At 66.9% G+C, this 56907-nt stretch carries 62 protein-coding genes (2 of these 62 cut by a window edge); 29 read left to right on the top strand and 33 right to left on the bottom strand.

What is annotated here, in order from left to right; all coding sequences use genetic code 11:
- The 11 genes from IDF66_RS03825 to IDF66_RS03875 form a co-directional block, all read right to left on the bottom strand.
- Positions 1–1218, bottom strand: partial view of an amino acid permease gene (locus IDF66_RS03825; protein ID WP_164308757.1) — the 5' portion only. Its footprint begins 294 nt before the window's first position; only the first 1218 of its 1512 coding nucleotides appear in the window; it begins with the start codon at positions 1216–1218; the stop codon falls past the left edge of the window.
- Between the two features lie 157 nt (positions 1219–1375).
- A complete protein-coding gene (locus tag IDF66_RS03830; protein ID WP_190265781.1) occupies positions 1376–2299 on the bottom strand; it encodes a cation diffusion facilitator family transporter in 924 nt (307 codons plus the stop codon).
- Between the two features lie 191 nt (positions 2300–2490).
- The gene (locus IDF66_RS03835; protein WP_164308755.1) at positions 2491–2793 is read right to left on the bottom strand and encodes a WXG100 family type VII secretion target; all 303 of its coding nucleotides are present in this window, start codon (positions 2791–2793) and stop codon (positions 2491–2493) included.
- A gap of 54 nt (positions 2794–2847) precedes the next feature.
- Positions 2848–3180, bottom strand: coding sequence for a WXG100 family type VII secretion target (locus IDF66_RS03840; protein ID WP_164308754.1), 333 nt, complete (start codon positions 3178–3180; stop codon positions 2848–2850).
- A gap of 124 nt (positions 3181–3304) precedes the next feature.
- On the bottom strand, positions 3305–4126 hold the full coding sequence (locus tag IDF66_RS03845; protein WP_203588668.1) for an ESX secretion-associated protein EspG: 822 nt from the start codon (positions 4124–4126) through the stop codon (positions 3305–3307).
- A 1-nt stretch (position 4127) separates the two neighbouring features.
- Complete coding sequence (locus IDF66_RS03850) at positions 4128–5168, bottom strand: PPE domain-containing protein (RefSeq protein ID WP_164308752.1); 1041 nt, start codon at positions 5166–5168, stop codon at positions 4128–4130.
- A gap of 58 nt (positions 5169–5226) precedes the next feature.
- Positions 5227–5541: a PE family protein gene (locus IDF66_RS03855; protein ID WP_164309336.1), complete on the bottom strand. Its 315-nt coding sequence runs from the start codon at positions 5539–5541 to the stop codon at positions 5227–5229.
- Positions 5542–5607: 66 nt separating this feature from the next.
- Entirely contained in the window at positions 5608–6996 is a 1389-nt protein-coding gene (locus IDF66_RS03860; protein ID WP_388000835.1) for a hypothetical protein, read from the bottom strand.
- On the bottom strand, positions 6993–7301 hold the full coding sequence (locus tag IDF66_RS03865; protein ID WP_164308751.1) for a type VII secretion target: 309 nt from the start codon (positions 7299–7301) through the stop codon (positions 6993–6995). The genes IDF66_RS03860 and IDF66_RS03865 overlap by 4 nt, the downstream gene beginning before the upstream one ends.
- A 108-nt stretch (positions 7302–7409) precedes the next feature.
- Positions 7410–7736: a YbaB/EbfC family nucleoid-associated protein gene (locus IDF66_RS03870; protein WP_190265782.1), complete on the bottom strand. Its 327-nt coding sequence runs from the start codon at positions 7734–7736 to the stop codon at positions 7410–7412.
- Positions 7737–7746: 10 nt separating this feature from the next.
- Entirely contained in the window at positions 7747–8154 is a 408-nt protein-coding gene (locus IDF66_RS03875; RefSeq protein ID WP_203589522.1) for a hypothetical protein, read from the bottom strand.
- 334 nt (positions 8155–8488) lie between these two features.
- Between IDF66_RS03875 and IDF66_RS03880 the strand changes: the two genes are divergently transcribed.
- Both IDF66_RS03880 and IDF66_RS03885 read left to right on the top strand, forming a co-directional pair.
- On the top strand, positions 8489–9709 hold the full coding sequence (locus IDF66_RS03880; protein ID WP_190265783.1) for a CaiB/BaiF CoA transferase family protein: 1221 nt from the start codon (positions 8489–8491) through the stop codon (positions 9707–9709).
- 162 nt (positions 9710–9871) lie between these two features.
- Entirely contained in the window at positions 9872–11332 is a 1461-nt protein-coding gene (locus IDF66_RS03885; protein ID WP_190265784.1) for a MinD/ParA family ATP-binding protein, read from the top strand.
- A gap of 11 nt (positions 11333–11343) precedes the next feature.
- Here IDF66_RS03885 and IDF66_RS03890 read toward each other — a convergent pair whose 3' ends face one another.
- Positions 11344–11973, bottom strand: a complete 630-nt coding sequence (locus IDF66_RS03890) for a DedA family protein (RefSeq protein WP_164308747.1) — start codon at positions 11971–11973, stop codon at positions 11344–11346.
- A gap of 299 nt (positions 11974–12272) precedes the next feature.
- On the opposite strand from IDF66_RS03890, the gene IDF66_RS03895 reads away from it, so the two are divergent.
- Complete coding sequence (locus IDF66_RS03895; RefSeq protein WP_317628616.1) at positions 12273–13286, top strand: alpha/beta fold hydrolase; 1014 nt, start codon at positions 12273–12275, stop codon at positions 13284–13286.
- A gap of 55 nt (positions 13287–13341) precedes the next feature.
- Entirely contained in the window at positions 13342–13830 is a 489-nt protein-coding gene (locus tag IDF66_RS03900) for a TM2 domain-containing protein (protein ID WP_190265786.1), read from the top strand.
- Here IDF66_RS03900 and IDF66_RS03905 read toward each other — a convergent pair.
- Complete coding sequence (locus IDF66_RS03905; RefSeq protein WP_223309105.1) at positions 13819–15834, bottom strand: sugar phosphate isomerase/epimerase and 4-hydroxyphenylpyruvate domain-containing protein; 2016 nt, start codon at positions 15832–15834, stop codon at positions 13819–13821. The genes IDF66_RS03900 and IDF66_RS03905 overlap by 12 nt on opposite strands.
- Positions 15835–16061: 227 nt before the next feature.
- On the opposite strand from IDF66_RS03905, the gene IDF66_RS03910 reads away from it, so the two are divergent.
- From IDF66_RS03910 to IDF66_RS03920, 3 genes are all read left to right on the top strand, one after another.
- Complete coding sequence (locus IDF66_RS03910; protein WP_190265787.1) at positions 16062–17423, top strand: MFS transporter; 1362 nt, start codon at positions 16062–16064, stop codon at positions 17421–17423.
- Positions 17424–17576: 153 nt separating this feature from the next.
- Positions 17577–18515 carry a shikimate dehydrogenase gene (locus IDF66_RS03915; protein ID WP_190265788.1) on the top strand — a complete coding sequence of 313 codons (939 nt, stop codon included), beginning with the start codon at positions 17577–17579 and terminating at the stop codon, positions 18513–18515.
- Positions 18516–18558: 43 nt separating this feature from the next.
- Positions 18559–19248, top strand: coding sequence for a TetR/AcrR family transcriptional regulator (locus IDF66_RS03920; RefSeq protein WP_164308741.1), 690 nt, complete (start codon positions 18559–18561; stop codon positions 19246–19248).
- A gap of 29 nt (positions 19249–19277) precedes the next feature.
- Here the strand turns inward: IDF66_RS03920 and truA are convergent, their stop codons facing one another.
- The 9 genes from truA to IDF66_RS03965 form a co-directional block, all read right to left on the bottom strand.
- Positions 19278–20183, bottom strand: a complete 906-nt coding sequence (gene truA, locus IDF66_RS03925; protein ID WP_190265789.1) for a tRNA pseudouridine(38-40) synthase TruA — start codon at positions 20181–20183, stop codon at positions 19278–19280.
- 11 nt (positions 20184–20194) lie between these two features.
- Entirely contained in the window at positions 20195–20800 is a 606-nt protein-coding gene (gene rplQ / locus IDF66_RS03930; RefSeq protein ID WP_164308739.1) for a 50S ribosomal protein L17, read from the bottom strand.
- Positions 20801–20860: 60 nt separating this feature from the next.
- Entirely contained in the window at positions 20861–21913 is a 1053-nt protein-coding gene (locus IDF66_RS03935) for a DNA-directed RNA polymerase subunit alpha (RefSeq protein WP_164308738.1), read from the bottom strand.
- A 104-nt stretch (positions 21914–22017) separates the two neighbouring features.
- Complete coding sequence (rpsD, locus tag IDF66_RS03940; protein ID WP_164308737.1) at positions 22018–22623, bottom strand: 30S ribosomal protein S4; 606 nt, start codon at positions 22621–22623, stop codon at positions 22018–22020.
- A gap of 24 nt (positions 22624–22647) precedes the next feature.
- Positions 22648–23055 (bottom strand): 30S ribosomal protein S11, encoded by a 408-nt coding sequence (gene rpsK, locus IDF66_RS03945; protein ID WP_164308736.1) that lies wholly within the window; start codon positions 23053–23055, stop codon positions 22648–22650.
- The gene (gene rpsM / locus IDF66_RS03950; RefSeq protein ID WP_164308735.1) at positions 23055–23423 is read right to left on the bottom strand and encodes a 30S ribosomal protein S13; all 369 of its coding nucleotides are present in this window, start codon (positions 23421–23423) and stop codon (positions 23055–23057) included. The genes rpsK and rpsM overlap by 1 nt, the downstream gene beginning before the upstream one ends.
- Positions 23424–23616: 193 nt before the next feature.
- Entirely contained in the window at positions 23617–23730 is a 114-nt protein-coding gene (gene rpmJ / locus IDF66_RS03955; protein ID WP_005207978.1) for a 50S ribosomal protein L36, read from the bottom strand.
- 109 nt (positions 23731–23839) lie between these two features.
- Complete coding sequence (gene infA / locus IDF66_RS03960; RefSeq protein ID WP_005170487.1) at positions 23840–24061, bottom strand: translation initiation factor IF-1; 222 nt, start codon at positions 24059–24061, stop codon at positions 23840–23842.
- 271 nt (positions 24062–24332) lie between these two features.
- A complete protein-coding gene (locus IDF66_RS03965) occupies positions 24333–25532 on the bottom strand; it encodes an FAD-dependent monooxygenase (RefSeq protein WP_190265790.1) in 1200 nt (399 codons plus the stop codon).
- Positions 25533–25603: 71 nt separating this feature from the next.
- On the opposite strand from IDF66_RS03965, the gene IDF66_RS03970 reads away from it, so the two are divergent.
- The 4 genes from IDF66_RS03970 to IDF66_RS03985 all read left to right on the top strand — a co-directional run bounded on the left by IDF66_RS03970 (position 25604) and on the right by IDF66_RS03985 (position 27611).
- Positions 25604–26065 carry a MarR family winged helix-turn-helix transcriptional regulator gene (locus tag IDF66_RS03970; RefSeq protein ID WP_164308733.1) on the top strand — a complete coding sequence of 154 codons (462 nt, stop codon included), beginning with the start codon at positions 25604–25606 and terminating at the stop codon, positions 26063–26065.
- A gap of 5 nt (positions 26066–26070) precedes the next feature.
- Positions 26071–26418 (top strand): iron chaperone, encoded by a 348-nt coding sequence (locus IDF66_RS03975; RefSeq protein WP_190265791.1) that lies wholly within the window; start codon positions 26071–26073, stop codon positions 26416–26418.
- Positions 26419–26496: 78 nt separating this feature from the next.
- Positions 26497–26883, top strand: coding sequence for a phage holin family protein (locus tag IDF66_RS03980; RefSeq protein WP_164308731.1), 387 nt, complete (start codon positions 26497–26499; stop codon positions 26881–26883).
- Positions 26880–27611, top strand: a complete 732-nt coding sequence (locus IDF66_RS03985; protein ID WP_164308730.1) for an SIMPL domain-containing protein — start codon at positions 26880–26882, stop codon at positions 27609–27611. Before IDF66_RS03980 ends, IDF66_RS03985 begins: the two co-directional genes overlap by 4 nt.
- Before the next feature lie 112 nt (positions 27612–27723).
- Here the strand turns inward: IDF66_RS03985 and IDF66_RS03990 are convergent, their stop codons facing one another.
- Complete coding sequence (locus IDF66_RS03990; protein ID WP_190265792.1) at positions 27724–28566, bottom strand: LLM class F420-dependent oxidoreductase; 843 nt, start codon at positions 28564–28566, stop codon at positions 27724–27726.
- A gap of 195 nt (positions 28567–28761) precedes the next feature.
- Between IDF66_RS03990 and IDF66_RS03995 the strand changes: the two genes are divergently transcribed.
- From IDF66_RS03995 to fdhD, 8 genes are read left to right on the top strand one after another with little or no spacing between them, the layout of a single operon-like run.
- Positions 28762–29808, top strand: coding sequence for an ABC transporter substrate-binding protein (locus IDF66_RS03995; RefSeq protein WP_317628581.1), 1047 nt, complete (start codon positions 28762–28764; stop codon positions 29806–29808).
- Positions 29805–30677: an ABC transporter permease gene (locus IDF66_RS04000; protein ID WP_190265793.1), complete on the top strand. Its 873-nt coding sequence runs from the start codon at positions 29805–29807 to the stop codon at positions 30675–30677. The genes IDF66_RS03995 and IDF66_RS04000 overlap by 4 nt, the downstream gene beginning before the upstream one ends.
- Positions 30653–31450 (top strand): ABC transporter ATP-binding protein, encoded by a 798-nt coding sequence (locus IDF66_RS04005; protein WP_190265794.1) that lies wholly within the window; start codon positions 30653–30655, stop codon positions 31448–31450. Before IDF66_RS04000 ends, IDF66_RS04005 begins: the two co-directional genes overlap by 25 nt.
- A gap of 6 nt (positions 31451–31456) precedes the next feature.
- Entirely contained in the window at positions 31457–32818 is a 1362-nt protein-coding gene (locus IDF66_RS04010) for an LLM class flavin-dependent oxidoreductase (RefSeq protein WP_190265795.1), read from the top strand.
- Positions 32815–34083, top strand: coding sequence for an MFS transporter (locus IDF66_RS04015; protein ID WP_190265796.1), 1269 nt, complete (start codon positions 32815–32817; stop codon positions 34081–34083). The genes IDF66_RS04010 and IDF66_RS04015 overlap by 4 nt, the downstream gene beginning before the upstream one ends.
- Complete coding sequence (locus IDF66_RS04020) at positions 34080–34922, top strand: nitroreductase family protein (RefSeq protein WP_317628582.1); 843 nt, start codon at positions 34080–34082, stop codon at positions 34920–34922. The genes IDF66_RS04015 and IDF66_RS04020 overlap by 4 nt, the downstream gene beginning before the upstream one ends.
- Before the next feature lie 28 nt (positions 34923–34950).
- The gene (gene dtd / locus IDF66_RS04025) at positions 34951–35403 is read left to right on the top strand and encodes a D-aminoacyl-tRNA deacylase (protein WP_190265797.1); all 453 of its coding nucleotides are present in this window, start codon (positions 34951–34953) and stop codon (positions 35401–35403) included.
- A gap of 51 nt (positions 35404–35454) precedes the next feature.
- The gene (gene fdhD, locus IDF66_RS04030) at positions 35455–36333 is read left to right on the top strand and encodes a formate dehydrogenase accessory sulfurtransferase FdhD (protein WP_190265798.1); all 879 of its coding nucleotides are present in this window, start codon (positions 35455–35457) and stop codon (positions 36331–36333) included.
- On the opposite strand, the gene map is transcribed toward fdhD, so the two are convergent.
- From map to IDF66_RS04080, 10 genes are all read right to left on the bottom strand, one after another.
- A complete protein-coding gene (gene map / locus IDF66_RS04035; protein ID WP_190265799.1) occupies positions 36314–37108 on the bottom strand; it encodes a type I methionyl aminopeptidase in 795 nt (264 codons plus the stop codon). The two genes, fdhD and map, sit on opposite strands and share 20 nt — an antisense overlap.
- A 35-nt stretch (positions 37109–37143) precedes the next feature.
- A complete protein-coding gene (locus tag IDF66_RS04040; RefSeq protein WP_164308721.1) occupies positions 37144–37698 on the bottom strand; it encodes an adenylate kinase in 555 nt (184 codons plus the stop codon).
- Positions 37695–39020, bottom strand: a complete 1326-nt coding sequence (gene secY / locus IDF66_RS04045) for a preprotein translocase subunit SecY (protein ID WP_164308720.1) — start codon at positions 39018–39020, stop codon at positions 37695–37697. Before secY ends, IDF66_RS04040 begins: the two co-directional genes overlap by 4 nt.
- A gap of 229 nt (positions 39021–39249) precedes the next feature.
- Positions 39250–39690, bottom strand: a complete 441-nt coding sequence (rplO, locus tag IDF66_RS04050) for a 50S ribosomal protein L15 (protein WP_164308719.1) — start codon at positions 39688–39690, stop codon at positions 39250–39252.
- Entirely contained in the window at positions 39690–39872 is a 183-nt protein-coding gene (gene rpmD / locus IDF66_RS04055; RefSeq protein WP_164308718.1) for a 50S ribosomal protein L30, read from the bottom strand. Before rpmD ends, rplO begins: the two co-directional genes overlap by 1 nt.
- Positions 39872–40531 carry a 30S ribosomal protein S5 gene (gene rpsE, locus IDF66_RS04060; protein WP_164308717.1) on the bottom strand — a complete coding sequence of 220 codons (660 nt, stop codon included), beginning with the start codon at positions 40529–40531 and terminating at the stop codon, positions 39872–39874. Before rpsE ends, rpmD begins: the two co-directional genes overlap by 1 nt.
- A gap of 46 nt (positions 40532–40577) precedes the next feature.
- Positions 40578–40982 carry a 50S ribosomal protein L18 gene (gene rplR, locus IDF66_RS04065; protein WP_164308716.1) on the bottom strand — a complete coding sequence of 135 codons (405 nt, stop codon included), beginning with the start codon at positions 40980–40982 and terminating at the stop codon, positions 40578–40580.
- A 3-nt stretch (positions 40983–40985) separates the two neighbouring features.
- Positions 40986–41522 (bottom strand): 50S ribosomal protein L6, encoded by a 537-nt coding sequence (gene rplF, locus IDF66_RS04070; protein ID WP_164308715.1) that lies wholly within the window; start codon positions 41520–41522, stop codon positions 40986–40988.
- Positions 41523–41534: 12 nt separating this feature from the next.
- Positions 41535–41933: a 30S ribosomal protein S8 gene (rpsH, locus tag IDF66_RS04075; RefSeq protein ID WP_161062103.1), complete on the bottom strand. Its 399-nt coding sequence runs from the start codon at positions 41931–41933 to the stop codon at positions 41535–41537.
- A gap of 287 nt (positions 41934–42220) precedes the next feature.
- Positions 42221–42892 (bottom strand): EthD domain-containing protein, encoded by a 672-nt coding sequence (locus tag IDF66_RS04080; RefSeq protein ID WP_190265800.1) that lies wholly within the window; start codon positions 42890–42892, stop codon positions 42221–42223.
- A 95-nt stretch (positions 42893–42987) separates the two neighbouring features.
- Here IDF66_RS04080 and IDF66_RS04085 point away from each other — a divergent pair, with 95 nt between their 5' ends.
- The 10 genes from IDF66_RS04085 to IDF66_RS04130 form a co-directional block, all read left to right on the top strand.
- Positions 42988–44082, top strand: coding sequence for a PQQ-dependent sugar dehydrogenase (locus IDF66_RS04085; RefSeq protein ID WP_190265801.1), 1095 nt, complete (start codon positions 42988–42990; stop codon positions 44080–44082).
- Between the two features lie 29 nt (positions 44083–44111).
- A complete protein-coding gene (locus tag IDF66_RS04090; RefSeq protein ID WP_164308712.1) occupies positions 44112–44441 on the top strand; it encodes a cupin domain-containing protein in 330 nt (109 codons plus the stop codon).
- Positions 44442–44590: 149 nt separating this feature from the next.
- On the top strand, positions 44591–48313 hold the full coding sequence (locus IDF66_RS04095) for a nitrate reductase subunit alpha (protein ID WP_190265802.1): 3723 nt from the start codon (positions 44591–44593) through the stop codon (positions 48311–48313).
- Positions 48313–49977, top strand: coding sequence for a nitrate reductase subunit beta (gene narH / locus IDF66_RS04100; protein ID WP_164308710.1), 1665 nt, complete (start codon positions 48313–48315; stop codon positions 49975–49977). Before IDF66_RS04095 ends, narH begins: the two co-directional genes overlap by 1 nt.
- The gene (gene narJ, locus IDF66_RS04105) at positions 49974–50621 is read left to right on the top strand and encodes a nitrate reductase molybdenum cofactor assembly chaperone (RefSeq protein WP_164308709.1); all 648 of its coding nucleotides are present in this window, start codon (positions 49974–49976) and stop codon (positions 50619–50621) included. The genes narH and narJ overlap by 4 nt, the downstream gene beginning before the upstream one ends.
- A gap of 7 nt (positions 50622–50628) precedes the next feature.
- Entirely contained in the window at positions 50629–51375 is a 747-nt protein-coding gene (gene narI, locus IDF66_RS04110; RefSeq protein ID WP_190265803.1) for a respiratory nitrate reductase subunit gamma, read from the top strand.
- Positions 51372–52592: a nitrate/nitrite transporter gene (locus IDF66_RS04115; RefSeq protein ID WP_190265804.1), complete on the top strand. Its 1221-nt coding sequence runs from the start codon at positions 51372–51374 to the stop codon at positions 52590–52592. Before narI ends, IDF66_RS04115 begins: the two co-directional genes overlap by 4 nt.
- Before the next feature lie 86 nt (positions 52593–52678).
- Positions 52679–53458 (top strand): MarR family transcriptional regulator, encoded by a 780-nt coding sequence (locus IDF66_RS04120; RefSeq protein ID WP_317628583.1) that lies wholly within the window; start codon positions 52679–52681, stop codon positions 53456–53458.
- Complete coding sequence (locus IDF66_RS04125) at positions 53458–56724, top strand: helicase HerA domain-containing protein (protein ID WP_190265805.1); 3267 nt, start codon at positions 53458–53460, stop codon at positions 56722–56724. Before IDF66_RS04120 ends, IDF66_RS04125 begins: the two co-directional genes overlap by 1 nt.
- 70 nt (positions 56725–56794) lie before the next feature.
- A protein-coding gene (locus tag IDF66_RS04130) for a DUF4262 domain-containing protein (RefSeq protein ID WP_164308706.1) crosses the window boundary here: on the top strand, positions 56795–56907 show its 5' portion. 487 nt of this gene lie beyond the right edge of the window; only the first 113 of its 600 coding nucleotides appear in the window; its start codon is at positions 56795–56797; its stop codon lies off the right edge, out of view.

A 56907-nucleotide genomic window follows, 5' to 3' on the forward strand; every position in this document is an offset into this window, starting at 1 on the left:
GACGTTCACCATCTCCTCGAGCTTGTCGATCGGGAAGAACCCGGCGACGATGGCGACCACGACACCGATGAGGATCGTCAGGCGGGCGGGTGTCCCGAACCGGGGATGGGTCTTCGACATCGCACGCGGCAGGAGGCCGTCGCGGCACATCGCGAACAGAATGCGCGACTGACCGAGCATCAGGACCATCACGACCGTTGTCAGGCCCGCGAGCGCTCCGATGGCGATAACCTTCTCCGCCCAGGTCACCCCGTTCAGCGCAAAGGCGTCCGCGAGATTCGCCGCGTCGCCGTCTTCGGTGGTGGCGAGCTGCTTGTAGCTGACCATGCCGGTCACCACGATCGTGACGAGAACGTAGAGCACCGTCACGATGGCCAGCGAGCCGAGGATGCCGCGCGGGACATCCTTTCTCGGGTTCTTGGTCTCCTCCGCGGTGGTCGCGACGACGTCGAACCCGATGAACGCGAAGAACACGATGGACGCGGCGGCCAGCACGCCGTACCAGCCATAGGAACTGTCCCCACCACCGGTGAGGAGCGAGAACAGGGTGGAGTCCACGGACTTCTCGGTGCCGGCACCGTGCTCCGCCGGAGGCACGAACGGCGTGTAGTTGTCGGCCTTGACGTAGAAGAAGCCCACGATGATCACCATCAGGACCACGGCGACCTTGATCGCGGTGATGATCGCCGACACCTGCGACGACAACCTCGTCCCGAGGACAAGCAGCGTCGTCACGATGGCGATGATGACCATCGCGCCCCAGTCGACGTCGTGTCCCCCGATGTCGACGGTGCCGCCGGCGAACCCGAACACGCTGCCGAGATAACTGGACCAGCCCTTGGCCACCACCGCGGCGCCGACCGCGAACTCCAGGATGAGATCCCACCCGAGGATCCACGCCAAGAACTCGCCGAACGTGGCGTAGCCGAAGGTGTAGGCCGAACCGGCAACCGGGACCGTCGAGGCGAACTCGGCGTAGCAGAGCGCGGCGAGCGCGCAGGCGATCGCCGCCATCACGAACGACACCGAGATGGCCGGACCGGCCTTGTCGCCGGCGATAGAGGCGGTGATGGTGAAGATGCCTGCACCGATCACCACCGACACACCGAAGACGACCAGGTTCCAGGCGGAGAGATCCTTCCGGAGTCTGTGCTCCGGTTCATCCGTGTCGGCCATCGACTGCTCGATGGTCTTCCTGCGGGTGAGCGGATTGGCCATCCGATGGACCTCCCGTTACCCGAGCCGGCGACAGGATCGCTGCCCGACTCGATCGTCGCGAACGTCTGGTGAAGCGATTGCCTACGCTAGCCCACAGTCACGGGAGACGCGGCACGAATGCCGGTTCGCGTGTCCCGTCTGGCGGTCGCCGTGGTTCTCAGTTCCCGGTGCCGCGGTCGATGTCGGGTTCGAGATAGATGACCCGCGCCTGCGGCACCGCCGAACGCACCCGGACCTCGGCCGCATCGATCGTGTGCGCGACAGTGATGGCGTCGGCGCCCGCCGGAATGGCGATCTTCGCGGCGACGAGAAGTTCCTCGGGCCCGAGGTATTGGGTCTTCATGTGGATGACTCGGTCGACGCCGGCTGCGGCCAGTGCCGTCAACAACGCCTGTTCCTCGTCCTCGGTCGCCCCTTCGCCGATCAGCAGGCTCTTCATCTCCACGATCAGGACGGTGGCGATGACACCGAGCAGGACGCCGATGGCCAGGGTGCCGATGCCGTCCCACACCGCGTCTCCGGTCAGCATCGTGAGTCCGACACCGGCCAGCGCGAGCGCCAGGCCGATCAGTGCGCCGGAGTCTTCGAGCAGCACCACCGGCAACTCGGGCGACCGTGAATTGCGGATGAAGCGCCACCAGCTCGCCTTGCCCTTCAAGGGCTTCGATTCACGGTAGGCGGTGGTGAAGCTGTATCCCTCGAGGCAGATGGCCAACCCCAGGATGATGACCGCCACGAGCGGCGACTCGAGATCGTGGTCATGGGCATGCTGGATTTTGTGGATGCCCTCGTAGATCGCGAACAGCGAGCCCAGGCTGAACAACACCAGGGCGACGACGAAGGAGTAGAAATAGCGGCTGCGCCCATACCCGAAAGGGTGCAGCCGGTCTGCCTTCTTCTCGGCGCGCTGCTGGCCCAGCAGGAGAAGCCCCTGGTTCGACGTGTCCGCGACCGAATGCACCGCCTCCGCGAGCATCGACGACGACCCGGTGATCAGGAACCCGACGAACTTCGCCAAGGCGATACCGGCATTGGCCAGCAGCGCGGCGATGATCGCCCGCTTGGAGCCCTCGACTGACACGTTGTTCTCCTTGGTTCGCGCGGCCGACCACGCAACTGTCGACTGTCAGACGGCCCGGACGGACTGTACCGATTTGTCGGTTTCGGCGAGAACTGAACCCCACCGAGACAGGCCCTTCGAGGAAATGAGCCTGTAGAAAAATGACCAAGGGGCCACCGAGCGCCGGTGGCCCCTTGTACGTGATCCGTCGGTCAGAAGGTGCCCTTGAAGGTGTTGCCGATCGACCTGTCGGTCTCGCCCATGCGATCCGAGGCGTTCTGCACACCTCGGCCCAGTCCGTTGAGCTGCTCGCGCGCCTGGCCGAACAGGGTGTCCCACCGGGCTTGGGCGTCCTGGTAGTGAGCGGCGGCGTCGGGTGATGTCCAGTTGCCCTGCAGCTGGTGGACCTGCCGCTTGAGCTGGCCGGCGAGCTGCTCGAGGGCATTGAACTGCTGGTGGATGTTGCCCGACAGATCACCGAGATTGCCGTGGTCGTAACTGATCGCGCCTGTCATGATGTCTCCTTGAGAGTGGTTTGGACGGTTGGTCGACGGTGTGCGCTGCCCGGATCAGATCCTCAGGCCACCGTCGATGCTCGCGGTGATCGCCTGTCCCACACTGTGGTCGAGATCCTCGTAGCCGCTGAAGCCGCTGGTCAGATTGTTCTCGATCTCCTGGAGGATGGCCTGCAGTTTGGCTGCCGATCCCTGCCAGTCGCTGCTGGTGTTGCCGAATGCGACCTGCGCGATGCCCTTCCATCCGACCTGGCCGTTCTCGGTGTGGCCCTGGATCGATCGCAGGATTCCCTGCATCTCGTTCACGATCTGGCTGATCGCCTTTGCGGACGCGTGTGCGTCGCCCAGATCGACTTTGACCACACCGTGGCCGCCTGGTTCGGTCATGTTGTGTCTCCTTCTGTGTTACGGCACCGCACGGCGATGCCCCGTTGGTATCCGAATAGAGCGGCCCGCTCGCGGTGCTCCCGGCGCCGATGACACAGATACCCTGACAATTCCCCCGCCCGGGTCATGGCATCCACCGTCCCTCGGGCAAGGTCTCGATCAGCAGGCCGATGGCCTGACCGATGCGATGTCCACTGCCCGGGGAGAGGGTGGTCCACACCCGCCCGTCCGGAGACTTGCTGGGACTGGCGACGATTCGACCCCGATCGGTGTCGAAAACTGCCAGTGCACCAGAAGATTGGGCGCAGGCACCCCCGGTCCAGGAGACCGCGACGATCTCCGATCGGGCGTGACAGCTCATGAGCGCCGATGCCATCGCGATGGCATCAGAACTCGGAGCGCCGAGCGCGTGCAGTGCGTCGGCGGTGTCGTTCGAGTTCCGACAGTGGGCGAGGCGCGTCGCCAGTTCATCTGCCGGAGCGCTGAATCCGGCGATGTCGGCACCGACCGCCTCGCCGAACTCCCGAGCCACGATGGCCCCCAGCTCGGTTGCCTGGGTCACCGCCGGCCGCCCGATCTCGATGCGTGATCCCTCACGACGAGCGAGCACATGGTCGTGCCCGTTGCGCGCCAAGCAGATCCGCTGAATCCCGCCGGTCGGACCCGGACTGGCCGGCATGGTCCGGATCTCGAGCTGACGCTCGGGCGCGGACAGCACTCGCAGTGCGGCGGCGAGCCACCCCGTCGGCTCACCGCCGTCGAGGAGCCCGAGTTCACCGATCGTCTGGTCCGCACCCACGGTGGCAGCAGCGTGATCGTCGAAATCCGAGTGAGCAGCCCACAGGTCCAACACGACCGGCCAGGTCTGTACACCCGCGCGTTCGCCGAGTCGCCTCAGGACGTCCACGTCGAGCGTGACCCGCTCCTGGGATGTCACACCGTGCACGTCAGCCTCCCCGACGCTGGTCGAGGGAGAGGGTCTCGGTGAGATATCGCGGGTCGAGTGACCGCGCTCCGGCATCCGAGACATGGTGCGCAGCAGGTTGTTCGGCGACCGCGAGCTCGGCCCATGTGGACGAGGACCGCTCGTCGGCCGCCGACGCCGACGGACCATGCGAGTCGTCGGTCTGCTCCGAGACCATCGGCCCGCGCGCGACGGCACGTTCCGTCGCGGCCGCTGCCGGGTGCGTGGCCATCGGCCCCATCGGGGTGTTCGACGCCGGGGACCCGGACGGTGTGGTCGCCGCCGGAACGGGCGTGCCACCACCGGCCCCGCCGGCGAGGATCGTCGGCGCGTAGCCGGTCTTCTCCGGCGGCGGCGCGACACCACCCATGGGTATGCCGCCCATCGAGACTGGCGCCGACACCGTCGAAGGCGCCGGATGTGTGGCCGCACGTGCCGCCGCCTGCCGCGCGGCGCGCTCAGCCCCCAGCGGACCCGCGGACACGAGATCAGGAGCAGGCCGGGAGTCTGTCCACGGGCGCGCCGCAGATTCGGTGGCGGCCTCGTAGGTCTCCATCACGCGCGCAGCCCGCAATTTCTGGTCGTGCAGCGCACGCTCGGCATGTGCGGCAGCACCGACGAGGGCCGGTGCGAGCGCACTGACGACCGTGGCCGCGTGCATCGCCTTCTCGGCGACGTCGACCTCGACGATGTTCGGCATGGTCAGGCGGGCCACCGTGACCGCCGCCGCCTGACCTTCCGCACGCCCGGCATTGCGACCGGCCGCGGCGGCCGTCTCGGCGAACCAGGGTGCGAGTCGCGTCAGCTTCTCGAACGCCGCGCTGGTGTGCGGTGATCGCCAGTTCAGCCCGAGCGCGGCCAGGATCGAGCCGTACTCGGTGGCCGCGGACGCCAACTCGGCGGACACCGTGCCCCAGGCGAGGCCGGCATCCGTCAGGGGCCCGGGGCCGGGGCCGTCGCCGAGGTCGAAGGCGAGCTTCTCGGTGGGACGTGCGTCCCAGATGACTCCGGTGAAGCCGGTCAACTCACGCTCCTCTCGTCGATCGTCGGATCGGATGGCCAGATCTGCATCGGCCGTGGCGTCAGGCGTTCGCGCTCCGGATCACGGATGCCGCGTCGTCGTCGCCCGCCCGGTACCCGGTCGACTGAGCGCGCAGCACCGCGGCGATCTTGCGGAGTTCCTCGACCCCGCGGGCGGAGTCCGAGGCGAATGTCTCGGCCACCGCGTTGAAACTCCTGGCCGATGTCTCCGACACCTCGTCCCGGCCGGCGGCGTGCACGGTCAGCGCAGGCGCGGCCGCTCCCAGTGACTGCTCGAGCCGATCAGCGAGCCGGTCGAGACGCCCGGCCGCCGAGATCAGTTCTGCCGGGTCGACATCGAGCTGCGCGTCAGTCATCTCGCCGGTCATGTGTCCTCGTTCCGGTCGGTGTTCTGGTCGTGGTCAGGGTGTGGTGCCCGGGACTCATGCCCCGGTGGTCGGACCGCCTGGCGGCGGTCCCAGCCGGAGCTCGATGTCGGGCGACGGCGGGCTCTCCGGTTCGTGCTCGTACCCGAGTACGGCGGGAACAACATCGGGTACCTCGCCGACCACCTGCTGTCCGTTGTCCTCGGTCACCAGGTAGTCGGGCACCTGGTGTTGTTCGTTGGACGCACCGGCGCCGCGTGCGGTTCCCGCCGCCCCCATCGGCGCCATGGACGCAGGCATCGCGTTGGTCGAAGTCACGGTCCCGCGCGTGGCCTGCTGCGGGCTGTAGCCGGCCGGTTCGGTCATCCCGAGGGCGGGGCTGCTGAACGGGCGCGGCGCCAGAGGTGCCGCTGCGGCACCGACAGCGCCGATGCCGCCACCGCCGCCCGCATGCCCTTTGCCGCCACCGCCGCCTGCATGCCCTTTGCCGCCACCGCCGGCGCCCCCACCGCCGGGACCGCCGCCCTTGCCCGCGGCCGGCTCCCCCTTCGCGGACGTGAGCGGGTCCACCTTGGCGCTCGACAACATGCTGCTCACCGGTGACGCGATCATCGACGGCAGTTCGGACGCCGACGACACGGCCGGGGATGCGCCGTCGAGGACCGCGCTGGCGACCGCGAACGGCGACTGCGCCGAGCTCGCGGGTGTGGGTGCGTTGGTGATCGGCACCGGTGCGCCGTTCGTCGTCATCTTCGCCGTGGGTCCCAGCAGCTGCGCACGGGTGAGGGCGACTTGAGCGGTCGCCTCGGCGAGACCCTCGGTGGCGAATCCGACCGCCGCGCCCTGCCCGAACGGCGTCATGATGAGCGGGATGGTCGCGGAGATCTTGCCGATCGTCGCCGCGATGATCGCCTGCACCGCCGCGAGACCCGCCCCGACGATCCCGGCCGCGGCCTGGATGTCGAACGACATCCCGGTGCCCTGCGTCGTGACGTTCGCGGTGTCGCCGGTCGCGATCGCCGATTTGCCGACGGCTGCGGTCGACGCGGTCCCGGTCCAGAGTTTGTCGAGCGCCTTGACCGCCCCGGAACTCATGGACATCGTCGTCTCGAGCACTTTCGACAGGCTCTGGAAGATCGCCGAGGGATCGAAATCGCCGGCCCCGAGGTTTCCGGTGCCGAATCCGCCGAGCAGATCGGTCAGCGGTTTGATGAGGATGTCGAGGTTGATCGGCGGCAACGACGGCAGCCCCGGGAGCGGAGCCGACGGTGGCGGCATCACCGGCAACGCGGGCAACCCGTGACCGGCCAGGACGTCGGCGACCGACTTGTCCAGGATCGGACCCAGCGGCGACGCGTTGATCATCTCCTGCACCGTCATGTGCGACATGGCAGGTACGTCGGGAATCCCGGCCGGCACCGGGCCGGGAAATGGCGTGCCCGTCACCGGACCGATCGGATCGCGGAACCGGCTGCCGCATCCTCGGATTGGAACTCGGCCAGACCCGCGAACGTCGCTGCTGCGGTTCCGGCATGGACCGCGGCGAGGTTGCCGACCGACATCAGATGATTGGCCTGCGCCACTATGAACGACGCCAGGAACTCCTGGCCGATGAGTCCGAACACCGGGACCATCACGGCGGTGTTCGCCGCGGCGTTGATCGACCCGGCGGCACCGACCGCGGTGGCCATGGCAGCACTCGTGGCACCGAAGGCCTCGACCACCTCCGGCACAACCGTCACATCGCTCATCGCTGTTCCCTCCCGTTCACGTCCATGGACGTTGCGATCATCTCGTTGATTCCTCGATCAGACGCATCCGCGACCGATCTGGTTCCCACCACGTGTCACCGGAACGGGTCATCCGCTCCCCGGTCGGGAGTCGAGCAGTTCCGCGAACGATTCGTTGAACTCCTCGGTGATCAGGGCGCGCTTCGCGAAGGCGCGCTGAGCCGCAAGCGCGGCGGTCCCGACGATCAGTTCACCCAGGCGTTGGCCGCCGACCTCGTTGGCTCCCGGCGCCAACCACAGACCGGTCATGGCTCCGACGCCGTCGACCTCGACGGTCACCAGATCATCGGCCGACGTCTCCCGCACACTGATCGCCGCGAACTTCTCGTTCAGCTCGTACATGCTGTTCAACTGCGCGTTGGCCCGGGCCTCGAGCTCATCCATCGCCCAACTCATGCCGTCTCCCTCAGACCGATCGCAGCCAGGAGGCCGGCGCATCGTGGTCACGGTCGTCGAGCTGTTCGGCTCGAGCGAGGTCGTCGGGTCTGGGCAGTTTCATCGCGTCCACGACGTCACGGGCGACCCCGGAGGCGACGAGCTGCTCGCGCAGACGGATGCCTGCGGCCATCGCCGATTGCTGACAGAGCCGGAGAATCTCGCCGGCGAGGACCGTGGGCTCCTTCGACAGGGCCGAGTTGTCGATCCGCACCGACATCGGCAGTCCCTGCGGCGTGGTGACCACCGAGACAGCACCGGAGCGCGATCGCGCCGACGACAGCGCGTGCGCCGCATCGACATCGTTCTCCTCCGCCGATCGCCGGGTCACAGACGCCCCCGCGTGAGCGGACACGGCGCCGCCATCATGAGATGTCATGGCGATGTACCCCCCTTCATGACACTTGGACGCGACCCGGCCTCGATCGGTTCCCCGAGCCGACGAACTGTTCCGGATCCCCCGATCGACCGCGCACACGCCATGTGGGTGTCTGCACCACGACGACCGGAGCGCACAGATGTGTTCCGGTCGTCTGTGTTCCGGTTGTCGTCGGACGATCCTGCCATAGCAGTCGCCGAGCATCCACACAACATCCGGGTTTCCCTCTGTTCGAACGACCGTGGGGCGTCAGGCTTCGCCAGGGGCGCGATCCGGTGGGGATCAACCGTCCCCCGCACGCCCTCCTCGCATCGCGATCGGCGATGCTGTCAGGGTGACCAACACCGACGTTTCTCTCCCGGGTGCACTCGACGGTCTCCGCGTCCTCGAACTGGGCACCCTCATCGCGGGCCCGTTCGCCGGACGCCTCCTCGGCGACATGGGCGCCGAGGTGATCAAGATCGAGGCCCCGGGCTCCCCCGACCCGATCCGGACCTGGGGACAGGCCGAGCAGGACGGCGAGCGGGTCTATTGGACGGTCCACGCGCGCAACAAGAAGGTCATCACCCTGGACCTCAGGGCGGCAGCGGGCCGCGAGGTCTTCCTCGACCTCATCGATCACGCCGACATCGTGGTGGAGAACTTCCGGCCCGGCACCCTCGAACGATGGGACCTCGGCTACGACGTGCTCTCGGACCGAAACCCCGGGGTCATCCTGGTTCGGGTGTCCGGGTACGGACAGACCGGACCGGCCGCGAGCCGAGCCGGGTACGCGTCGGTCGCGGAGGCCGAGAGCGGTCTGCGCTACCTGAACGGTTACCCGGGCGAGGCCCCGCCACGGCTGGCGTTGTCGCTCGGCGACACGCTCGCAGGGATGTTCGCCGCGCAGGGTGCGCTGGCCGCCGTCTACCGGCGGACGGTGACCGGCAGAGGGCAGGTGGTGGACACCGCTCTCACCGAGGCCTGTCTCGCCGTGCAGGAGTCGACGATCGCCGACTACGACCTCGCAGGCGTCGTCCGAGGCCCCTCCGGGACTCGGCTCGACGGCATCGCGCCGTCCAACCTCTATCAGGCCGCCGACGGGCTGCGCGTCGTGATCGCGGCGAATCAGGACACCGTCTTCCGCAGACTCTGCGACGCCATGGGCCGGACCGACCTCGCGACGGACCCGCGATTCGCCGACCACCGGGCTCGCGGGATCAACCAGGACGAACTCGACGGGATCATCGCCGACTGGGCCGGCGTGCACACCAGCGCCGAGCTGATCGAGATCCTCGGTACGGCGGGTGTCGTCGTCGGCCCGGTGAACACGATCGCCGAGGTGGTTCGTGACCCGCAGATGCTGGCCCGCGACATGCTGGTGCCGCATCACGACGAGCGTCTGGGACGTGACGTGCTCGGTCCCGGCATCGTGCCGAGACTCTCCGAGAGCCCCGGTCGAGTGCGTTCGGCCGGTCCGCCGCGGCCGGGCGCACACAACGACGAGATCTATCGTGGGCTCCTCGGCCTCGACGACGACGCGGTGTCCGAGCTCACCGAGCACGGTGTCATCTGAACGGTCGTGTCTGAGCGGTTGCGATCGCCACGCGCCGGCGAATGTGGCTGGTCAGCGCCCCGTCACAAGTCCCCGGGAATCCGGCGGCGAATTCGACCTTCGGTAGACTCCTGCAACGATGGCGTGCACTCCATCAAACGATCTACAGGGGGACCATTCCGCATGACGTACGACGACTCCCGGAGTGTGGACGATTCCGGCGTACCGGCGCCCCCGCCGTGGCTCCAGTTCGCCGAACCCGAGCCACCCGCGGCGCCCGAACCCGCACCTCATGAGCAGTCCGCGTATCCGTCTGCGGCAGAGCCGATGCGTCAGGACGTGCCCGCAGGCCCGACACGCGCGGATCATCGGGATCCGCGGTCCGACCATCAGGCGGCCGCCGATCGGGGTGTCGGACAACCGGAGCAGACCACCGGGCTCCCGACTGCCGAGAGCGGCGCATGGCCCGCCGACGGCGCCGCTACGCAGCGACCGCCCGGCGGGATGCCGCAGGCACCCGGGCTGCCACCCCGGGGCGTGCCGGCGCAGTACCCGCCACCGGCACCCCCTCAGCAGAACCATCCACCGCAGATGCCCCCGGGCGGGCCCGTGCCCGCACCCCCGTTCGGTCCGGGCGCGCCCTACGGTGGCCCGTTCGGCGGTCCCCCGATGGGTGCTCCCGGATACGGCGACCCGCAGGCCGGACCCGGACTCGACGAGGTCGCCCTGATCCGCAAGGCCCGCCGGGCGCCGAGCCGCGGGTGGCGCCGTGCCGTGCACACGATGTCGGCAGGCGCGATCAACCCCGGCGAGTCACCTGCCGACATCGAATACCAACACCTGCTCGACCGGGTCAATCGGCCGGTTCGCGGTGACTACCGGATCGCCGTGTTGTCTCTCAAGGGAGGCGTCGGCAAGACCACCACCACGGTGGGATTGGGTTCCACGTTCGCGTCGTTGCGTGGCGACCGTGTCATCGCCGTCGACGCCAATCCCGACCTCGGGACGCTGGCCCAGCGGATCCCGCAGCAGACCCGCTCCACGGTGCGCGATCTGCTCGCCGACCCCAACGTCTACCGTTACTCCGACGTCCGCGCACACACGTCCCAGTCGCCGAGTCGGTTGGAAGTCCTTGCTTCCGAACGTGATCCGGCGATGGCCGAGGCATTCAGCGACGAGGAGTACCGCGGCGTCATGCGGATCCTCCAGCGCTTCTACAACATCATCATCACCGATTGCGGCACCGGTCTGAGTCATTCGGCGATGAACGGTGTCCTGGACATGGCCAACTCGATCATCCTGGTCAGTTCACCGGCGATGGACGGGGCGCGCAGCGCGGGCGCCACTCTCGACTGGCTCGAGGCGCACGGCTACGGCCGTCTGGCCTCCCGCGCCGTCGTCGTGCTGAGTTCATCGCGGCCGGGCGCATCCACGATCGACACCGATCAACTGGGTCAGCACTTCCTGACCCGATGCCGCGCTGTGCATCAGGTCCCGTTCGACGACCATCTGTCCGAGGGCGCGGACGTGGACCTCGATCTGGTGAGCAAACAGACGCGGCGCGCCTTCGCAGAACTGGCGGCCACCATCGCCGACGACTTCGCATCGGCGTCGTCGGAGCGCGAGGAGCCCTTCTACCCGTAGGAATCCCGGCCTCAGGCACGCGGGTCCTCACCGACCGCACCTCGGGATCGATGCCAGCGGCGACCGAGATGGATCGCGGTCGGAATCACCACCGTCAGCACCGACGCGATGATGAACAGTTCGATGTTGTCCCGGATGATCGCCACCTGTCCGAGGAAGTAGCCGAGGAGGATGATCCCGGCCGCCCACACCACGCTGCCGAGGACGCTGAACAGGGTGAAGATCCGATAGGGCATCCCGGTGAAGCCTGCGACCACCGGCGTGAGGGTGCGGATGATCCCGACGAAGCGTGCGAAGAACACCGTCAGAGCTCCGAAACGGTCGAAGTACCGATGGGTTCGTTCCAGCGGCTCCGGACCGATCCAGCGCATCAGGCGACCCTCGACGACACCGGAGCCGAGACGCCGACCGATGAGGTAACCGAGTTGGTCGCCGAGGATCGCCGCCAGCGGGACGGCGACGCACAGCAACCACAGCGGCGCGAACGGATCCGGTTGCGCCGCAAACACCCCCGCAGTGAACAGCACCGAGTCGCCGGGAAACACGAATCCGATCAGCAGGCCGGTCTCGACGAAGATCAGGATGCACAGACCGATCAGCCCGCCGGTCGCGAGGAAGGTGTCGATGTCGAACGGGTTCATCGCCTTCAGCCTACGGAGAAGCGCCGCCTCGCCGCCTGATCCGGGCCGTCGGATCCGGTGTTCGACGGCCGGAGGTTAACTCGATGCAACATCTCGCGCAGATTGTGCCAACGTGCGGTTTACTCATGGGTAACGACGCCCGGCGGCCGGTGTCGATCCACTCCCACCGCCGGACCGAACAAGCGATCACACCGATGTGAAGACGAGGAGGCCCTGTGTCCGGTTCCACGCACCAGCCCGCCACGGGCTCGCGGCCCCACACCCGCACCAACACCGGAAAAGGGCCCGCGCTCCGGCCGGTGAGTGACACCCAGATCCGCGTCGAGTACCTCACGATTCACGGCTATCGCCGCGCCTACCGCATCGCGGGCAGCGGACCGGCGCTGTTGCTGATCCACGGCATCGGCGACAACTCGTCGACCTGGGACGACGTGATACCGACCCTGGCGCAGCACTACACGGTGATCGCGCCGGACCTCCTCGGACACGGCAAGTCGGAGAAGCCGCGCGCCGACTACTCGGTGCCTGCCTTCGCCAACGGGATGCGCGACCTGCTCGTGGTACTCGGCCACACCAAGGTCACCGTCGTGGGCCACTCCCTCGGGGGCGGCGTGGCCATGCAGTTCTGCTATCAGTTCCCACGTTTCGTCGAGCGACTGGTACTCGTGGCCGCCGGCGGCGTGACGCGTGACGTCAATCCCGCGCTTCGCCTCGTCTCGATGCCCGTGGCACACGAGATCCTCACCATGCTCCGGGTGCCCGGCGTGCTCCCGACGCTGCGCACGGCGGCACGGAGCCTCGCCGCGGCTCCCGCGGTGCCGGGCGCCCCGTCGATGTCGTTGCGACGGCTCCTCAACGACCACGAGGATCTGGTGCGGGTACTGGGCGACCTCGCCGATCCGACGGCGTCGGCGGCATTCCTCCGTACCCTGCGCGCTGTGGTGGACTGGCGTGGACAGGTGGTCACGATGATGGACCGGAGCTATCTCACCGAACGTCTTCCGGTCCTGCTCATCTGGGGCGACGAGGACCCGGTCATCCCCTACCACCACGCGCAGCTCGCACACTCGGCCATTCCGCACTCCGAGCTCGAGACGTTCTCCGGCTGCGGACATTTCCCGTTCCACACCGACCCGGAACGGTTCACCAAGGTCATCATCGATTTCATCGAGCAGAACGAGGCGGTGGTGTTCGATCCCGCCAATTGGCGCCAACTGCTCTCCGAGGGGCAACAACGGGGTGGATTCGCCGGCGACGACGAGACGGTCGAGGCCGTCCTCGAAGCGATCGAGGACGAGCGCAGCGCCACCTGACGACCCGGTCACACGAATGATTCACGGGTCGCGGTCCTCATGCGATGATGTGCCGATGACCTACCCGGGACAACCCCCGAACGATCCCCGTCACGACCCGGACGGCTGGTCGCAGGCCCCCTACGGCCGCCCGTATGACCCCTACGCCCAGGGAACCCCGCATCCAGCCGGTCCATACCCGCAGGCACATCCGTACGCCTCCGCACCGGGCACGCAGCCCTACGGCGCCGGGTACCCGGGCATGGATCCGTGGGCGCCCTTCGGGCGCGACCCGATCACCGGACTGCCGTTCTCCGACAAGTCCAAGGTGGTCGCGGGACTGTTGCAGATCTTTCTCGGCAGCCTCGGTGTCGGACGGTTCTATCTCGGTGACTTTCAGACCGGTGGAATCCAGCTCGGACTCACTGTCATCGGCTGGATCACCGCGATCTTCTTCGTCGGATTCCTTGTTCTCCTCGGGGTGGGCATCTGGGCCCTGATCGACGGGATCATGATGCTCACCGGGAGCGTGCGCGACAAGAACGGTCTGCCGCTACGGCCCTGATCCAGATGCCGCCACCGTGGGATCGACGGCTCGGCGGTGCAGCTCGGCGGCAACCCGGGCCGGCGAGTTCACCTCACCGTATCCGCGATAACCGTTGCGGCGACAGACGATCTCGAAGAACAGGTCCTCGCCGATCGTCGGTGTGAAGAAGTGAAAGAACTCGCCGCCGTCGTCATCGGCGTCGTAGAGGACATCGAAGGTACGCATCTGTTCGATCATCGCGTCGGACAAGTCGAATCGCGCGATCAGATCGTCGTAGTAGTTGTCGGGGATGGGCAATGCGCGCAGCCCGCGGGCCCGACATCGTCGCGCAGTGTCGAAGATGTCGTCGCAGGCGAACGCGGCATGCGTGAGACCGCCGGGGCGGCGCAGGGGGCCGTGGTCATCGAGCTGGGTGGGCACCATCGACGCGACGATGCGGACTGCCGAGCCCGACGAGGTGGGCAGCGTCAATGCCTGACTTCGCATGGTGCCCACGGCATCCGGGATGTCGAGACCGTCATCCACCCACATACCGAACACCGAACGCAGCAGCAGCATGGCGCCTTCCCAGTCGGCGGTGGGGATCCCGAGTCCGACATGGTCGACCCCGGTGAAGAGTTTCGACGGCGGCGCGGCGCGGCGCGGCACGAGGTCGAACCGCTCCTGCCATTCCGACGCGGAGGCGACGGCGCGCAAGTCGATGGCCAGCGTCTCCGTCACGTCGAGTCGCACCACCTCGTCGCCCGACGCCGGGGCCACCGTGCCCGGCGCGGGGACCGGCGCGACGGCGACGTCGAAGTCGGCGGCACGCTGCTCCCACGCGGCCGGATTGTCACTGCGAAGGCCTATCTGCGCAATCGTCGGCATGTCGGCGGGCACCCCCGGAGCCGTCCACACGGTGCCCGCGGTCGCATCGACGACGACCGCGATGTCGGCGTCCCGGTACAGCCGTAGTCCGGTGACGCTGTCGACGCCTTGGAGGTCGAATCCGATGTACGACAAGCACTCCGCGATTCGCGGCGCCAGCACCGGACCGGCGGCCACCCGGACCGAGACGATGTCTCCGGCCGCGGCGGGGCCCCGCGACGGCACGTCGACGACTCCGCCTGCCGCTACGGCGTCGGCAGCGGCCCCGACAATCGGGCACGCACCGGTCTCGTCGGCGATCTCCGCGAGATACCGCAACGAACGATGGGCGTCGCGCGCGGTGCGGCCGGCATCCGCGTGCCGGAAGAGATCGCTGAACACCTCCAGCGACCATGGCCCACGATAACCGCTCGCCTGCACGGCCCGGATGAACGTGGCGAGGTCGAAGTTGCCCTGACCGGGCAGGCATCGGTGATGGCGGCTCCACTGCAGGAGGTCCATCCGCATCGCCGGGGCGTCCGCGAGCTGAAGGAAGAACATCGAATCCGCGTCCATCTCCGCGATCCCGGCGGGATCGTCACCCCGGGACAAGATGTGGAAGCTGTCGAGACAGTTCCCGAGAACCGGATCGCCCACCGCGGCGACCAACCGTGCGGCGTGGCGGTAGTCGTTCACATGAGTTCCCCAGGCCAGCGCCTCGTACGCCAGCCGCTTGCCCCGACGCCGGGCGACCTCGGCTGCCGCGCCGAGCTGCGCAACGAGTCGGGCGTCGTCGGCGACGGCCCCCGGCAACGGCGAGGAACAGACCAGCAACAGATCGCATCCCAACGCGTCCATCAGGTCGAACTTTCGCTCGAGCCGGATCAGGTTTCGCGCGAATCGTTCGTCGTCGGCGCTGTCGAGGTCACGGAACGGCTGGTAGAGGTCGATGGAGAGCCCGCGGTCGGCGGCGGCGGAGGCGATCCGGTGCGGCGAGAAGGGCGACGCGACGAGGTCGGGCTCGAAGATCTCCACGCCGTCGAAGCCGGCGGCCGCAGCGGCGTCGAGCTTCTCGTCGAGGGTGCCCGACAAGCACACCGTGGCAATGGACGTGCGCGGCAGCATATCCCCCCGGTCGGGAACCGTCTGCTGAGTCCGCCTGGCGGCTGTGGTCATCGTCAACCTCCGTGAGTGACGTGGGACACTAGGGCGACCTAAATGTACCAAACAGTTCATTAACGCGCCCATACTCGATCGACGATCGCACCTTTCACAACCCGTTCACCTCTGCAAATAGAGTTTTTATGAACTATCTGGTTAGTTGTCTTGACGCCGTGGAACCAGCTTTGTAGTCTCAGTCACACGCCGCCCACGTGGTGGCGCCCACCACACCTGGAGGACCGATGACCACCACCCATCACGACCTGCCGGCGCCCGCGCCGCGTAAGGCCGCGCTGGCCAGCTTCATGGGCAGCTTGGTCGAGTACTACGACTTCTTCATCTTCGGCACCGCATCAGCATTGGTGTTCAACAAGATCTTCTTTCCCGAGTTCAGCTCCGGCGCCGGAACTCTCGCAGCATTCGCAACCTTCGGTGTCGCCTACGTCGCCCGTCCTGTCGGCGCGGTGATCCTCGGTCACTTCGGTGACCGGATCGGCCGGCAGCGGGTCCTGGTGTTCACGCTTCTGCTGATGGGCTCGGCCACATTCCTGATCGGCTGCCTTCCCGACTACGACACCATCGGCATGGCCGCCCCGATCGCCCTCGTCACCCTGCGCCTGCTTCAGGGTCTGTCGGCCGCGGGCGAGCAGTCCGGCGCGAGTTCACTGACCGTCGAGCACTCCGACTCTGGCAAGCGCGCGTTCTACGCGAGTTGGACGCTGAACGGGACGCAGGCCGGACTCCTCGTCGGCACCCTCGCATTCATCCCGGTGGCCGCCCTGCCCGACGACGCCCTCCTGAGCTGGGGCTGGCGCATTCCCTTCCTGTTCAGCGCCGTCGTGATGATCGTCGCCTACCTGATCCGTCGCACGATGCCCGAAACCCCGGTGTTCGAGGCCCTCGAGGATGCCGACGGGGTCTCCCAGATCCCGCTGTTCAACCTGCTGCGCAACCACTGGCGTCCGCTGCTCCGCGTCATCGCCTGTGCGCTGATCTCGACCATGAGCACACTGTTCTCGACGTTCGCCCTCAAATACGCCACCGACGACTTCGAGGTCTCCAAGAGCTCCATGCTGATCGTCAGCGTCGTCGCGAACCTGACGATGCTGTTCACGCAGCCGCTGTGGGGGCTCGCCTCCGACCGCATCGGCCGCAAGCCGATCTTCATCGGCGGTTCGGTCGGCTGCGCACTCCTGGCCTTCCCGTATCTGTTCCTGCTCACCACCGGCTCGTTCTGGGTGATCCTGTTCTCCACCCTCGTCATCCAGTCCCTGGTCTACGCGGCCGCCAACGCGATCTGGCCGTCCTTCTACGCGGAGATGTTCCCCGCGCAGGTCCGCTACTCCGGCGTCGCGATCGGCACCCAGATCGGGTTCATGAGCAGCGGCTTCCTCCCGTTGATCGCCGCCGCCATCCTCGGCGACGGACGTATGGGCTGGGTACCGGTCGCGATCGTCGTGGCCGCCTGCGCACTGGTCGCCGCCGGCGCTGCATCGACGGCCGTGGAGACACACAAGACCGACACGATGAAGCTCGGCGAGAAGGTCACGCGTCCGGGGGCGTCGACCGACGAGCCCCGCGTCCTCAACGGCGCCTCGGCCTGAGTATCCACCACCGATCGAGTAACCCCGAACATCGCGCAACCACCACCCACCGATCGAGTAACCCCGAACGTCACGCAACCACCACCCGCCGATCGAGTAGCCCGGAGCGTAGCGAGGGCGTATCGAGATCCCCACCCGACCAGAGAGATCCCCATGTTCCAGTCTGAATTCGACACCGCTGCACGGCGAATCAACGATGGGGCGATGGTCTGCGCTCTGGTCGGGCAGGGGATCTCGCGGTCACTGACCCCGCCCATGCACGAACGTGAGGCGGCCATGGCAGGCCTGGATCACACCTACCTCGTGCTCGACGTCCCGGCCTCGGAGTCGGCGACGACGGACCTCGGTCGCCTGCTCGACCGGGCCCAGCAGGTGGGGCTGCGGGGACTCAACGTCACCCACCCGTTCAAGCAGCGTGTCCTCGCTCATCTCGATGCGTTGTCGCCGGGCGCCGAGCGTCTGGGTGCGGTGAACACCGTGGTGTTCGACGACGGCCGACGCATCGGGCACAACACGGATTGGTCGGGCTTCGCGCGGAACTTCGACCTCGGTTTCGGCGACGACAGCGAGACCCCGGTACCGCGATCGACCGTCGTGCAATTCGGTGCAGGCGGTGCCGGTGCGGCGGTGGCCTACGCGATGCTGACGCGGTCGGTGCGACGATTCCACCTCGTCGACGCCGATCCGCAACGCGCGCGGTCCCTCGCCGCCTCGCTGCAGCCATTGTTCCCGGCCACCGAGCTGACCTCAGGCGGCACCGACAACGCCGAGATCTGGATCGCTGCGGCCGATGGTCTGGTCCATGCCACACCGATCGGCATGGCCGATCACCCCGGAACGGCGGTTCCCGCCTGCCTGCTCCGTCGCGACCTCTGGGTCGCCGAGGTGGTGTACCGCCCGGTGGTCACCGAGCTGATCGCGAACGCTCGGGCCGCCGGTGCGCGCACGCTGACAGGTGACGGCATGGCCGTCCATCAGGCGGTCGATGCTCTGCGTCTGTTCACCGGACTCGAACCCGACGCGGGCCGGATGACCCGGCACATCGGCGATCTCATCGCCGCGGAGAGCGCTGCAGTACTGCGCAGTGCGTGATCACAGACGTCGCGAGCAATGAACGAACGATAGAGTTCATGAGGTGACCACCGAGACCGTACGCCGCCGCGACAGCGAACGCACCAGGGCAAACATCGTCGCCGTGGCCACCAAGGAGTTCGCCAACAAGGGGTACGCGGGTGCCCGTGTGGACGAGATCGCCGCCAAGACCCACACCACCAAGCGGATGATCTACTACTACTACGGCGACAAGGATGGCCTCTACGAGGCCGTCCTCGAGACCTCATACGGGAAGATCCGTCGGCTCGAACAACGCGTCACACACATCGAGGACGACCCGGTCACCGCCATCCGGCAGCTCGCGGAGATCACCTTCGACCACCACGACCGCAATCCGGACTTCATCCGCATCGTCGCCGGCGAGAACATCCTCAAGGGTGCGCACATCAAGAACTCCGCGGCGGTGCAGGAACTCGGCAGTCCCGCGGTCGACATCCTCGGACGCATTCTCGAGGTCGGACGGGATCGTCGGATCTTCCGGACCGACGTCGATGCACTCGACGTGCACCTCGCGATCAGCAGCTTCTGCTTCTTCCGGGTTGCCAACCGCTACACCTTCAAGACGCTCTTCGACCGCGACCTCACCGCCCCCGACCAACGTACGGCTCAGCGAAAGATGCTGGGCGACATGATCGTCGCTTATCTCACGGACACCGAGGTCAGCGCCGACGCCGTCGTCGAGGCCACCCCTCCCCCGCCGACAGCAACCTGAAACCCGCCGTCGGCGGGGTGGGCGGGAAGTCAGCCGCCGCAGCATCCTCCCGACGCCGAGTCCCGGACATCACGCGTGATCGCATTGCGGGCGGCGAGCTCGTCACCGCCCGGATAGTCGACGCCGACCAGGCACAGGCCACGCGCCTCGGCCACCGGTATCCGGCTGTTGCGCGACGTCTCTGCCAGGAGTCCGCGGCACCACTCCACGTCACGCCGACCGTCGCCGACGCTCGCAACCGCCCCGACCAGTGAGCGGACCATGGACCAGCAGAAGGCGTCGGCGCTGACCCGGCCCACGAGCACACCGTCGGCGTCGGCTGCCCAGTCGAAGCGCTGGAGATCGCGGATCGTCGTCGCGCCCTCCCGGCGGCGACAGAACGCCGCGAAGTCGTTGAGACCCAGCAACCGGCGCGACGCGTCGTTCATCGCGTCGATGTCGAGTGACCGGGACCAGGCCGCGGTGGTCCGTGCCGCGACCGGTTCCGCACCCCACCGCGCGTCGGTGAGCCGGTAGACGTAGTGCCGGCGCAGGGCCGAGAACCGCGCATCGAAGTCTTCGCTGACCGGTCCGATCGCGCGCACCCGGACGTCGTCGGGCAGCATCTTCGCCAGTCGGCCGACCAGGCGGGACGGGTCGCCGTCGATCGACCTGGTCTCCAGCGCCGACTGCGGGATGTCGGTGTGTGCGACCTGTCCGGTGGCGTGTACCCCCGCGTCGGTGCGCCCGGCGACGGTCAGCCGGACCGGCACGCGCAGGACGGTGGCCAAGGTGTCCTCGAGCAGTCCACAGACGGTGCGCTGGCCGATCTGCCGTGCCCACCCGGCGAAGTCGGTCCCGTCGTACGAGACCTCGAGGCGTAGTCGCACGGACGGGCTCGGCACAGGACGAGAGAACCCGCCGTCACCGGGTGCGGTGACGGCGGGTTCTGACAACTGCTCTGGACTCAGTCGTCCGACTTCTTCTCGTCGGCTGCGGCGTCGTCTGCCGTGGCCGCACTCGACTGGTCGTCGACGGCGTCGGCGACAGCGTCGGCGTTCTCGACCTCGGCGTCGGTGGCGTCGGCCTCGACGGCCTCCACCACGTTGTCGGCATCCGCTGCCGCGACGACCTCTTCGGTCGCCTCGAGCTTGTCCTCGGCCGCCTTCTTGGAGGCCGCGACGCGGGTCGCACGGCTGGCCTCGCTGCTCGCGGTGGACTCGCGCACCAGCTCGATCACGGCCATGGGGGCATTGTCGCCCTTGCGCGGCAGCGTCTTGATGATGCGGGTGTAGCCACCGGGACGGTCCGCGAAGAACGGGCCGATCTCGGCGAACAGGGTGTGCACGACATCCTTGTCACGGATGTCCTTCATGACCTCGCGACGGTGGGCAAGCGACCCGGCCTTCGCGTGGGTGATCAGCTTCTCGGCGTAGGGGCGCAGCCGCTTCGCCTTCGCTTCGGTGGTGGTGATGCGGCCGTGCTCGAAGAGCGAGGTGGCGAGATTCGCCAGCATCGCTTTCTGGTGGCTGGCCGACCCGCCGAGGCGGGCACCCTTGGTGGGCTTGGGCATTGTCTTCTCCTAGAAGAAACTCACGATCTCACGACCGGAAGTCAGGGTTTGGCGACAGCCTTACAGCTGCTCGGTTTCAGCGAAATCCTCACCGGAGTCGGCGTCGAACGACGCGTCATCCGACCACGTTCCGGTAGCCGGGTCGTAACCGGCGACCTGCGACGGGTCGAAGCTGGCCGGGCTGTCCTTGAGGGACAGTCCGAGTGCGTGCAGCTTGACCTTGACCTCATCGATCGACTTCTGGCCGAAGTTGCGGATGTCCAGCAGATCCGACTCGGTCCGCGCCACCAGCTCGCCGACGGTGTGCACACCCTCGCGCTTGAGGCAGTTGTAGGACCGGACGGTCAGCTCGAGATCCTCGATCGGGAGGCTGAACGACGCGATGTGGTCGGCCTCGGCAGGCGACGGCCCGATCTCGATGCCCTCGGCCTCGACGTTGAGCTCCCGGGCGAGCCCGAAGAGCTCCACCAGGGTCTTGCCCGCCGAAGCGAGCGCGTCCCGAGCGGTGATCGAGTTCTTGGTCTCCACATCGAGCACGAGCCGATCGAAGTCGGTGCGCTGCTCGACACGGGTGGCCTCGACCTTGTAGGTCACCTTGAGCACCGGCGAGTAGATGGAGTCGACCGGGATCCGGCCGATCTCCGCACCCGATGCCTTGTTCTGCACGGCAGGCACGTATCCGCGGCCCCGCTCGACGACGAGCTCGATCTCGAGCTTGCCCTTGTCGTTCAGGGTGGCGATGTGCAGATCGGGATTGTGCACGGTGACACCGGCCGGCGGCACGATGTCGGCGCCGGTGACGGTGCCCGGACCCTGCTTACGGACGTACATGGTGACCGGCTCGTCCTCTTCGGAGCTGACCACGAGGCCCTTGAGGTTCAGGATGATGTCGGTGACGTCTTCCTTCACCCCGGGGACGGTGGTGAACTCGTGCAGGACACCGTCGATACGGATGCTGGTGATCGCAGCGCCCGGGATCGACGAGAGCAGGGTACGACGCAGCGAGTTGCCGAGGGTGTAGCCGAATCCCGGCTCGAGGGGCTCGATGACGAACTTCGAGCGGTCCTCGGCGATGATCTCCTCGGTCAGAGTGGGTCGCTGTGAGATGAGCATTTCGTTGATTCTCCTTGTGGCCGACCGCTATTTGACGGCCTAGAAGGTGGACCGAACAGCTGTTGCTGTCTGGCGTGTCTGTCGTTGTGTAGTCGCGGTGGCGATTACTTCGAGTAGAACTCGACGATGAGCTGTTCGGTGAGCGGCACATCGATCTGCGCGCGCTCGGGCACGTTGTGCACGAGGATGCGCAGGGTCGACGGGACCACCTGCAGCCAACCCGGGACCGTACGGTCGCCCTGGATCTCCTTGGCGATCTGGAACGGCACGGTCTGCAGCGACTTCGGACGGACGTCGATGATGTCGTACTGGCTGACCCGGTAGCTGGGCACGTCGACATTCACACCGTTGACGGTGAGATGTCCGTGGGTGACCATCTGACGGGCCTGACGACGGGTCCGGGCCAGGCCGGCCCGGTAGACGACGTTGTCGAGGCGGGTCTCGAGGATCTTCAGCAGCTCGTCGCCGGTCTTGCCGTTGCGACGGTTGGCCTCCTCGTAGTAGCGACGGAACTGCTTCTCCATCACTCCGTAGGTGAAGCGGGCCTTCTGCTTCTCCTGCAGCTGCTGCAGGTATTCGCTCTCCTTGATCCGCGAGCGGCCGTGCTGGCCGGGCGGGTAGGGGCGACGCTCGAACGCCTGATCGCCGCCGATCAGATCGACGCGAAGACGACGGGACTTCTTTGTTGCGGGGCCGGTATAACGAGCCATGGTTTTCTAGTCCTCCCTTTCCCGCTAGACCCGGCGCCGCTTGGGCGGACGGCAGCCGTTGTGCGGCTGCGGGGTGACATCGGAGATGGTGCCGACCTCGAGGCCGGCGGCCTGCAGCGACCGGATGGCGGTCTCACGACCCGAGCCCGGTCCCTTGACGAACACGTCGACCTTCTTGACGCCGTGTTCCTGGGCCTTGCGCGCAGCGTTCTCCGCAGCGAGCTGTGCCGCGAACGGGGTGCTCTTGCGCGAGCCCTTGAAACCGACGTGACCCGAGGACGCCCAGCTGATGACGTTTCCGTTGGGGTCGCTGATCGACACGATGGTGTTGTTGAACGTCGACTTGATGTGCGCGCTGCCGTGCGGGACGTTCTTTTTATCGCGACGGCGGGTGCCCTTCTTGGGGCCTGCGCTACGTGACTTAGGAGGCATTACTTCTTCTTCCCGGCGATGGTCTTCTTCGGGCCCTTGCGAGTGCGGGCATTCGTCTTGGTGCGCTGGCCACGGACGGGCAGGCCACGACGGTGGCGCAGACCCTGGTAGCAGCCGATCTCGATCTTGCGACGGATATCGGCCTGCACCTCGCGACGCAGGTCACCCTCGACCTTCACCGAGGCCTCGATGTACTCACGCAGCTTCGCGACGTCTGCGTCGGTGAGATCCTTTGCACGAAGGTCGGGGCTGAGCCCGGTACCGTCGAGGATCTCCTGGGAGGTGGTACGCCCAACTCCGTAGATGTAGGTCAGTGCGATCTCCAGCCGCTTCTCGCGGGGGAGATCAACACCAGCAACACGTGCCATGTGGCGGATTTCCTTTTCTTGTCAGAGGTCTGCTCCCAGTCCGTCCCGAATCTGTTGCCGGACCGTTGTGTCCGGCCATTCGGGCTCCGGCCTCTGAACCGGAGGTGGGCGTCGACCCGTTTGTCGACACTGGTGTTGGGAGTGCTTCGTCGATATTCAGTTGTCCTTCAAGCGACCCGGAGGGTTGCCGTGATCAGCCCTGACGCTGCTTGTGACGCAGGTTCTCGCAGATCACCATGACCCGACCGTTACGGCGGATCACCTTGCACTTCTCGCAGATCGGCTTGACGCTCGGCTGAACCTTCACGTCCGCTTCTCCTTGAATGGTCGGGCACGGCAGTGCCACGCCCGTCGGTGTTTTCCTTCAGCGGCGACTGCGCCGCCGCTGTGGTTCTTACCCGTGTTCCGGGGAAGTCTTACTTGTACCGATAAACGATGCGGCCACGACCGAGGTCGTACGGCGAGAGTTCCACGACGACCCGGTCCTCGGGCAGGATGCGGATGTAGTGCTGCCGCATCTTGCCGCTGATGTGGGCGAGAACCTTGTGACCGTTCTCCAGCTCAATACGAAACATCGCATTGGGCAGGGGTTCGATGACTCGTCCCTCGACCTCGATGGCCCCGTCTTTTTTCGCCATGTCCTCCGCGATCCTGGCTGCTCACCCGGGGCTTCCTCGTTCTGACCCGTAGGTCGGAAGCCCGGTTGAAACCGTGTTTATCCGTTAGTGTGATGACACCGAATCGGGTGACCGGTCTCATCGGCGGTGAAGCGCGTCGGACCCTCGACGCCACTCGGCGAACTGCCGGATGACACGCAAGGACCGGCGTGCGATGCACACCGACGTTCTATGTTACGCGAACTGGCAGAACAGTCCAAACCGCCAGGAGTGACGAGACCACCGACGATGGTCAGGGCCGCACCCGGTCGGCCGGATCCAACCGGACCCGGTGGTCGAAGATCCACGCTTGCGACCGTTCGGTGACCAGGTAGCGGAAGACCAGAGTCATCACGGCGTCATTGAGCATCCGGGCCAGTCCCGTCGGCGTCTTGGCGCTGCTCGACCGGGCACCGAGCGCCACGATCTTCTCCACCCGCGCCCGGCGGGCACTCTCGAACGCCACGAAGCCCGCCTCGACGTCGCCCGATCCGGCCAGCGAGGCGGCCATCACCACGGCGTCTTCGAGTGCCATCGACGCACCCTGCCCGGAACTGGGCGCAGGCGCGTGGATGGCATCGCCCACCAGCCCGACGCGCCCGCGGTGCCACACCGGCACCGACGGCAGGTCATAGGTGTTGTCGGCGGCGAGTTCGAGCCGACCATCGCCGATGAGCCCGGCGAACGGACCGTCATCCGCCTCGGCCAGGTCGACCAGGATCTCGCGCCACCGCTCGTCGGAGGTGGCGGCCCGCTCCGTCTGCGAGATCGCGTCGCGCGGCACGTTGACGAACCACACGACGTCGCCGTCGGGGGTCGGCAGCGCACCGAAGAACGCCCGCCGCCCGAACACGAAATACCAGGATTCAGCGGGCAACGAGTCCGCGGTGGCCGGCCCGCGGGTGACACCGCCGAAATTGGCGAGCCCCACGTACCGGCCGCGCGGGGTGCCCGGGTCGATCGCCGCGCGGACGACCGAATGGATTCCGTCGGCCCCGATCACGAGATCACCGGTCAGCCGACGTCCGTCGGCGAGGGTGACCGACGCGTCCTCGCCGGTTCCGTGGACCGCGACGACCCGCGCGTCGTCGCGGACCTCGACGCCGCGGTCGCGGGCCTCGTCGCGAAGCGCCGCGGCGAGTTCGGATCGCTTGAAGGAGAGGGCGGGCGTGCCGTCGGCCAACGGGGATCCCAGAGGGAGCACGCCGAGCCGCCTGCCCGTCGCGCCGGCCATCACGTTGTGGCGACTGGGTACGCCGAGTTCGCGAACCGCCCCGAGCGCCCCGAGCGCGTCGAGCGCCGCAAGCCCGTTCGGCGAGATCGTGAACCACGACCCGGCGCCATCGCCACCGGCCGGGCGTGCCTCGAGGATCACCGCGTCCATACCGATCGCCTGCAACGCCATCGCCGTGGCCGGACCGGCGATTCCACCACCCACCACCAGTGCCCGCATGACATGATCCCTTCGTACGAAACTCGTATGATTCGAATCTCAAATGTTTTGTATTTCGAAAGGAAAGCACGATGTCGCGGTCTCGTCAAGCGGCGCTCGACGACGTCGGGCGGGCGCTGCAGGGCTATCAGCGGACAGTCCAGGCGTTCGACGACGTGGTGGCCCGCCGGCTCGGAGTCGGGCCTGCCGACCTGCGATGTCTCGATTGGCTGAGCGAGAGTGCGCGCACGGCGGGCGAGCTGGCCGTCGCGACAGGCCTGCGTCCCGCCGCGACCACGGCGTTGATCGATCGGCTCACCGAGAAGGGATTCGTCCGCCGCAACGCGTCGTCTACCGACCGTCGGCGGGTCCTCGTCGAACTCACCGACGATGGTCGCGAGCGCGTCTGGGCGGCATACGGTCCCATGGTCACCGAGGGACAACACCTGTTCGACGGTCACTCGTCCGCCGAATTGGATGCGTTGCGAGACCTTCTCGAGTCGATGTCGGAACTCACCGAACGCCACCGGTCCCGCCTCGAAACGGGACAATAGGCGGCATGGGCACCGTCGACGACTACCTTGCCGGACTGGACCCCGACGATCGCGACGCCATCGAGCGTGTCTATTCGATCGCCCGTGAGCTGGTCCCCGACACTGAACAGGGCACCAGCTATGGCATGCCGGCGCTCACCTACCGCGGCAAGCCGCTCCTGTCGGTCATGCGGACGAAGAAGCACATCGGCGTCTATCCGTTCAGCCAGGACGCGGTGGCGGCGGCCGCTCCGAGACTCGACGGCTTCGACCTCGACAAGGGCACGATCCGCTTCCAGCCCGACACACCCATGTCCGACGAGGCCGTCCGGGCGATGGTGAGCGCCCGCCGAGATCAGATCACCGGCGGCTGACGGTCGTCGGGCGCCGACGACTCGTCGGGCCAGGCCGCCATCACCGCTTTCGCATCATCGCCTGGCACACTGTTGGCCATGTCCGCGTTCTTGATTCGTTCCGCATTCACCGGATTCGCGCTGTGGATCGCAACCCTGATCGTCCCGGGTCTCGACTTCGTCGGCGGCTCGACGAACTGGGAGAAGTTCGGGATCGTCGTCGTGGTGGCACTGATCTTCGGCGTCGTCAACGCGATCATCAAGCCGATCGTCCAGATCCTCTCGATCCCGCTCTACATCCTCACGCTCGGCCTCATCCACGTGGTGATCAACGCGTTCATGCTGGAGATCACCGCATGGATCACGCGTAACACGACCCACTGGGGCCTGGCTGTGGATGACTTCTTCTGGTCGGCGATCTTCGGCGCGATCGTGATCTCGCTCGTCGGCTGGGCCGTCGGCCTCGTCCTGAAGGAGCCGGTGTGAGCACCCTCGGCGCGCGGTTCGCTCGTGTGGTGGCGTTCGCCGCTGTCGTGGTCGCGGTTCTCGGCGTATCCGCCTGCGGCAGTGACGACAACGGCGACAAGCCACGCACGGTGACGGTCGTCGGCAGCGGAAAGGTCACCGGCACACCGGACACCCTGCGTGCCGACATCGGCGTCGAGGCCACCGCGGCCGATGTGTCCAGCGCCCTGAACGAGGCGAGCGCGAAGGTCAAACAGGTGACCGACGCCGTGGTGGCGGCAGGCGTGGAGCGCAAGGACATCCAGACTCAACAGGTGAACCTGAGCCCCCAGTACTCCAGCCCCCTTCCCGGCGGCACCGCCGGCGTCTCCGGCTATCAGGCGACCAACACCATCCGGGTGACCATCCGCGACATCGCCAAGGCGTCCGACATCTTGGCCGCCGCGGCCGACGCAGGCGGCGACAACACCCGGATCAGCAATGTCAGTTTCGCCATCGACGACGACGCGGAACTGCTCAAGAAAGCTCGTGAGTCCGCATTCGACGACGCGCGCAGCCGTGCTGACCAGTACGCCTCACTCGCCGGCGACTCCCTCGGCAAGGTGCAGACCATCTCGGAGGCGACGAGCGGCCAGGATCAGCCGGCACCGCTGCAGCGGGATTCGTCGGTGGCCGCAACGCGTGTCCCGGTCGAGCCCGGCGAGCAGACCTTGACGTTCACCGTCACCGTCACCTACGCGCTGAGTTAGGCTTCCCACCCGGCACCGAGCGGCCGGAGTGCAACCAGAATGGCGTCCGAGGGCCCCGTATCCCATATGTCGTATCCCTTTGTCGCGGAGACGGTCTCGATACACCGAGACGTCAGTCGGCGCGCAGGATGGCGGCGAGCGGCGGTACCGGGTCGCCGTCGCCGAGTACCTGGATCGCAACATGATCGGCACCCGACGACAGGTGCGCGTCGACCTGGGCTCGCACCGACACCGCATCACCATGCGCCACAAGTGTGTCGATGAGCGCATCGCTGCCACCGCCGGAGATGTCGTCGTCGGTCCAGCCGAGCCTCTTCAGGTTGGCCACGTAGTTGCGCAAGTGTAGGTAGGGCTTGTCGACCGGCGGGCGCCCGATCGCACGGGCAGCCTGCGGATCGGTGTCGAGCACCACCTTGTGCTCGGGCGCCAACAACACACCGGGGCCGAGGATCTCGCGCGCCTGCTCGGTGTGGGCAGGCGGCGTCAGATACGGATGCGCACCCAGCGCGCGATCGGCGGAGAGCCTCAACATCTTCGGGCCCAGCGCGGCGAGCAGGCGACGCTCGGCGGGCACGTCCTTGCTGTCGAGCACGTCGAGATAGTCGACGACCGCTTGGTACGGATTCTTGTACTCTGCGGTCGCCTCGGGGTGGCCCGCCCCGATGCCGAGGTAGAACCGTCCCGGGAAGTCGGACTCGAGCTCGAGGAACTCGTCGGCGATTGTCGCGGCGTCGGTGTTCCAGATGTTCACGATGCCGGTGGCAACGGTGATGCCCTCCGTGGCCTCGAGGACCTTGCGGATCGGCCGCAGATTCTCGGGCGACCCACCGAGCCAGATCGTTCCGTATCCGAGCTCCTCGATCCCCCTCGCCTGCTCTGGTGAGAATCTCCCCCACCACCCCCAGGTCCCGTGGGTGCCGAATCGTGCGACATGGGCTGCTCTGTCCGAAGTCATGTCCGTGGCAACCTCCCGCTCCGGCGCACTATTCCATCCACCGGATGGGACAACCGTCGAACAAAAGCCCACCGGGAACTTAACGGTTGGCCGAAACCGGCAACCCGGTCAATGTGTTGAGTCGACACCCACCCTCATGATTTCCGAGAAAGCAGCACCGTGAGAATTCGAAGAACTGCGAAAATACTTGCGGCCGTGCTCCTGTCGAGTGCCATCGCGGCGGGCGTGACATCCTGCGCACTGCCGGAGACCACCGCGCTCGACACCAGCACGCCACTGCCGACCAACATCCCCGACGGCACGCGGATCGTGGTCGCCGACCAGCAGAATCTCGTTCAGACGCTGCTCCGGGCAAGCGGACTGGACAAGAATCTCCCCTTTTCGATCGAGTACGCGAACTTCACCGGCGGACCAGCCGTGCTCGAGGCGTTTCGGGCAGGGACCGCGGATGTCGCGCCGGTCGGCGACGTCCCGCCCATTCACGCGGCGCTGACGGGTCAGCAGGTGCCGATCATCCTCGCTCGCGAGGTCAAGCCGACCAACGTCGTGCTCGCCACCAAACCGCACGCGGGCATCACGTCCCCATCCGATCTGCGAGGCAAGAAGATCGCGTACGCCGAGGGCACCGCGCAGCAGGTCAACGTCCTGCGAGCGTTGGCGAATGCCGGGCTGGCCACCGACGACGTGACCCTGGTCCGTCTGCAGCTGTCGGAATTCTCCGAGGCCCTCGGCGCAGGTGAGGTCGACGTCGCGCCACTCAACGAACCCCGGTTGACCCGCTACCTCCGCGACTACGGTTCCGACGGAGCGGGTTTCATCGACCAGCAACGCGCAGGCAAGATCTCCGAAGGACTCAGTTACGTGTATGCGCGGGCCGAATCGTTGGCCGAGCCCGCCAAGGCCGCCGCGCTGCGCAGCCTCGTGACCACACTCGTCAAGGCGTTCGCCTGGGTGAACTCTCATCCGCAGCAGTGGATCCAGAGTTACTACGTCGACGATCAGAAGGTGTCAGCCGACGACGGCTGGCGCATTCTGCAGAGCACCGGCACCACCGCGATCCCGCCGCTCGACGACACGCTCATCGCCCGCCAGCAGGGCACTATCGACGTGATCGACAAGGCGGGCGAACTTCCCGCGCCGGTGTCGGCGGGTGACCTGTTCGACCGTCGATTCGCCGACGTGATCGACCGGGCGGCACAGTCGGCCGACATCACCCGATCGCCGGAAGAGGTGTCGCGATGACCACCCTCGTACGCCCGCCGAGCCGCGTCCGGGACCGCCCGGCCGCCACCGTCACCACCGAAGGGCTCGAACGCCGAACCGGGACAACGCGTCCCCGCCACCTCGGGCCGGGACGCCCCATCCCCGGCGGCTGGCTCATCGGTCCGACCCTGCTCCTGGCGGTCTGGGTCATCGGCTCGGCCACCGGCTTCATCGACCCGCGGACGCTGCCGGCACCACTGACCATCGCCGACACCGCCGGTGAGCTGTGGGCCGACGGCCGGCTACCGGAGAACATCCTGGCGTCGTTGCGGCTCGCATCGGTCTCGCTCGTGATCGGGGTGGTGCTCGGCGTCGTGCTGGCGCTGATGTCGGGGCTCAGCCGGGTCGGCGAGGCGGTCATCGACGGCCCCATCCAGATCAAACGCGCGATACCCACACTCGCGATCATCCCGCTCGCGATCCTGTGGTTCGGGATCGGCGACTCCATGAAGATCACCATCATCGCCACCAGTGTGCTGATCCCGGTCTACATCAACACCCACGCACAGTTGCGGGGAGTAGACGTTCGTTACGCCGAACTGGCCCAGACGGTGAAACTCTCTCGGTGGCAGTTCATCCGACGTGTCGCGCTACCCGGCGCCGTACCGGGGTTCTTCACCGGCCTCCGCCTCGCGGTCACGATCTCCTGGCTCGCGCTGGTGGTGGTCGAGCAGGTCAACGCCACCCAGGGCGTCGGCTACCTGATGAACCAGGCGCGGGTCTATGGACAGCTCGACGTCGTCGTGGTGGGCCTGGTCGTCTATGCGGTCTTCGGCCTGATCGGCGACATCACCGTGCGCACCGTCGAGAGGAGGGCGCTGTCATGGCGACGTTCACTGGGCAGCTGAGGGATCGCGCGGGCCGAGACACCGACCCGACTGATCCGGAGGTGCAGGACCCGATACCGGGAACCGTGCTCTCCACAAGGGATCTCACGCGTCGCTACGGTGACCGTACCGTTCTCGACAGCATCGACCTCACCATCGCCGCAGGTGAGTTCGTGGCACTCCTCGGCCGCAGCGGCAGCGGGAAGAGCACGCTGCTGCGGGCGGTCGCGGGACTCGACGCAGGCGTCGACGGCTCCGGCGTCCTCGACGTGGCACGCGAGACGTCGGTGGTCTTCCAGGACTCACGCCTCCTGCCCTGGGCACGCGTCCTGCCCAATGTGACCCTCGGACTCACCGGCCACGACGCCCGCCGGTGCGGCCTCGACGCGCTCACCGACGTCGGTCTCGCGGACCGTGAACGGGCCTGGCCCAACGAGTTGTCCGGCGGCGAGCAACAACGGGCCGCCCTCGCACGTTCTCTCGTCCGCCGTCCCGCCCTGTTGCTGGCCGACGAACCCTTCGGCGCACTCGACGCCCTGACCCGTCTGCGGATGCACGAGTTGCTGCGACAGCTCTGCGGGAAGTACCGCCCTGGCGTGCTGCTGGTGACCCACGACGTCGACGAGGCCGTCGCACTCGCCGATCGCGTCCTGGTCCTCGACGACGGCCGTTTCGTCGCCGACCGCAGTCTCGCGGCCTTGGGTTCGCAACGCTCACTGCGAGATCCCGAGTTCATCGCGCACCGGGAGGCACTCCTCGCCGCCCTCGGTGTCGACACCACATCGAACGGATAGGAATCCATGAGTTCACAACCGACCCGCCAGCTGCATCTCAACGCCTTCATCTACCCGGCAGGCCATCACGAGGCAGCGTGGCGCCATCCGCTGACCCAGCCCGAACGCGTCTTCGATGCCGACTACTATCAGCAGATCGCGAAGACCGCGGAGGCAGCCAAGTTCGACGGCATCTTCTTCGCCGACGGACCGGCGCTGCGCAGCGAGGCGCGGTACAACGCGGCAGGCAGACTCGAACCGATCGCGCTGCTCTCGAGCGTGGCGGCCGCGACCGACCGCATCGGCCTGATCGCCACCGCGTCCACGACCTACTACGAGCCCTACAATCTCGCACGCCTGTTCTCGACCCTCGATTTCCTCTCCCAGGGTCGCGCCGGATGGAACATCGTCACCACGTCGAGCGAGGCCGCAGCGGAGAACTTCGGACTACCAGCACATCCCGATCCCTCGATCCGCTACGAGCGCGCCCGTGAGTTCGTCGATGCCACCGTGCGTCTGTGGGACAGCTGGGAGGACGACGCCGTCGTCCTCGACCGCGACGCAGGCCTTTACGCCGATACCGACAAGATCCACCGGGCCGAGTTCGTCGGCAAACATCTACAGGTCCGTGGTCCGTTCAACGCACCTCGCTCGCCGCAGGGGCATCCGGTCCTGGTCCAGGCGGGCGCCTCCAACGACGGCCGGGCGTTCGCGGCCCAGTACGCCGAGGCCATCTTCACCGCACACCAGACCCTCGACCACGCACAAGCCTTCTATGCCGATATACGCTCTCGTGCAAAGGCATTGGGACGAAATCCGGATCATGTCAAGATCCTGCCCGGCATCAGTCCGTTCATCGCCGACACCGAACGGGGCGCCCGGGAGCTCGAGCAGGAGTTCAACGAGCTGACGGTACCCGCCTACGGCCTCTTCCAGCTACGTGGCATCACCCAGGTCGACCTCTCGGAGATCGATCTCGACGCCTCCGTCCCCGAGGACATCTTCGGCGATGCCGGCGACGTCACCGACAACAAACGCAGCCGCAAGCAGGTGGTGGCCGGCATCGTCGCCCGCGAGAAGCCAACTGTCCGACAACTTCTCCACCGCCTGGCCGGCGCCCGCGGCCACCGCGTCGTGGCCGGTACCCCGGAGCAGATCGCGGACACGATCGAGGAGTGGTTCACCAGCGGTGCCGCAGACGGATTCAACGTGATGCCGCCGTATTACCCGGGCGGACTCGAGGTGTTCACCGACACCGTCGTCCCGCTATTGCGGGAACGCGGCATCTTCCGTACCGAGTACACCGGCACCACCCTGCGGGAGCACCTCGGTCTCCCCCGGCCGGCGAGCCAGTTCGCCGGTGACCGCGTCGGCTCACACGCGAGTTGAGACAGGTCGCGAACACCAGCGCCACAACACATCCGATCGCCACGGGGAACGCAGGCCCGGCGGGTCTGCTGCTGCACGTCCACGTGCCCAGCGCCCTACTCGGGGCCGGGATCGGGGCCACCGCACCGATCATCCCGCTCGTGGCTCTCGACCACGGCGCCTCGGTCGCGGTCGCCGGGTTGGTGACCGCGGCGGGCGGTCTCGGGACGGTCCTCGCCGATCTGCCCGCCGGGCGTCTGGTGGTGGCGATCGGCGAACGGGGTGCGATCACGGTCGCCAGCCTGATCGGAGTAGCCGGGGTGGCATTCTGCCTCGCCGACGTCACGCTCGCGGTTCTCGTCGCCGGCGTACTGCTCGTGGGTCTCGCGCAGGCCGTGTGGGGGCTGGCACGTCAGTCATATCTCTCGGTGGCGGTCCCACCCTCACACCGGGGTCGGGCGATCTCGGCGATGGCAGGCATGCACCGGCTGGGCAACTTCGTCGGACCGTTCATCGGCGCAGCGGCGGTCAGCCAATGGCATTTCACCGGCGCGTTCGCCGTCCAACTCGTCACCGTCGTCGTGGCAGGCGTGCTGATGGCCACCCTGCCCGACGATCCCAGGGCCGATCCCCCTTCGTCGCAGGATCTCTCGTTGTCATCGGTGCTGATGGCGCAACGGCGTCCACTGTGCACTCTCGGTGCGGGGGCCTGCGCGCTCGGCGCGCTCCGGGCCTCCCGGCTCGTCGTCCTGCCACTGTGGGCCGATCACGTCGGGGTCCCGGGTCCGGTCATCGCGCTGCTCTTCGGTGTGGCCGGCGCCGTGGATGTCGCGGTGTCCTACCCCGCCGGGATCGTGATGGACCGCTTCGGTCGACGCGCGACGGCGCTCCCGGCGATGTCGTTGTTCGCCGGATCGCTGATCGCGCTGCCCGCGGCAACGACCGTCGGGTGGATCGGTGCGCTCGCCGTCACTCTCGGTCTGGCGAACGGGTTGACCAACGGACTGGTCATGACGATCGGTACCGATATCGCGCCACCGGACGCGCGGGCGCAGTTCTTGTCGGCGTGGCGACTGATGCACGACGCAGGCGCCTGCGCCGGTCCGGCGGCGCTGGCAGGCGTTGCCGCGGTCGCCGGCCTTGGCCCGGGCGCGGCAGTGCTCGGCGCAGTGGCCGCCGCCGGTGGTGGCGTCTTCGCGACCTACCTCCCTCGACGGTCGCGCCCCACACCCGCGCACCCCACCGAACCCGTTCATCCCACCACGTCCGCGACAGGAGAATCGTGACCTCACACGCGTCCACGACCACGGCAGCCGTTCACACCGACGACCTCATCCGAGCGCGCTATCGCGATCCGGAGGTGACGTCGCTGCGGCTGCGGTCGCCGACCATCGATCTGCAGCTCGCCCATCGATCGGTACGCGCCTTCCTCGACGCCCCGGTCTCCGATGATCAGCTCACGTCGATCATCGCGGCCGCACAGTCTGCGTCCACATCGTCGAACCTGCAGGCGTGGAGCGTGATCGCCGTCCGGGATGACGCACGCCGGAGCCGACTTGCCGATCTGGCAGGCGGACAGGAGTTCGTCCGGTGCGCTCCCCTGATCCTGGTGTGGCTCGCCGACATCGGGCGGGCCACACGATTGGCAGCGGGACGCCGATCGGTTCTCGGGGCGTCGGATTACCTCGAGACGACGATCCTCGGGTTCGTCGACGCGACGCTCGCAGCCCAGAACGCCGTCGTGGCGGCCGAATCACTGGGCCTCGGCGCGACATTTGTCGGGGCGTTCCGCAACCACCCCGACCAGATCGCCGCCGAGCTGGCGCTGCCCGACCAGGTGTTCGCGACGTTCGGGCTCGCGGTCGGATCGCCCGATCCGACCGAGTCGGCCGGGATCAAACCACGGCTGCCGCAGAGCGTCGTGGTCCACCACGAGACGTACGACGCGAAACGGGACGCCGGCGTCGACGACTACGACGGACGCCTACGGTCCTATAACGAGGAACACAGCAGGACGGCCGGCTGGATCGATGCGGTGCTCGCGCGTCTCGCCGACCGGCAGAGCCTGAAGGGGCGAGACGAACTGCGGCGACACCTCGGCGGTCAGGGTCTGCCGTCACGGTGATCGGGTCCGACATGGCACCCTGGTGCGCATGCGTGCTGTGGTCCAGCGAGTCACCGAGGCATCCGTGTCCGTCGACGGGCAGACGATCGGCGAGCTCGACCTCCCCACCGGCCGACAGGGACTCGTCGCCCTCATCGGCGTCACCCACGACGACACGACCGATCACGCCGCACGACTCGCGGACAAGATCTGGCGGCTGCGCATTCTCGACGCAGGCGATGAGGGACGCGAGCGGTCAGCGGCGGACGTGAACGCGCCGATTCTCGTGATCAGCCAGTTCACCCTCTACGCGAACACCGCCAAGGGACGCAGGCCGTCGTGGAGCGCCGCGGCCCCCGGGCCGGTCGCCGCACCCCTGGTCGACGCCGTCACGACCGCCCTTCGAGATGCCGGCGCAACCGTGGCCACCGGCGCCTTCGGTGCCGACATGGACGTCCGGCTGGTCAATGACGGCCCGGTGACCCTCGTCCTGGAGGTCTGAGGCGCATCGCCCTCACCGGTGTCGGTCGTCCCGGGAGTAGCCTGACCTTCGATGGGACGTATAACCGCTCGACGGCGGGTGACCAGAGTCCGCGCCGGCGCGGCGCCCACGACCCGTGCCGACGTACTGGCCGTCGAGGAACCGTTGGAGATCCGGGTGGGCGGCTCGTCGCTGGCCGTCACCATGCGTACGCCCGGCGACGACGTGGAGCTCGCGGCGGGTTTCCTGGTGTCCGAGGGGCTCCTCACAGCCGTCGACGATCTCCGGACCGCGCGTTACTGTGCGGGCGCGACCGAGGACGGAACCAACACATACAACGTTCTCGACCTCACACTCGCCGACCACGTCGGCGAGCCGGACGCCGCCCTCACCCGGAACTTCCTCACCACGAGCGCCTGCGGATTGTGCGGGAAGTCGAGCATCGACTCGGTCGTGACACGTTCGGCATTCGATCCGGCAGACGACGACCTGACCGTCGACAGCGCCACCGTCCTCGCGCTCCCGGACCGTCTTCGCGACGGACAGGCCGTGTTCGACAAGACGGGCGGACTCCATGCTGCGGCCATCGTCGACGGCCGGACGGGCCAGATACTCGTGCTACGCGAAGACGTCGGACGCCACAACGCCGTCGACAAGGTCATCGGGTGGGCGTTGCTCCACGACCTGCTCCCCCTGACAGGTCACATCCTGCAGGTCTCCGGTCGTGCCAGTTTCGAACTGGTGCAGAAGGCATCGATGGCCGGCATCCCGATGCTCTCCGCGGTCTCGGCGCCGTCATCGCTGGCCGCCGATCTCGCCGAGGAACGCGGCATCACCCTCGTCGGCTTCGTGCGCGGCGAGTCGCTGGTGATCTACACCCGCCCGGATCGCATCACGGCAGCCGGGCCGGTGGCCAACGGTGCAGACCGGTTCACCCCAGACGCGTCGTGAGGATCCTCGGACCGTCCGCTGTCACGGCGACGGTGTGCTCCCAGTGCGCCGACCGCGAACCGTCATCGGTGACAACGGTCCAATCATCTTCCAGCACAGAGGTTTCGGTGGTGCCGAGCGTGAGCATCGGCTCGATGGCCAGTGTCGATCCGATGACCAGGACCGGTCCGCGATTCGGTTTGCCCTCATTGGCCAGGAAGGGCTCCATATGCATCTCGCGACCGATCCCGTGTCCGCCGTAGCCTGACACGATCCCGAACGAACGGCCGAACTTCTGTTCCGCCGCAACCGTTCCCGACTCGATCGCGTGGGAGATGTCGGTCAGCCGCGCACCCTCGACCATGGCCGCGATCCCCGCTTCCATGGAGAGTCTGGTGGCCTCGGAGAGATCCGAGTCGGCCTCGGAGAGTTCACCCACACCGAAGGTCCAGGCGGAGTCGCCATGCCAGCCCTCGAGAATCGCACCACAGTCGATCGACACCAGATCGCCGTCGGCGAGGATCACGTCGGCGGACGGAATCCCATGCACCACGACATCGTTGACGGAGCTGCAGATCGATCCAGGAAATCCGTGATAGCCCTTGAACGATGGGACAGCGCCCGCCTCGCGGATGACGGTCTCGGCCACCTGATCGAGGTCGAGCGTGGTCACGCCGGGCGCGGCGGCCGCGCGTACCGCGACCAGGGCGGCGCCCACGACGGCACCGGCCGCGGCCATGGCATCGACCTCACCGGAGGTCCGGAACGGAACCGGCTTGGGTTTGCGAAAAGCCATGGGCGCAACCGATCTCTGTCGTCAGTTGGGCGAGATCAGGACACGCCTGCGCCCAGCGCGCTCAGCACGCGCTGATGCACGTCCTGCACGTCGCCGACCGCGTCGATGGTCTTGACCTGCTCGCCGTAGTACTCGAGCAACGGCGCGGTCTCCTTGGTGTAGACCGCCATCCGGTTACGGATCACGTCTTCGGTGTCGTCGGCGCGACCGCGTGAGAGCATCCGGTCGACGACGACATCCGCATCGACCTGGAACGAGAGCACGGCGTCGAGCGAGGTGTCGAGATTGGCCAGGATGTCCTTGAGCGCGTCGGCCTGCTCGGTCGACCGCGGGAATCCGTCGAGGATGAACCCCTTCGCCGCATCGGGCTCGCCGGCGCGGGCACGGACCATGTCGACCGTGATCTCGGACGGCACCAGGTCGCCTGCGTCGAGATACCGCTTCGCCTCGATGCCGACCGCGGTCCCCTGGGAGATGTTGGCACGGAAGAGGTCTCCGGTGGAGATGTGCGGGATGCCCAGTGCCTCGGACAGCAGTTCCGCCTGAGTGCCCTTGCCAGCGCCGGGGGGGCCGAGAATCACGAGTCTCACTTGAGGAACCCTTCGTACTTGCGTTGCATCAGTTGACTGTTGACTTGCTTCATCGTGTCCAGACCCACACCGACCATGATCAACACGGCCGTGCCCCCGAATGGCAGGTTCTGGGCACCGCCGCTGTTCCCGATCTCCAGGAACAGGTTCGGCAGTACCGCGATGATACCGAGGTAGATCGAACCCGGCAGTGTGATGCGGCTCAGCACGTAGCCGAGATAGTCCGCGGTCGGCGATCCGGGACGGATGCCCGGGATGAACCCGCCGTACTTCTTCATGTCGTCGGCGCGTTCCTCCGGATTGAAGGTCACCGCCACGTAGAAGTACGTGAAGAAGATGATCATCAGGAAGTAGACGAGGATGTAGACCCAGCTGCTTGGATCGGTCAGGTACTGACTGATGTAGCGCTGCCAGGTCGACTGCTCACCTTGCGAGTTCTGCGTCAACTGCAGGATCAGCTGCGGCAGGTACAGCAGAGAGGACGCGAAGATCACCGGGATGACGCCGGCCTGGTTGACCTTCAGCGGTAGATAGGTCGACGAGCCGCCATACATCTTGCGGCCGACCATCCGCTTCGCGTACTGCACCGGGATACGCCGCTGGCCCTGCTCGATGAACACGACACCGGCGACGATGACCAGCGCCGCAACACAGACGAGGCCGAAGACCAGGCCGCCGCGGGTATCGAGGATCATCTTGCCCTCGGACGGGATGCGCGCGGCGATACCGGCGAAGATCAGCAGCGACATACCGTTGCCGATGCCCCGCTCGGTGATGAGCTCGCCGAACCACATCACCACACAGGCACCGGCGGTCATCACCAGCACGATGATCGCGAGGCCGAAGATGGACTGGTCGTTGAGGATCTGATCGGCCTGTGAGCAGTCCTGGAGGAGTTGTCCACGATCGGCGAGCGCCACGATGCCGGTCGACTGCAGCAATGCGAGCGCAACCGTCAGATAGCGCGTGTACTGCGTCATCTTGGCCTGGCCGGACTGGCCCTCCTTGCGCAACTGCTCGAAGCGCGGGATGACGACGGTCAGCAACTGCACGATGATGCTGGCGGTGATGTACGGCATGATGCCGATCGCGAACACCGACAGCTGCAACAACGCACCGCCGGAGAACATGCTGATCAACGAATAGATGTCGGCGGAGCTGCCGTGCGACACCTCATCGATGCACGCGTGAACGGCTTTGTAGTCGACACCGGGGGAAGGAATGGTCGCACCCAGTCGATACAGCACGATGATGCCGACGACGAAGAGGATCTTCTTCCTCAGATCGGGCGTCCGGAAGGCCGCGACGAGGGGGGAAAACACTAACTCCTCCTAGGAACGACCACGCGGATGGACTCGGACGTCCCCCCACGTGCTCGGCAATCGACGTTGATCGAAGCGTCAAGACAACGCTTGAACTCTAACAGTCACGCCATCGGCCCTCGTCAGCGCGACGGGGTGATGTCCGCCTTGTCCGATGGCCTCATGACGCCGAAACCGTCGGCGGACGGGCAGCTCCGTTCTGTGCTGCCCGCCGCCGACGGTATGTGGCTCAGAGTTCGGTGACGCTGCCTCCGGCAGCGGCGATCTTCTCCTTGGCCGAGGCCGTGAACTTGTTGGCGGTGACGTTGACCGAGACACCCAGGTCCCCGTCGCCGAGCACCTTGACCAACTGGTTCTTGCGAACCGCACCGGCCGCGACGAGCTCGTCGACCCCAATGGTGCCGCCCTGCGGGAACAGCTTGGCGATGTCGCCGACGTTGACGACCTGGTACTCGACCCGGTTGCGATTGGTGAAGCCCTTCAGCTTCGGCAACCGCATGTGGATCGGCATCTGGCCACCCTCGAACGCGGCGGGCACGTTCTTACGGGCCTTGGTGCCCTTGGTGCCGCGGCCTGCGGTCTTACCCTTGGACCCCTCACCGCGACCCACACGGGTCTTGTCTGTCTTCGCGCCCGGAGCGGGGCGAAGATGATGGAGCTTGATTGTCATTACTTGACCTCTTCGACTGTCACGAGGTGCCGAACCACGTTGATGAGGCCGCGGTTGATCGGGGTGTCCTCGCGGGTGACCGACTTGCGGATGCCCTTCAGGCCGAGGGTCCGCAGGCTGTCACGCTGGTTGCTCTTGGTACCGATGGTGCCCTTGATCTGGGTGATCTTCAGCTCTGCCATCACTTAGCTCCCTGACTCAGCGCACGTGCACGCAGCATGCCTGCAGGCGCAACATCTTCGATCGACAGCCCGCGACGTGCCGCGACCTCTTCAGGGCGCTGCAGCATCTTCAGCGCGGCAACGGTGGCGTGAACCACGTTGATCGCATTGTCACTGCCGAGACTCTTGGCGAGGACATCGTGCACACCCGCGCACTCGAGCACGGCACGCACCGCGCCACCGGCGATCACACCGGTACCCGGGCTGGCCGGGCGGAGCATCACGACGCCTGCCGCGGCCTCACCCTGCACGGGGTGGGTCACGGTGCCGCCGATCAGGGGCACGCGGAAGAAGTTCTTGCGAGCCTCTTCGACGCCCTTCTGGATGGCCGCAGGAACTTCCTTGGCCTTGCCGTAGCCGACTCCGACCATGCCCTGACCGTCGCCGACGACCACGAGGGCGGTGAAGGAGAACCGACGTCCACCCTTGACCACCTTGGAGACACGGTTGATGGCGACGACGCGCTCGAGCTGGTTGCGATCCTCGCGATCGCGACCACCACGGTCGTCGCGGCGGCCACGGCCGCCGCCACCGCGACGGTCGTTGCCGCCGCCTGCTGCGTTCGAGTTGTTGTCGTTTCCGGCGGGTCCGTTTCCGCCGTCACGCTGACGTCCGGGCATCAGAGGTCCCCTCCGGTCATGTCGGTAGTGCTGGTGTAGATGGTCATCAGAAGCTCAACCCTCCCTCGCGGGCGGCGTCGGCGAGCGCGGCGATCCGGCCGTGGTAATCCTTGCCACCACGGTCGAACACGACGGCCTCGACACCGGCGGCCTTGGCGCGGGCGGCGATCAGCTCGCCGACCTTGCGGGCCTGCGCGGACTTGTCGCCGCCGGCGGCACGCACGTCTGCCTCGATCGACGATGCCGCGGCCAGGGTCTTGCCTGCCAGGTCGTCGATGAGCTGCACGTGGATGTGGCGCGAGCTGCGCTTGACCGCGAGACGCGGACGCTCCGGGGTGCCGCTGACCTTCTTGCGCAGGCGGAAGTGACGATTCGTGGTCGCGGTGCGACGACGAGTCGAGATGTCCCGGCCGAGCGGCTTGCGGGTGCTCTTGGTTGCTGTGTCAGTCATGGCTTACTTACCCGTCTTTCCGACCTTGCGACGGATCTGCTCACCCTCGTAGCGAATGCCCTTGCCCTTGTAGGGGTCCGGACGACGCAGGCGGCGGATGTTCGCCGAGATCTGGCCGACTTGCTGCTTGTCGATACCCGAGACCGAGAACTTGGTGGGCGACTCGACGGCGAAGCTGATGCCGTCGGGTGCCTCGATCGGCACGGGGTGGCTGTAGCCGAGGGCGAACTCGAGGTCGCTGCCCTTGGCCTGCACGCGGTAGCCGACACCGAAGATCTCCATCTTCGTGGTGTAGCCCTGCGTGACGCCGATGACGAGGTTGTTCACCAGCGACCGGCTCAAACCGTGCAGTGCACGGCTGCGGCGCTCGTCATTCGGCCGGCTGACAACGACCGCGTTGTCTTCCTTGGCGATGGTGATCGGCTCCGACACGGTCAGGCTCAATTCGCCCTTGGGGCCCTTGACCTTCACGTTCTGGCCGTCGATCGTGACGTCGACACCAGCGGGGATCTCGATGGGGTTTTTACCGATACGCGACATGTGAGGACTCCCCTACCAGACGTAGGCGAGGACTTCGCCGCCCACGCCCTGGTTGGCTGCCTGACGGTCGGTGAGCAGGCCGGAAGACGTGGAGATGATCGCCACGCCGAGGCCGCCGAGAACCTTGGGCAGGTTGGTGGACTTTGCATACACCCGAAGACCGGGCTTGGAGACGCGGCGCAGACCGGCAATGCTGCGCTCACGGCTGGGGCCGTACTTCAGGGAGACGACGAGGCTCTTGCCGACCTCCGCATCCTCGGTGCGGTAGTCGGTGATGTAGCCCTCGCGCTTCAGGATCTCGGCGATGTTCACCTTGATCTTCGACGACGGGAGGGTCACCTCGTCGTGGAACGCCGAATTGGCGTTGCGCAGACGTGTCAAGAAGTCTGCGATCGGGTCAGTCATGGTCATGGTTGACCGTCAACCTTTCTCGTAGCGGTTCCCATACAGCGCCTGCCGGGGTTTTGATCCCCTGACCTGCGGTGGGCCTTCCACGAAGCGGATAGTTGTGTAAAGGTTCTTGCCGCCGATGCCCTTGGTTTTTCACCGGCACCGGAGACTATTCGGTTGTGGCGTGCGCGCCCCGGGGAAGACCGCAGAGCGCAGGCAACCGCTCTAGTGTAGAGAATTCGCTGGCCAGACCCAAATCGCTGCGATCGGGTCCGCCTCAGGTGATCTCGCCACGCCGTCGCGCACACTCACCCCAGCACGAAGTCGAACCTCGAGGTCGGCACCACATCGAGGTGGCGGTCCGCACCGAATCGGCTGACGCTCTCGAGCATCCGCGTCATGCGGCGCTCGAGTTCCTGCTGCTCACCGTCGCTTCCATAAAAGGCGTGGACGTCGGAGACGGCGGCCATCGGGAACAGCTCCTCGACGATGGCGTCGACCGCCGGGGCGTCGGCGGTCAGTGGTCGGCCGACGATGTTCTGGTAGTACCCGAAGGTCGCCTGGGTGTCGATGGCCACCTGCGTGTGCTCGTCAAGCCACCGGTGCAGCCAGTCGCCGCGCGCGAGGTCGCCGGGCCGTCGGAGGAACGCGACGTTGCTCAACGCCTCTATCCGGGTGCCGTCGGCGGGGAGTACCGGATCCAGCGGTGCGCGCTCATCGACCTCCCACGCGGCAAGTCGCGCGACCCGCCCGGCGAGCACATCGAGCACCGGGGCCAGATCCGCGGCCCAGACACTGACGACTGCATCGATCGGCGGATCGAGCTCGTCGATGCGCATCGCACCGGCGACCGAATCGTCGCCGACGTTGACCTGCAGACGTCGCGCACCCGCTGCCGCGCACTCCTCGACCAGATCCGGCGCACGCAGCGTCGCACTCAGATCCTCGCCCCACACCGCCGCAATCGCCTTTGAGTCCATGACGCGCCACGGTAGCCGCCCGAAGCGACGTGGCTCGGCAGAACCGGGTGAGCGCGCTGCCTGCACAGACCGGGCATATCCGGCACCATCGGGGAATGGACCGGCGACAGTTCCTCACCGCAGGGGCCGTCGCGGGCCTGTCGCTGGCGGCGTGCGCCCGCACCGAACGCGCACCGACGACACCGATGTCGTCGCCGACATCGGCCCGACCCGGTCCCGAAGCTCCCCGGGTGTCGACCGTCGCCGACGGCCTCGACGTCCCGTGGGCGATCGCCTTCCTTCGCGACGGGAGTGCACTGGTCACCCAACGCGACGACGCCACCATCGCCCACGTCTCGCCTGACGGAACCGTCGCGATCGTCGGTGACGTGTCGGGCGTGGCCCCGCGCGGCGAAGGCGGCCTGCAGGGCATCGCGATCGCACCGGGTGACGAGTCGGCAGTGTTCGTCTACTACACCTCCGAGGACGACAACCGATTGGTGCGGATGGAGTTCGACGGGCGCCGCGTCACCTCTGCCCGCCCGTTGCTGACGGGGCTCGGCGCCGCCTACAACCATCACGGCGGGGCGATCGGGTTCGGTCCCGACGGGCGCCTCTACGTCGCCGTCGGCGATGCGGCGCAGCGCGACGTGGCGCAAGATCTGCGCGAGCTCAACGGCAAGATCCTCCGGCTCGGCCCCGACGGACGCCCACCCTCCGACAACCCGTTCGGAAACGAGATCTGGTCGTACGGGCACCGCAACGTGGAAGGACTCGCCTTCGACGGCGCAGGCCGTCTCTGGGCAAGCGAATTCGGTCAGGACGACGAGGACGAGCTCAACCTCATCCGGCGCGGCGGGAATTACGGGTGGCCGGAGATGGAAGGGCGCACGATGCGTACGCGCGGCACCGCCGACCCGGGATTCATCGCCCCGGCGTTGACCTGGACGACGGACGAGGCGTCGCCTGCCGGACTCGCCATCGTCGGGACCACGGCCTACGTGGCCGCACTGCGTGGCCGCCGGTTGTGGCGGGTGCCGCTCGACGGCGATACCGCAGGACCACCGACGGCCATGTTGACCGGCCGTCACGGCCGCCTTCGTGCGGTCGCCGCCGCGCCCGATGGCTCGGTGTGGATCAGTACCAGCAACACCGACGGCCGCGGACGACCCGACGAGCGGGATGATCGGATTCTGCAACTGACCGTGTGACCCGGCGCCGGGCTGCCACAGTTGATGACATGGACGCCACCCGCCTTCCCGAACTCGTCGACCGACTCCTGACCACCGCCCATGCCGCCCGCAGCGGTCGCGCGGCACACACCCTCTACGGCAGCGCCGATCACCGCCTGCGACAGACCGTCATCGCGTTGGTCGCCGGTCACGGCCTCACCGATCATGAGAGCCCCGGCGAATCCAGCCTGCAGGTTCTGCGGGGCCATGTGACCCTCTCGACGAAGGACGCGCAGTGGGAGGGGGTCGACGGAGATCTCCTCGCCATTCCGCCGGAGCGACACGGACTTACGGCTCAGCAGGACTCCGCCGTCCTGCTGACCGTGATCACGGGTTGATCGCGATCGCCGCTGTTTCGACATCAACCTCACAACCCGGCGTCACCAGTTGTGAAGTGATGCGTGGCCGGAACTGAGAGACCTATTGTCACCAACCGATTTCCGGCATTTCACTTCCCGGAGGCCGAAGGGCCGTATGGTTTTCGAGTGTGAGCCGATCATCCGGAGTTGACGGCGAAGCGGCGAAGGCTCTGCTGGACGTCGGCAGATTCTTCACCCGGTGGGACGAGAGCGACGACGGCCGTGCGGTGTTCCGTCGTGGCGGGCGGGCGGGTGATGTCTTCTATCGTGACCGGTGGAGCCACGACAAGATCGTGCGGTCCACCCACGGGGTCAACTGCACCGGCTCGTGTTCCTGGAAGGTCTACGTCAAAGACGGCATCATCACCTGGGAAACCCAGGAGACCGACTATCCGTCGGTAGGACCCGATCGACCCGAGTACGAACCCCGCGGATGCCCACGCGGCGCGGCGTTCTCGTGGTACACGTATTCCCCCACCCGCGTGCGCTATCCCTACGCACGCGGCGTGCTGGTGGAGATGTTCCGGGAAGCGCGAGCCCGGCTGGGGGACCCGGTCCTCGCGTGGGCCGACGTGGTCGGGGATCCGATGCGGCGTCGGTCCTATCAACAGGCGCGCGGCAAGGGTGGCCTGGTGCGGGTCACGTGGGACGAGGCGATCGAGATCGCGGCCGCCGCCCATGTGCACACCATCAAGACCTACGGACCCGACCGTTGTGCCGGCTTCTCCCCCATCCCGGCGATGTCGATGGTCTCCCATTGCGTGGGAACACGATTCATCCAGCTGATCGGCGGCGTGATGACGTCGTTCTACGACTGGTACGCCGACCTCCCGGTCGCCAGCCCGCAGGTGTTCGGCGACCAGACCGACGTCCCGGAATCGGGCGACTGGTGGGATGCAACGTATCTGATGATGTGGGGCTCGAACGTGCCCGTCACCCGGACGCCGGACGCGCACTGGATGGCAGAGGTCCGCTATCGGGGCACCAAGATCGTCACGGTCAGCCCGGATTACGCCGACAACACCAAATTCGCCGACGAGTGGCTACCTGCCCAGGCGGGCACCGATGCCGCGCTCGCCATGGCGATGGGGCACGTGATCCTCACGGAATTCTTTGTGCGCAAACGTACCCCGTTCTTCGACGAGTACGTGCGCACCTACACCGACCTGCCCTTCCTGATCCACCTCGAGGAACGTGACGGTGACCGGGCACAGGGCTACGTACCGGGCAAGTTCCTGACCGCCGACGAAGTGGGCGACGCGACGAGCGCTGCCGAGGAGGACGTCTGGAAGACGGTGATCCTCGACGAGGCGACCGGACAGCCGGTGGTGCCCAACGGTTCCATGGGTTTTCGCTATGCCGACTCCGGTGTCGGACAGTGGAATCTCGACCTCGACGGAGTCGTCCCGGCGCTCACGCTGCACGGTGATTCCGCCGAGGCCGTGCCGGTGAGTTTCCCGGCGTTCGACGCCCCGGACGGCAGCGGTTCGGTCGTGCACCGTGGCGTGCCGGCGGTCCGTGTCGGTGGTCACCTCGTCACCACCGTGTTCGACCTCATGCTCGCGCAGTACGGCGTGGGGCGTGACGGACTGCCCGGCGACTGGCCCAGCGGCTACGACGACGTCGAGACCCCGTACACACCTGCATGGCAGGCCGAGATCACCAGCGTCCCGGCCGAGGCGGCCATCCGGATCGCACGCGAATTCGCCACCAACGCCGATGAATCCGAAGGCCGGTCGATGATCATCATGGGCGCGGGCATCTGCCAGTGGTTCCATGGCGACGCCACCTACCGGTCGATCCTGTCGTTGTTGATCCTCACCGGCTGCATGGGCCGCAACGGCGGGGGGTGGGCGCACTATGTCGGGCAGGAGAAGTGCCGTCCCATCACCGGCTGGATCTCCCTCGCCAACGGGCTCGACTGGACCCGGCCGCCCCGCACGATGACCGGCACGTCGTACTGGTACATGCACACCGACCAGTGGCGCAACGACGGGTATTCGGCCGCCTCTCTGACCTCCCCGCTGTCCCGCGGGGTTCTCGACCACCAGCACACCGCCGACACGATCGCACAATCGGCTCGGCTCGGGTGGATGCCCTTCTACCCGCAGTTCTCGAGCAATCCCCTCGACATCGCCGAGTCGGCCCAGTCCGCGGTCGATCGCGGCGATGCGGAGAACATCGGCAGCTATGTGGCGCGCGAGCTGACGTCGGGCGGCCTGACCCCGGCGATCTCCGACATCGACGCAGCCGAGAACTGGCCCCGCACCCTGGTGCTGTGGCGCTCGAACCTGATGGGATCGTCTGCGAAGGGCAACGAGTACTTCCTCCGTCATCTGCTCGGCACCCATCACAATGTGCTCGGCACGGAGAACCCCGATGCTCCGCGTCCGCGCGACGTGGTGTGGCGCGACGAGGCACCGGAGGGCAAGCTCGACCTGCTGATGTCGGCCGATTTCCGCATGACATCGACCACTTTGCTCTCCGATGTCGTGTTCCCGGCGGCGACCTGGTACGAGAAGCACGACCTCTCGTCCACGGACATGCATCCGTTCGTGCATGCCTTCTCGCCTGCGATCGACCCGCCGTGGGAGGCGAAGACCGACTTCGACATGTTCCATCTGCTCGCCACGAAGTTCTCGGATCTGGCGCGTACCCATCTCGGCGTGCGTCGCGATCTGGTGAGTGTGCCGCTCCAGCACGACACCCCCGGTGAGACCGCCCAACCGCATGGGCGGGTGGCCGACTGGTGGGGTTCCGACGGGGCGGTGCCCGCCCGTCCAGGACGCAACATGCCGAACTTCAGTGTGGTGGAGCGTGACTACACGGCCATCGCGGACAAACTCGGCACCGTCGGCCCGCTCGCCGATTCGTTGGGATTCACGGTGAAGAACGTGACCTACGAGCTCACCGATCAGACCCGCAAGCTCGCCGAGTCCAACGGGGTCATGCTCGGCGGCGCAGGCGACGGACGTCCGGCGATCGACACGGACGCCAAACTCGCCGAGGCGATCCTGACGCTGTCCGGGACCACCAACGGCGAACTCGCCGTGCAGGGTTTCCGCACCCTCCAGCGACGGGTCGGTTTCCTGCTCGACGATCTAGCTCGTGGGTCCGAGGAGAAACGCATCCGGTTCGCCGACACACAGCAGGCCCCGGTGCCGGTGATCACCTCGCCCGAGTGGTCCGGATCGGAGACCGGTGGGCGACGCTACGCGCCGTTCACGGTGAACATCGAGCGGCTCAAGCCCTTTCACACCCTCACCGGCCGGATGCACTTCTACCTCGATCACGATTGGATGATCGACATCGGTGAGTCACTGCCGATCTATCGGCCGCCACTGGACATGCACCGGCTCTTCGGCGAGCCGAGACTCGGACCCGACGGCGACCGGCAGATCACCGTCCGCTATCTGACCCCGCACTCCAAGTGGTCGATCCACTCCGAGTACCAGGACAACCTGTTCATGCTCTCGCTCTCGCGCGGCGGGCCGACGGCGTGGCTCAGTCCCGACGACGCCGCGTCCATCGACGTACACGACAACGACTGGATCGAATGCACCAACGCGAACGGCGTGGTGGTGTGCCGGGCGATCGTGAGTCACCGTATGCCGAACGGCGTCTGCTACGTCCATCACGCGCAGGAGCGCACCATCGATGTACCGAAGTCCGAGGCGACCGGACGGCGCGGCGGTATTCACAATTCGGTGACACGTCTGCTCGTCAAGCCGACGCACATGATCGGCGGCTACGCGCAATTGTCCTACGCCTTCAACTATCTGGGCCCGGCAGGCAATCAGCGCGACATGGTCTCGACCATTCGCAAACGCAACCAGGAGGTGACGTACTGATGCGGGTCATGGCCCAGATGGGCATGGTGATGAACCTCGACAAGTGCATCGGGTGCCACACGTGTTCGGTCACCTGCAAGCAGGCGTGGACGAACCGTGCGGGTACCGAGTACGTCTGGTTCAACAATGTCGAGACACGTCCCGGGCAGGGTTACCCGCGTCGACACGAGGATCAGGAGAAGTGGCGCGGAGGTTGGCACCTCGACAAGAAGGGGCGCCTGCGGCTCCGCACCGGCGGCCGGCTTCAGAAGCTGTTGACACTCTTCGCCAGCCCCGTGCAGCCGACCCTCGACGACTACTACGAACCGTGGACCTACGACTACCAGACCCTGGTCGATGCACCCCTCGGCGACGACTTCCCGGTGGCCCGGCCCAAGTCGCTCATCACCGGCGCGGACACCAAGGTCTCGTGGTCGGCCAATTGGGACGACAACCTCGGCGGTGCGCCGGAGATGGGCGCCCTCGACCCCATCGTCGAGAAGCTGCGCCGCGAGTCCGAGGATGCGATCACATTCAGCTTCGAACAGACGTTCATGTTCTATCTGCCGCGGATCTGCGAGCACTGCCTCAATCCGTCGTGTATGGCGTCCTGCCCGTCCGGTGCGATCTACAAGCGATCCGAGGACGGGATCGTCCTCGTCGACCAGGATCGTTGCCGCGGCTGGCGTCAGTGCATCACCGGATGTCCTTACAAGAAGATCTATTTCAATCACAAGTCCGGCAAGGCCGAGAAGTGCACCTTCTGCTACCCGCGTATCGAGGTGGGACTGCCAACCGTCTGTTCCGAGACCTGTGTGGGGCGTCTGCGGTACCTCGGGCTGTTCCTCTACGATGCCGATGCGGTGACCGCCGCAGCGTCGGTGCCCGATGACAAAGACCTCTACCAGGCACAGTTGGATCTGATGCTCGATCCCGACGACCCCGACGTGATCGCGGCGGCACGAGCGGAAGGAATCCCGGACGACTGGCTCGACGCCGCCCGACGTTCGCCCGTGTACGCCCTCGCCAAGAAGTACCGCGTCGCACTGCCCCTGCATCCGGAATATCGCACCATGCCGATGGTCTGGTACGTCCCGCCGCTGTCCCCCATCGTCGACCTGTTGTCCGAACAGGGACATGATGCAGAAGATCACCGTAACCTGTTCGGCGCCATCGACTCCCTGCGTATCCCGCTCGACTATCTGGCCGAACTGTTCACCGCAGGCGACACAACGGTGATCGGTGACGTCCTGCGGAAGCTGGCCGCGATGCGTTCGTACATGCGCGATGTCACCCTCGGGCGCGAACTCGATGCGTCCATACCTGCCCGTGTCGGCATGTCCGAGGAGCAGATCTACCAGCTGTACCGGCTGATGGCCATCGCGAAATACGAAGAGCGCTACGTGATCCCGACGGCTCATCTCGAGCAGGCGCACGAGCTCGAGGAGATCGGATGCGCCCTCGACTACGACGAGGGCCCCGGCATGTTCGACTCGTCCGCGTTCGGGGAGGCTAGCGGACGGCCTGCACCGGTGTCGGTGGAGACCTTCCATGCCCTGCGGCAACGCCAGACCAGTGACACCGCAGCGGGGTCGGACAGCATGTCGGGCCGGACCAACCTGCTCAACTGGGATGGCAACGGGGTCCCCGACGGCATGTTCCCGCACAGATCGGAGGGACGATGAGATTCGCACGTCACCGCACGCCCGATCCGGCGATCATCCACCAGTGCGCGTCGATCTGTCTCGGGTACCCCGACGACGAGATGATGGCGATGGTGCCGCTCCTCGACGCCGCGCTCGGACGGCAACCCGCGGACGTCGCGATCACCGGACTCCGGTCATTTGTCGGGCATCTACGGGAGTCGGAGCCGAAGATCTTGCGGCAGAACTACATCGACCTCTTCGACCTGTCCCGCAAACACACACTGTACCTGTCGTATTGGACTGCAGGCGACACCCGCAGGCGCGGGGAAGAGCTCGGGGCATTCAAACGGCACTACCGCGACAGTGGCTTTCTGGTCGACCTTCGGGGCGAACTCCCCGACCACCTTCCGATCGTCCTGGAGTTCGCGGCCCGCGTCGACCCGCAGGCGGGAGTCCGCCTGCTGCAGGAGTATCGGCCCGCCCTCGAGCTCCTGCGTCTGTCGCTCCTCGATCGGCAGACACCGTACGCGGACGTCGTCGCCGCCGTGTGCGCAACCCTGCCCGGCGAGTCGCCTGCGGACCGTCGCGCCGTGATGGCGATGCAAGGGGCGCCACCGCCCTCCGAGTCGGTCGGGCTCGAACCGTTCGACCCCAGGCTCCTCCCGATCGCCGGAACGAGGTGACGAGGTCATGGACGTGGTGGCGTGGGGTGTGCTGCCGTACGTGACGCTGCTGCTGCTCATCGGCGGCACGATCTGGCGGTACCGCTACGACAAGTTCGGCTGGACGACACGCTCGTCGGAGCTCTACGAGTCGCGCCTGTTGCGTATCGGGTCTCCTCTCTTCCATTTCGGAATCCTTGTGGTGATCATCGGGCACGCAATGGGTTTGGTGATACCGGAGTCGTGGACCGACGCGATCGGTGTGTCCGAGGACATGTATCACATCACCGCGGCGCTCTTCGGGTTGATCGCCGGGATCGCCACCCTCGGGGGTCTGTCCATCCTGATCTACCGACGGCGACGCTCCGGCCCGGTCTTCATGGCCACGACCACCAACGACAAGGTGATGTACGTGGTTCTGACGGCCGCGCTGGTCCTCGGTCTCTTCATCACGCTGATCGGCACCGTTCCGGGCGCCGAGGGAGTGAACTACCGCGAAACGGTGGCACCGTGGTTCCGCTCCATCTTCTACCTGCAACCCGACGTCCACGCGATGAGCGAGGCACCCCTGCGCTTCCACATCCACGTCCTCGTCGGGATGCTCGTGTTCGCGATGGTGCCGTTCACGCGCCTCGTCCACGCCTTCACCGCGCCGGTGCACTACCTCTTCCGGCCCTACATCGTCTATCGGAGCCGAGACGCTGCGCGAGCTCCCGGTAGTCGTACGTCCCGGCCCGGTTGGGCGCCCGTCGGAACAAAGGATCGCCAGCGATGACCATCACCACACCGACGCCTGCTGCACTACGCGCCGGCCAGACGCGCAACCTCGCACTCGCGACGCTGGCCTTCTGCATCAGCTTCTGGGCCTGGAACCTGATCGCGCCGCTCGGCGTCCGGTATGCCCAGGATCTCGACCTGTCGTCCACGCAGAAATCCGTGCTGGTGGCCATCCCCATCGTCGTCGGCTCACTCGGGCGCATCCTCACCGGGGCCCTCACCGACCGATTCGGTGGGCGTCTGATGTTCCCCGTCCTCCTCGTGGCGACCGCACCCTTCGTCGTACTCGTCGCAGTGGCAGGCGAACTCGGTTCGTACCCGATGATGCTCATCGTCGGGTTCTTCCTCGGCATCGCCGGCACCACCTTCGCCGTCGGCATCCCGTTCGTGAACGCCTGGTACGAGCCGTCGAAACGCGGTTTCGCCACCGGCATCTTCGGGGCAGGGATGGGCGGGACAGCGCTGTCGGCGTTCTTCACGCCCCGGTTCGTGAGCTGGTTCGGGTACGTCACCACCCACGTGATCATCGCGATCGCACTCGTGGTGGTTGCCGCCCTCGTCTGGATGTTCATGCACGACTCCTCCGGATGGCAGCCGAACCGTGCGGCGGTGACACCCAAGCTCGTCGCCGCCGTGAAACTGCCGATCACCTGGCAGATGTCGTTGCTGTACGCGGCCACCTTCGGTGGTTTCGTCGCCTTCTCCACCTATCTGCCGACGTACCTCAAGGACATCTACGACTTCGACCTGCAGGCCGCGGGAACCCGTACCGCCGGATTCGCCGTCGCGGCCGTGATCGCCCGGCCGATCGGCGGTGTGCTCTCCGATCGTTTCGGCCCCCGCGCGATCACGTTCATCTCCTGTGCCGGCGCCGCGGTGCTGGCGATCTGGATGATCACCGAGCCGCCGCTGGAAATCCCCGCCGGCATCAACTTCGTGTTGATGGCGGCCTGTATGGGCCTCGGGTCGGGCTCGGTGTTCGCCTGGGTGGCGCAGGCCGCGCCCCCCGAACGCGTCGGATCGGTGACCGGCATCGTCGGCGCCGCCGGCGGGATGGGCGGCTTCTTCCCGCCGATGGTGATGGGCGCGACCTACAACGCTGCCGAACACAGTTACACCATCGGACTGACGCTACTCGTCGTCTTCGCGACCGGCGCCGCGCTGTTCACGCTGTTCGGGATCAAGCGCAAGCCGGTGCCGCAGTCCACCGTGTGACGCGCGCGTTCACATTCCCTCGATCTCATCTCGTGCGGCCGACATCCATCCAGGTCGGCCGCACGAGATGACACCGCGATACCGCGGTGGCGCATCCTCGGGCCCCTCGACCCGAGCCGCGGTCGGCGCGGACCGATATATTCCTCAACGATGACCGCCGCACCCATGCCGCCGGCCGCCTCGAGGAGCCACTGACGTTGGAACACCATCCACTGACGCCGTCGCAGAGCGCTGTGTTGTTCGTGCTGATGTCGCAGGCACGAGATGTGTCGAACCCGGAACTCCGGACCCTCGCGCCCGAACTGACCCGCCCGAGCCGGCAGAAGCTCATCGACCTGGGCCTCATCGAATCGGCGAAGGGACCACGCAACAGCTACGTGCACAGCCTGACCGATCGCGGGTGGGCTTGGTGTGCAAGAGAACTCGACGAGACACCGCCCAAGGGCGCGCAGCCGCCGATTCGTGCGCTGTATGCGGTGATGGCGAGCATCGGGCGGTACCTCGTCGCCGACGACCTGCGCCTGCACGAGGTGTTCCGACCTCCCGCATCGCCTCCCGTACCGGTACCCGTCGCGCCCCCGGCAGCACCCATCGCGCCCGACGACGACGTCGACCGCCGGATTCGTGCCGCCTATACGCACTCGGCGCGCGGGCCCGGCGCCTGGGTGGCGATGACCACGCTGCGGGCCGCTCTCCCCGATGTCGAGGCGGCCGAGCTCGACGACGCCCTCGTCCGCCTGCAGAGGCGACCGGGGGTGAGTCTCATCCCGCAGGAGGATCAGATGCTGCTGACCGACGCCGACAGGTCGGCCGCGGTGCGGGTCGGCACCCAGCTGTGTCACCTCTTCGCGATCGAGGACCTCTGATGGACGAACCCACCCGGCAAGCGCTCGAATCGATCCGACTCGATTGGGCCGCCACCCCGGACGACGTCTGGGGATCGCAGGCGCCACTGCATGTCCGGGGATTGCACGAGCCAACCGTGGACGAGATCATCCGTGCCTTCGACGACGCCAGACGCAGCAGCGGCGCGAGTCCGCTCGGTGTGGCCGTGCGGGGACCGGCAGGTGCGGGCAAGACCCACCTGCTCGGCCAGGTCCGCGAACGTGTCCAGGCGGCGGGCGGATACTTCTTCCTCGTCAAACTCCTGGACGGCGAGGATTTCTGGCGTTCGGTTCTGGTCGCCATGCTCGAGGATCTGAGTCGGCCCACTCCGACCCACCGATCCCAACTCGCCCAGCTCCTCGATCAACTCGGCCGCGACACCGGGGTCGCGGCGGCCGATCTGGACGCCGTGACCGGCACCACCGAGGTGACCCCCGAGATCCTCGACCGCTTCATCACGTCGGTGTACACCAAACACTCGCGACACCGCCGCAGATCCCAGCACATCCTGCGCGCGCTCGTGCTGACCGAGGCGGACGACTTCGCCACCAAGGATCTCGGCGAGGCGTTTCTGCACCTCGACGTCGACGACGGGCAGGAGTTGGCCGTCTGGGGTATCCGCAACGCCCGGCTCGGCTACCACGAGATCGTCGAGAACATCTCCCGGATCATCGCCTTCGACAACGCGTCGGTACTGGCCATCGACCAGATCGACACGCTCATCGAGGCCGCGAAGTCGGAGAACCGGCACGACGAGAACGCAGTCGAGAAGGTCGCCCACGGCCTCATGTCCATCCGCGAGACGATGAGCCGTACGGCGGCGGTGGTCTCGTGTATCACGGCCGCCTGGGACTATCTGGAAAACCGGGTCATGGCGTCGGCGACGGACCGGTTCCGTCAGCCACCCAACCTACAACGGCCCTCGACCGCCGACTTCGGACGCGCCCTGCTCGCCAAACGTTTTGCACCATGCTTCGCCGAGGTCGGCTTCCGCCCTCCTTACCCCACGTGGCCGGTCACCGACCGGGCGCTCGTGGCATCGGTGGATTTCACTCCCCGCGAACTGATGCGCACCGCGGACCGTCACATCGGCGCCTGCCTGCGCGCCGACACCTTCACCGAGATGACGTCGCTGACCGCCGATCAACAGCCCGAGTACACCTCGCAGTCGGACGAGAATCCCGCGCTCGCGCAGCTCGATCGGCGTTTCGACGAACTGCTCGATGCCACCGACCCGGCGCCGGCTGTGGCCCCACAGAGCGAGGATCGCGTCGTCCCGCCATTACTCCAGGCGGGACTGGCCTCGTGGATCGAGGCACTCGGAGACGCCGGGACGGCCTTCAAACAGGATCCGAAGCCCAGCCCCAAAGCCGTTCTGCACGGGCGCATCCGACGTATCCTCGATCCGGATACCGACGCCGAGCAGTCGTGGGCGTTTCGTGGACTCTCGGCCACCCATCACCGCGCAGTGCAGGCCCGACTCGCCAACGCGACGACAGCGGCCGGACTCTCTCTCGGGACTGCGGCCCGTGCACTCATCGTCCTCCGACGTGAACCCTGGCCGTCGGGCGCCAGGACCCAGGAGATGGTGGCCGAGTTCGAGCAACGCGGTGGCCGAGTGATCTCCTGGACCGATGAGGACATCCGCGTCCTCTCCGCGTTGGCCCGGATACGTTCGGAGCGTTCGGAATTCCTCACCGAGTGGATCGCGCGACGCAACCCCGCGGCCCGCGTCGGCTTCATCAAGGAGATCCTCGAGCCGGCCGTCGACGCAGCGCCGCCCACCCTGGATGTCGTCCCGACCCCCACCGCTGCCGTACGGCCCGATGGCCCTCGCGGCTGGACCGCACCGGAATCGTCCCGCCCTGTCGACCGCTACGCCGTTCCCGCGCTCAGCGAAATAGCCCAGAACGTGGTCCTCGGCGCCTTCTCCACCGTAAAGAGCTCGGCCCCAGAGGTTTCGGGGGAAACGGGTGCGGGAGTGACGCAGCAGACCCGCGCGACGTCACCGGACGGCACCGCCATCCCGCTCGGGACCGTGGTCGGCGACGGCCGTCCCGTGCACATCGGCCTCGAAGCCCTCCGCAAGCACACCGCAATCTTCGCGGGTTCGGGTTCGGGGAAGACCGTGCTGATCCGCCGGATCGTCGAAGAGGCTGCCCTGCAGGGCGTCTCGTCGATCGTGCTCGATGTGAACAACGACCTCGCGCGGCTGGGTACGGCGTGGCCGCAGGGGACCCGCGACTGGCACACCGGCGACGAGCGCAAGGCTGCCGATTACCTCGCAGGCACCGAGGTCGTGGTGTTCACCCCCGGCCGGAGCAACGGGAGACCGCTGAGCTTTCGTCCGCTGCCGGATTTCGCGGGTGTCCTCGATGACCCGGACGAGTTCACCGCCGCGGTCGAATCCGCCGCGGCCGGTCTCATCCCCCGAGCCATGGTGGCAGGCAAGACCGCCAAGTCGGTGCAGTCGCGCGCGGTCCTGCACGATGCACTCCGGTACTTCGGCAGACAGGGCGGCGGTGCGATCGCCGACTTCATCGACGTGCTGGCCGATCTGCCGGACGACGTGAGCGGACTGATGAACGCGCGCAAGTTCGCCGGTGAGATCGCCGAGAACCTGAAGGCGGCACGCGCGAACGACCCGATGTTCGGCGGGCACGGCGTCCCGGCGGACCCCGGCCTGCTGCTCACGCCGTCGCCGGGCTTCCGGGCCCGGGTGTCGGTGATCAACCTCGCGGCACTGAGCAGCGACGACAAGCGCAACAACTTCGTCAACGAGCTGCAGATGGCCTTGTTCGCGTGGATCAAGAAGAACCCGGCGGCACAGCTACCGCTCGGCGGACTCTTCGTGATGGACGAGGCGCAGAACTATGCGCCGTCGGATCGGACGACCCCGTGCAGCCAGAGCACCCTCGCCCTGGTCTCCCAGGCCCGTAAGTACGGTCTTGGTCTGGTCTTCGCCACCCAGGCGCCGAAGGGCCTGGACAACAAGATCCCCGGCAACGCGTCGACGCAGTTCTTCGGCCTCCTCAACTCCCCCGCCCAGATCTCCGCGGCCCAGGCGATCGCGAAGACCAAGGGCAGTGTCATCCCGGATGTCGGACGACTGTCGACGGGCGTGTTCTACACGGCACTCGACGGCGGAGTGTTCGCGAAAACGCAGACTCCCTTGTGCCTCTCGTACCATCCGAAGAGCCCGCCGACGGAGGACGAGGTCGTCGCGATCGCCCGAGGCGACCGCTGACCTGCTGCGCGCGGTTTCTGTCGGACCCGTTTGCTCTACTCGAGTGCATCTTCGAACAAAGGAGCGAATCATGTCCGACCATGCCGCCGCCATCCGGGGACTGCGCCGCTGGCATCCGAACCCGTTGGTTCAGGACACGATCAACCGAATCCGAGCACACGGATGGGCGGTGACCGCGATCAG

Origin of the sequence: Gordonia hankookensis, assembly GCF_014673215.1 — a bacterium.
GTDB lineage: Bacteria > Actinomycetota > Actinomycetes > Mycobacteriales > Mycobacteriaceae > Gordonia > Gordonia hankookensis.

Coding starts and splice junctions, on each gene's coding strand:
- rpsD (WP_164308737.1), bottom strand. CDS start 22,623: ATGGCTCGTTATACCGGCCCCGCAACAAAGAAGTCCCGTCGTCTTCGC.
- IDF66_RS03885 (WP_190265784.1), top strand. CDS start 9,872: ATGACGTACGACGACTCCCGGAGTGTGGACGATTCCGGCGTACCGGCG.
- IDF66_RS03840 (WP_164308754.1), bottom strand. CDS start 3,180: ATGACCGAACCAGGCGGCCACGGTGTGGTCAAAGTCGATCTGGGCGAC.
- IDF66_RS03905 (WP_223309105.1), bottom strand. CDS start 15,834: ATGACCACAGCCGCCAGGCGGACTCAGCAGACGGTTCCCGACCGGGGG.
- IDF66_RS03900 (WP_190265786.1), top strand. CDS start 13,342: ATGACCTACCCGGGACAACCCCCGAACGATCCCCGTCACGACCCGGAC.
- IDF66_RS04115 (WP_190265804.1), top strand. CDS start 51,372: ATGACCATCACCACACCGACGCCTGCTGCACTACGCGCCGGCCAGACG.
- rplF (WP_164308715.1), bottom strand. CDS start 41,522: ATGTCGCGTATCGGTAAAAACCCCATCGAGATCCCCGCTGGTGTCGAC.
- IDF66_RS03965 (WP_190265790.1), bottom strand. CDS start 25,532: ATGCGGGCACTGGTGGTGGGTGGTGGAATCGCCGGTCCGGCCACGGCG.
- IDF66_RS04010 (WP_190265795.1), top strand. CDS start 31,457: ATGAGTTCACAACCGACCCGCCAGCTGCATCTCAACGCCTTCATCTAC.
- IDF66_RS03865 (WP_164308751.1), bottom strand. CDS start 7,301: ATGAGCGATGTGACGGTTGTGCCGGAGGTGGTCGAGGCCTTCGGTGCC.
- IDF66_RS03855 (WP_164309336.1), bottom strand. CDS start 5,541: ATGACTGACGCGCAGCTCGATGTCGACCCGGCAGAACTGATCTCGGCG.
- IDF66_RS04090 (WP_164308712.1), top strand. CDS start 44,112: ATGGACGCCACCCGCCTTCCCGAACTCGTCGACCGACTCCTGACCACC.
- IDF66_RS04005 (WP_190265794.1), top strand. CDS start 30,653: ATGGCGACGTTCACTGGGCAGCTGAGGGATCGCGCGGGCCGAGACACC.
- narI (WP_190265803.1), top strand. CDS start 50,629: ATGGACGTGGTGGCGTGGGGTGTGCTGCCGTACGTGACGCTGCTGCTG.
- IDF66_RS04125 (WP_190265805.1), top strand. CDS start 53,458: ATGGACGAACCCACCCGGCAAGCGCTCGAATCGATCCGACTCGATTGG.
- IDF66_RS03910 (WP_190265787.1), top strand. CDS start 16,062: ATGACCACCACCCATCACGACCTGCCGGCGCCCGCGCCGCGTAAGGCC.
- rpsK (WP_164308736.1), bottom strand. CDS start 23,055: ATGCCTCCTAAGTCACGTAGCGCAGGCCCCAAGAAGGGCACCCGCCGT.
- IDF66_RS03835 (WP_164308755.1), bottom strand. CDS start 2,793: ATGACAGGCGCGATCAGTTACGACCACGGCAATCTCGGTGATCTGTCG.
- IDF66_RS03915 (WP_190265788.1), top strand. CDS start 17,577: ATGTTCCAGTCTGAATTCGACACCGCTGCACGGCGAATCAACGATGGG.
- IDF66_RS04000 (WP_190265793.1), top strand. CDS start 29,805: ATGACCACCCTCGTACGCCCGCCGAGCCGCGTCCGGGACCGCCCGGCC.
- IDF66_RS04085 (WP_190265801.1), top strand. CDS start 42,988: ATGGACCGGCGACAGTTCCTCACCGCAGGGGCCGTCGCGGGCCTGTCG.
- narH (WP_164308710.1), top strand. CDS start 48,313: ATGCGGGTCATGGCCCAGATGGGCATGGTGATGAACCTCGACAAGTGC.
- rpsH (WP_161062103.1), bottom strand. CDS start 41,933: ATGACCATGACTGACCCGATCGCAGACTTCTTGACACGTCTGCGCAAC.
- IDF66_RS03935 (WP_164308738.1), bottom strand. CDS start 21,913: ATGCTCATCTCACAGCGACCCACTCTGACCGAGGAGATCATCGCCGAG.
- rpsE (WP_164308717.1), bottom strand. CDS start 40,531: ATGCCCGGACGTCAGCGTGACGGCGGAAACGGACCCGCCGGAAACGAC.
- rpmD (WP_164308718.1), bottom strand. CDS start 39,872: ATGGCAGAGCTGAAGATCACCCAGATCAAGGGCACCATCGGTACCAAG.
- infA (WP_005170487.1), bottom strand. CDS start 24,061: ATGGCGAAAAAAGACGGGGCCATCGAGGTCGAGGGACGAGTCATCGAA.
- IDF66_RS03970 (WP_164308733.1), top strand. CDS start 25,604: ATGTCGCGGTCTCGTCAAGCGGCGCTCGACGACGTCGGGCGGGCGCTG.
- IDF66_RS03980 (WP_164308731.1), top strand. CDS start 26,497: ATGTCCGCGTTCTTGATTCGTTCCGCATTCACCGGATTCGCGCTGTGG.
- rpsM (WP_164308735.1), bottom strand. CDS start 23,423: ATGGCACGTGTTGCTGGTGTTGATCTCCCCCGCGAGAAGCGGCTGGAG.
- IDF66_RS03975 (WP_190265791.1), top strand. CDS start 26,071: ATGGGCACCGTCGACGACTACCTTGCCGGACTGGACCCCGACGATCGC.
- IDF66_RS03890 (WP_164308747.1), bottom strand. CDS start 11,973: ATGAACCCGTTCGACATCGACACCTTCCTCGCGACCGGCGGGCTGATC.
- fdhD (WP_190265798.1), top strand. CDS start 35,455: ATGGGACGTATAACCGCTCGACGGCGGGTGACCAGAGTCCGCGCCGGC.
- IDF66_RS03870 (WP_190265782.1), bottom strand. CDS start 7,736: ATGAGTTGGGCGATGGATGAGCTCGAGGCCCGGGCCAACGCGCAGTTG.
- IDF66_RS03990 (WP_190265792.1), bottom strand. CDS start 28,566: ATGACTTCGGACAGAGCAGCCCATGTCGCACGATTCGGCACCCACGGG.
- rplQ (WP_164308739.1), bottom strand. CDS start 20,800: ATGCCCAAGCCCACCAAGGGTGCCCGCCTCGGCGGGTCGGCCAGCCAC.
- IDF66_RS03875 (WP_203589522.1), bottom strand. CDS start 8,154: ATGACATCTCATGATGGCGGCGCCGTGTCCGCTCACGCGGGGGCGTCT.
- rplR (WP_164308716.1), bottom strand. CDS start 40,982: ATGACTGACACAGCAACCAAGAGCACCCGCAAGCCGCTCGGCCGGGAC.
- map (WP_190265799.1), bottom strand. CDS start 37,108: ATGGCTTTTCGCAAACCCAAGCCGGTTCCGTTCCGGACCTCCGGTGAG.
- dtd (WP_190265797.1), top strand. CDS start 34,951: ATGCGTGCTGTGGTCCAGCGAGTCACCGAGGCATCCGTGTCCGTCGAC.
- narJ (WP_164308709.1), top strand. CDS start 49,974: ATGAGATTCGCACGTCACCGCACGCCCGATCCGGCGATCATCCACCAG.
- IDF66_RS04080 (WP_190265800.1), bottom strand. CDS start 42,892: ATGGACTCAAAGGCGATTGCGGCGGTGTGGGGCGAGGATCTGAGTGCG.
- rplO (WP_164308719.1), bottom strand. CDS start 39,690: ATGACAATCAAGCTCCATCATCTTCGCCCCGCTCCGGGCGCGAAGACA.